The 57,671-nt window shown below is 39.5% G+C and carries 56 protein-coding genes and 6 tRNA genes (2 of these 62 cut by a window edge); 22 read left to right on the top strand and 40 right to left on the bottom strand.

The window, feature by feature from the left end; genetic code table 11:
- Positions 1–227, top strand: partial view of a YgaP family membrane protein gene (locus tag J4N25_RS10235; protein WP_207422089.1) — the 3' portion only. It extends 79 nt beyond the left edge of the window; 227 of the gene's 306 nt are visible here — the last part of the coding sequence; its start codon lies off the left edge, out of view; it ends in the stop codon at positions 225–227.
- Positions 228–275: 48 nt separating this feature from the next.
- Here J4N25_RS10235 and J4N25_RS10230 read toward each other — a convergent pair whose 3' ends face one another.
- Positions 276–1,106 carry an alpha/beta hydrolase gene (locus J4N25_RS10230; RefSeq protein WP_207422088.1) on the bottom strand — a complete coding sequence of 277 codons (831 nt, stop codon included), beginning with the start codon at positions 1,104–1,106 and terminating at the stop codon, positions 276–278.
- A 230-nt stretch (positions 1,107–1,336) separates the two neighbouring features.
- Between J4N25_RS10230 and J4N25_RS10225 the strand changes: the two genes are divergently transcribed.
- Positions 1,337–3,532, top strand: coding sequence for an LruC domain-containing protein (locus J4N25_RS10225; RefSeq protein WP_207422087.1), 2,196 nt, complete (start codon positions 1,337–1,339; stop codon positions 3,530–3,532).
- 59 nt (positions 3,533–3,591) lie between these two features.
- On the opposite strand, the gene J4N25_RS10220 is transcribed toward J4N25_RS10225, so the two are convergent.
- From J4N25_RS10220 to J4N25_RS10205, 4 genes are all read right to left on the bottom strand, one after another.
- Positions 3,592–3,735 carry a hypothetical protein gene (locus J4N25_RS10220; RefSeq protein WP_207422086.1) on the bottom strand — a complete coding sequence of 48 codons (144 nt, stop codon included), beginning with the start codon at positions 3,733–3,735 and terminating at the stop codon, positions 3,592–3,594.
- Between the two features lie 113 nt (positions 3,736–3,848).
- A complete protein-coding gene (locus J4N25_RS10215) occupies positions 3,849–4,703 on the bottom strand; it encodes an HAD-IIA family hydrolase (protein ID WP_207422085.1) in 855 nt (284 codons plus the stop codon).
- Between the two features lie 26 nt (positions 4,704–4,729).
- Positions 4,730–5,767, bottom strand: a complete 1,038-nt coding sequence (locus tag J4N25_RS10210) for an aminoglycoside phosphotransferase/kinase family protein (RefSeq protein WP_207422084.1) — start codon at positions 5,765–5,767, stop codon at positions 4,730–4,732.
- Positions 5,768–5,798: 31 nt separating this feature from the next.
- Positions 5,799–7,145 carry a glutamine synthetase family protein gene (locus tag J4N25_RS10205; protein ID WP_207422083.1) on the bottom strand — a complete coding sequence of 449 codons (1,347 nt, stop codon included), beginning with the start codon at positions 7,143–7,145 and terminating at the stop codon, positions 5,799–5,801.
- Between the two features lie 105 nt (positions 7,146–7,250).
- Between J4N25_RS10205 and J4N25_RS10200 the strand changes: the two genes are divergently transcribed.
- A complete protein-coding gene (locus J4N25_RS10200) occupies positions 7,251–7,658 on the top strand; it encodes a gamma-glutamylcyclotransferase family protein (protein ID WP_207422082.1) in 408 nt (135 codons plus the stop codon).
- Between the two features lie 70 nt (positions 7,659–7,728).
- Here the strand turns inward: J4N25_RS10200 and J4N25_RS10195 are convergent, their stop codons facing one another.
- Together J4N25_RS10195 and J4N25_RS10190 are read right to left on the bottom strand one after the other, a co-directional pair.
- Positions 7,729–8,739: a glutamine synthetase beta-grasp domain-containing protein gene (locus J4N25_RS10195; protein ID WP_207422081.1), complete on the bottom strand. Its 1,011-nt coding sequence runs from the start codon at positions 8,737–8,739 to the stop codon at positions 7,729–7,731.
- 325 nt (positions 8,740–9,064) lie between these two features.
- Entirely contained in the window at positions 9,065–9,787 is a 723-nt protein-coding gene (locus J4N25_RS10190) for a hypothetical protein (RefSeq protein ID WP_207422080.1), read from the bottom strand.
- A 246-nt stretch (positions 9,788–10,033) separates the two neighbouring features.
- Between J4N25_RS10190 and J4N25_RS10185 the strand changes: the two genes are divergently transcribed.
- Positions 10,034–10,288, top strand: coding sequence for a hypothetical protein (locus tag J4N25_RS10185; RefSeq protein ID WP_207422079.1), 255 nt, complete (start codon positions 10,034–10,036; stop codon positions 10,286–10,288).
- A 36-nt stretch (positions 10,289–10,324) separates the two neighbouring features.
- Here J4N25_RS10185 and J4N25_RS10180 read toward each other — a convergent pair whose 3' ends face one another.
- The 7 genes from J4N25_RS10180 to J4N25_RS10150 all read right to left on the bottom strand — a co-directional run bounded on the left by J4N25_RS10180 (position 10,325) and on the right by J4N25_RS10150 (position 11,374).
- Positions 10,325–10,633 carry a hypothetical protein gene (locus J4N25_RS10180; protein WP_207422078.1) on the bottom strand — a complete coding sequence of 103 codons (309 nt, stop codon included), beginning with the start codon at positions 10,631–10,633 and terminating at the stop codon, positions 10,325–10,327.
- A 124-nt stretch (positions 10,634–10,757) separates the two neighbouring features.
- Positions 10,758–10,829, bottom strand: a tRNA-Glu gene (locus J4N25_RS10175).
- Between the two features lie 30 nt (positions 10,830–10,859).
- Positions 10,860–10,932: transfer RNA gene (locus J4N25_RS10170), tRNA-Met, on the bottom strand.
- A 46-nt stretch (positions 10,933–10,978) separates the two neighbouring features.
- Positions 10,979–11,050, bottom strand: a tRNA-Glu gene (locus tag J4N25_RS10165).
- Between the two features lie 30 nt (positions 11,051–11,080).
- Positions 11,081–11,153: transfer RNA gene (locus J4N25_RS10160), tRNA-Met, on the bottom strand.
- A 46-nt stretch (positions 11,154–11,199) separates the two neighbouring features.
- Positions 11,200–11,271 (bottom strand) — tRNA-Glu (locus J4N25_RS10155).
- 30 nt (positions 11,272–11,301) lie between these two features.
- Positions 11,302–11,374, bottom strand: a tRNA-Met gene (locus J4N25_RS10150).
- 111 nt (positions 11,375–11,485) lie between these two features.
- Between J4N25_RS10150 and era the strand changes: the two genes are divergently transcribed.
- The 3 genes from era to J4N25_RS10135 all read left to right on the top strand — a co-directional run bounded on the left by era (position 11,486) and on the right by J4N25_RS10135 (position 14,132).
- Positions 11,486–12,364, top strand: a complete 879-nt coding sequence (gene era / locus J4N25_RS10145; protein WP_207422077.1) for a GTPase Era — start codon at positions 11,486–11,488, stop codon at positions 12,362–12,364.
- 173 nt (positions 12,365–12,537) lie between these two features.
- Positions 12,538–13,839 carry a ribosome biogenesis GTPase Der gene (gene der / locus J4N25_RS10140; RefSeq protein WP_207422076.1) on the top strand — a complete coding sequence of 434 codons (1,302 nt, stop codon included), beginning with the start codon at positions 12,538–12,540 and terminating at the stop codon, positions 13,837–13,839.
- A 65-nt stretch (positions 13,840–13,904) separates the two neighbouring features.
- Positions 13,905–14,132, top strand: a complete 228-nt coding sequence (locus J4N25_RS10135) for a hypothetical protein (protein WP_207422075.1) — start codon at positions 13,905–13,907, stop codon at positions 14,130–14,132.
- Positions 14,133–14,186: 54 nt separating this feature from the next.
- Here J4N25_RS10135 and J4N25_RS10130 read toward each other — a convergent pair whose 3' ends face one another.
- Complete coding sequence (locus J4N25_RS10130; RefSeq protein ID WP_207422074.1) at positions 14,187–15,785, bottom strand: S41 family peptidase; 1,599 nt, start codon at positions 15,783–15,785, stop codon at positions 14,187–14,189.
- A 279-nt stretch (positions 15,786–16,064) separates the two neighbouring features.
- On the opposite strand from J4N25_RS10130, the gene J4N25_RS10125 reads away from it, so the two are divergent.
- From J4N25_RS10125 to J4N25_RS10110, 4 genes are all read left to right on the top strand, one after another.
- On the top strand, positions 16,065–17,162 hold the full coding sequence (locus tag J4N25_RS10125) for a vWA domain-containing protein (protein WP_207422073.1): 1,098 nt from the start codon (positions 16,065–16,067) through the stop codon (positions 17,160–17,162).
- Positions 17,163–17,199: 37 nt separating this feature from the next.
- Positions 17,200–18,711, top strand: coding sequence for a sigma 54-interacting transcriptional regulator (locus J4N25_RS10120; RefSeq protein ID WP_207422072.1), 1,512 nt, complete (start codon positions 17,200–17,202; stop codon positions 18,709–18,711).
- 52 nt (positions 18,712–18,763) lie between these two features.
- A complete protein-coding gene (locus tag J4N25_RS10115; RefSeq protein ID WP_207422071.1) occupies positions 18,764–20,029 on the top strand; it encodes a metallophosphoesterase in 1,266 nt (421 codons plus the stop codon).
- A 76-nt stretch (positions 20,030–20,105) separates the two neighbouring features.
- On the top strand, positions 20,106–20,960 hold the full coding sequence (locus tag J4N25_RS10110; protein ID WP_207422070.1) for a UbiA prenyltransferase family protein: 855 nt from the start codon (positions 20,106–20,108) through the stop codon (positions 20,958–20,960).
- A 12-nt stretch (positions 20,961–20,972) separates the two neighbouring features.
- Here the strand turns inward: J4N25_RS10110 and J4N25_RS10105 are convergent, their stop codons facing one another.
- The 3 genes from J4N25_RS10105 to J4N25_RS10095 are packed head-to-tail and all read right to left on the bottom strand — an operon-like array spanning position 20,973 to position 25,264.
- Positions 20,973–21,659 carry a response regulator transcription factor gene (locus J4N25_RS10105; protein WP_207422069.1) on the bottom strand — a complete coding sequence of 229 codons (687 nt, stop codon included), beginning with the start codon at positions 21,657–21,659 and terminating at the stop codon, positions 20,973–20,975.
- Between the two features lie 38 nt (positions 21,660–21,697).
- Positions 21,698–23,371, bottom strand: coding sequence for a sensor histidine kinase (locus J4N25_RS10100; RefSeq protein ID WP_207422068.1), 1,674 nt, complete (start codon positions 23,369–23,371; stop codon positions 21,698–21,700).
- 6 nt (positions 23,372–23,377) lie between these two features.
- Positions 23,378–25,264 (bottom strand): S9 family peptidase, encoded by a 1,887-nt coding sequence (locus J4N25_RS10095; protein ID WP_207422067.1) that lies wholly within the window; start codon positions 25,262–25,264, stop codon positions 23,378–23,380.
- A 230-nt stretch (positions 25,265–25,494) separates the two neighbouring features.
- Between J4N25_RS10095 and J4N25_RS10090 the strand changes: the two genes are divergently transcribed.
- Genes J4N25_RS10090 through rfbC form a run of 3 tightly spaced genes read left to right on the top strand, consistent with a single transcriptional unit; the run spans position 25,495 to position 28,178 of the window.
- Positions 25,495–27,297, top strand: coding sequence for a tetratricopeptide repeat protein (locus J4N25_RS10090; RefSeq protein ID WP_207422066.1), 1,803 nt, complete (start codon positions 25,495–25,497; stop codon positions 27,295–27,297).
- A 27-nt stretch (positions 27,298–27,324) separates the two neighbouring features.
- Positions 27,325–27,627: a DUF4286 family protein gene (locus J4N25_RS10085; protein WP_207422065.1), complete on the top strand. Its 303-nt coding sequence runs from the start codon at positions 27,325–27,327 to the stop codon at positions 27,625–27,627.
- Positions 27,628–27,629: 2 nt separating this feature from the next.
- Complete coding sequence (gene rfbC / locus J4N25_RS10080; RefSeq protein WP_207422064.1) at positions 27,630–28,178, top strand: dTDP-4-dehydrorhamnose 3,5-epimerase; 549 nt, start codon at positions 27,630–27,632, stop codon at positions 28,176–28,178.
- 95 nt (positions 28,179–28,273) lie between these two features.
- Here the strand turns inward: rfbC and J4N25_RS10075 are convergent, their stop codons facing one another.
- The 20 genes from J4N25_RS10075 to J4N25_RS09980 all read right to left on the bottom strand — a co-directional run bounded on the left by J4N25_RS10075 (position 28,274) and on the right by J4N25_RS09980 (position 48,152).
- Positions 28,274–29,107, bottom strand: coding sequence for an OmpA/MotB family protein (locus J4N25_RS10075; protein WP_207422063.1), 834 nt, complete (start codon positions 29,105–29,107; stop codon positions 28,274–28,276).
- Between the two features lie 9 nt (positions 29,108–29,116).
- A complete protein-coding gene (locus J4N25_RS10070; RefSeq protein WP_207422062.1) occupies positions 29,117–29,779 on the bottom strand; it encodes a DUF2461 domain-containing protein in 663 nt (220 codons plus the stop codon).
- Entirely contained in the window at positions 29,780–30,163 is a 384-nt protein-coding gene (locus J4N25_RS10065) for a DUF983 domain-containing protein (protein ID WP_207422061.1), read from the bottom strand.
- 7 nt (positions 30,164–30,170) lie between these two features.
- Complete coding sequence (locus tag J4N25_RS10060) at positions 30,171–30,446, bottom strand: hypothetical protein (RefSeq protein WP_207422060.1); 276 nt, start codon at positions 30,444–30,446, stop codon at positions 30,171–30,173.
- 11 nt (positions 30,447–30,457) lie between these two features.
- Positions 30,458–30,997, bottom strand: coding sequence for a DUF420 domain-containing protein (locus J4N25_RS10055; RefSeq protein ID WP_207422059.1), 540 nt, complete (start codon positions 30,995–30,997; stop codon positions 30,458–30,460).
- A gap of 13 nt (positions 30,998–31,010) precedes the next feature.
- Entirely contained in the window at positions 31,011–31,712 is a 702-nt protein-coding gene (locus J4N25_RS10050) for an SCO family protein (protein ID WP_207422058.1), read from the bottom strand.
- A gap of 3 nt (positions 31,713–31,715) precedes the next feature.
- The gene (locus tag J4N25_RS10045) at positions 31,716–32,066 is read right to left on the bottom strand and encodes a cytochrome C oxidase subunit IV family protein (RefSeq protein ID WP_207422057.1); all 351 of its coding nucleotides are present in this window, start codon (positions 32,064–32,066) and stop codon (positions 31,716–31,718) included.
- A 19-nt stretch (positions 32,067–32,085) separates the two neighbouring features.
- Positions 32,086–32,790, bottom strand: a complete 705-nt coding sequence (locus J4N25_RS10040; RefSeq protein ID WP_207422056.1) for a cytochrome c oxidase subunit 3 — start codon at positions 32,788–32,790, stop codon at positions 32,086–32,088.
- 10 nt (positions 32,791–32,800) lie between these two features.
- Entirely contained in the window at positions 32,801–33,376 is a 576-nt protein-coding gene (locus J4N25_RS10035; protein ID WP_242695849.1) for a cytochrome c oxidase subunit 3, read from the bottom strand.
- 11 nt (positions 33,377–33,387) lie between these two features.
- Positions 33,388–34,269: a heme o synthase gene (gene cyoE / locus J4N25_RS10030; RefSeq protein WP_207422054.1), complete on the bottom strand. Its 882-nt coding sequence runs from the start codon at positions 34,267–34,269 to the stop codon at positions 33,388–33,390.
- A gap of 4 nt (positions 34,270–34,273) precedes the next feature.
- Positions 34,274–35,341 carry a COX15/CtaA family protein gene (locus tag J4N25_RS10025; RefSeq protein ID WP_207422053.1) on the bottom strand — a complete coding sequence of 356 codons (1,068 nt, stop codon included), beginning with the start codon at positions 35,339–35,341 and terminating at the stop codon, positions 34,274–34,276.
- Positions 35,342–35,416: 75 nt separating this feature from the next.
- The gene (locus tag J4N25_RS10020; protein ID WP_207422052.1) at positions 35,417–37,300 is read right to left on the bottom strand and encodes a cytochrome c oxidase subunit I; all 1,884 of its coding nucleotides are present in this window, start codon (positions 37,298–37,300) and stop codon (positions 35,417–35,419) included.
- A gap of 20 nt (positions 37,301–37,320) precedes the next feature.
- Entirely contained in the window at positions 37,321–38,679 is a 1,359-nt protein-coding gene (locus J4N25_RS10015; RefSeq protein WP_242695848.1) for a cytochrome c oxidase subunit II, read from the bottom strand.
- Positions 38,680–38,690: 11 nt separating this feature from the next.
- Positions 38,691–39,926: a quinol:cytochrome C oxidoreductase gene (locus J4N25_RS10010; protein WP_207422051.1), complete on the bottom strand. Its 1,236-nt coding sequence runs from the start codon at positions 39,924–39,926 to the stop codon at positions 38,691–38,693.
- Positions 39,927–39,943: 17 nt separating this feature from the next.
- Complete coding sequence (locus tag J4N25_RS10005; protein ID WP_369410850.1) at positions 39,944–40,531, bottom strand: c-type cytochrome; 588 nt, start codon at positions 40,529–40,531, stop codon at positions 39,944–39,946.
- Positions 40,524–41,060 (bottom strand): DUF3341 domain-containing protein, encoded by a 537-nt coding sequence (locus J4N25_RS10000; RefSeq protein WP_207422049.1) that lies wholly within the window; start codon positions 41,058–41,060, stop codon positions 40,524–40,526. The genes J4N25_RS10005 and J4N25_RS10000 overlap by 8 nt, the downstream gene beginning before the upstream one ends.
- 6 nt (positions 41,061–41,066) lie before the next feature.
- A complete protein-coding gene (gene nrfD / locus J4N25_RS09995) occupies positions 41,067–42,530 on the bottom strand; it encodes an NrfD/PsrC family molybdoenzyme membrane anchor subunit (protein WP_207422048.1) in 1,464 nt (487 codons plus the stop codon).
- Between the two features lie 30 nt (positions 42,531–42,560).
- Positions 42,561–45,575, bottom strand: coding sequence for a TAT-variant-translocated molybdopterin oxidoreductase (locus tag J4N25_RS09990; protein ID WP_207422047.1), 3,015 nt, complete (start codon positions 45,573–45,575; stop codon positions 42,561–42,563).
- Positions 45,576–45,616: 41 nt separating this feature from the next.
- Positions 45,617–46,936, bottom strand: coding sequence for a c-type cytochrome (locus J4N25_RS09985; RefSeq protein ID WP_207422046.1), 1,320 nt, complete (start codon positions 46,934–46,936; stop codon positions 45,617–45,619).
- A 235-nt stretch (positions 46,937–47,171) separates the two neighbouring features.
- A complete protein-coding gene (locus J4N25_RS09980; RefSeq protein WP_207422145.1) occupies positions 47,172–48,152 on the bottom strand; it encodes a deoxyhypusine synthase family protein in 981 nt (326 codons plus the stop codon).
- A 102-nt stretch (positions 48,153–48,254) separates the two neighbouring features.
- Here J4N25_RS09980 and J4N25_RS09975 point away from each other — a divergent pair, with 102 nt between their 5' ends.
- Positions 48,255–49,388 carry a BamA/TamA family outer membrane protein gene (locus tag J4N25_RS09975; RefSeq protein ID WP_207422045.1) on the top strand — a complete coding sequence of 378 codons (1,134 nt, stop codon included), beginning with the start codon at positions 48,255–48,257 and terminating at the stop codon, positions 49,386–49,388.
- On the opposite strand, the gene J4N25_RS09970 is transcribed toward J4N25_RS09975, so the two are convergent.
- Complete coding sequence (locus tag J4N25_RS09970; protein WP_207422044.1) at positions 49,385–50,170, bottom strand: O-methyltransferase; 786 nt, start codon at positions 50,168–50,170, stop codon at positions 49,385–49,387. The genes J4N25_RS09975 and J4N25_RS09970 overlap by 4 nt on opposite strands.
- A 189-nt stretch (positions 50,171–50,359) precedes the next feature.
- On the opposite strand from J4N25_RS09970, the gene J4N25_RS09965 reads away from it, so the two are divergent.
- Positions 50,360–51,223, top strand: coding sequence for a transglutaminase-like domain-containing protein (locus J4N25_RS09965; protein WP_207422043.1), 864 nt, complete (start codon positions 50,360–50,362; stop codon positions 51,221–51,223).
- A 64-nt stretch (positions 51,224–51,287) separates the two neighbouring features.
- Here J4N25_RS09965 and prfB read toward each other — a convergent pair.
- Positions 51,288–52,365 (bottom strand): peptide chain release factor 2 gene (gene prfB, locus J4N25_RS09960; protein WP_207422042.1). Its coding sequence is split into 2 segments (ribosomal slippage): positions 51,288–52,304 and positions 52,306–52,365, totalling 1,077 coding nucleotides; the frame shifts between segments, so codons are not numbered across the junction.
- Positions 52,366–52,435: 70 nt separating this feature from the next.
- Here prfB and J4N25_RS09955 point away from each other — a divergent pair.
- From J4N25_RS09955 to J4N25_RS09930, 6 genes are all read left to right on the top strand, one after another.
- Positions 52,436–53,161, top strand: coding sequence for a COG3650 family protein (locus tag J4N25_RS09955; RefSeq protein ID WP_207422041.1), 726 nt, complete (start codon positions 52,436–52,438; stop codon positions 53,159–53,161).
- A gap of 73 nt (positions 53,162–53,234) precedes the next feature.
- Positions 53,235–54,881, top strand: a complete 1,647-nt coding sequence (gene pgi, locus J4N25_RS09950) for a glucose-6-phosphate isomerase (protein ID WP_207422040.1) — start codon at positions 53,235–53,237, stop codon at positions 54,879–54,881.
- A gap of 130 nt (positions 54,882–55,011) precedes the next feature.
- Positions 55,012–55,569 (top strand): RNA polymerase sigma factor, encoded by a 558-nt coding sequence (locus J4N25_RS09945; protein WP_207422039.1) that lies wholly within the window; start codon positions 55,012–55,014, stop codon positions 55,567–55,569.
- 6 nt (positions 55,570–55,575) lie between these two features.
- Positions 55,576–56,799 (top strand): hypothetical protein, encoded by a 1,224-nt coding sequence (locus J4N25_RS09940; protein ID WP_207422038.1) that lies wholly within the window; start codon positions 55,576–55,578, stop codon positions 56,797–56,799.
- The gene (locus tag J4N25_RS09935) at positions 56,777–57,340 is read left to right on the top strand and encodes a YceI family protein (protein WP_207422037.1); all 564 of its coding nucleotides are present in this window, start codon (positions 56,777–56,779) and stop codon (positions 57,338–57,340) included. Before J4N25_RS09940 ends, J4N25_RS09935 begins: the two co-directional genes overlap by 23 nt.
- A gap of 1 nt (position 57,341) precedes the next feature.
- Positions 57,342–57,671 carry the 5' portion of a DUF5777 family beta-barrel protein gene (locus tag J4N25_RS09930; protein ID WP_207422036.1) on the top strand. The gene runs 594 nt beyond the window's last position, so the window shows 330 of its 924 coding nt (coding positions 1–330); it begins with the start codon at positions 57,342–57,344; its stop codon lies beyond the right edge, outside the window.

Below are 57,671 nucleotides of genomic sequence, written 5' to 3'. Positions count from 1 at the left end.
AGAAATCAGAACGTTTGGTTTCCCTGGGTGCAGGAGCTTTTCTGGCTTTAAAAGGCTTAACTAACGTTTTCTCTCATCCATGGCTTGCAATAGCAGAACTAGGTATTGGAGGATCGCTACTATACCGTGGAGTTACTGGATATTGCGCCGTAAAAGAAAAACTTGAGAACGAGCTCGATAGCTCTGTTCATGTACCCCAGTCAGCAATGCCTACTGAGGCTTACTAACCCGGGGGAACAGTACAGGCAATATCTTTAGCTGATATTGCTTGTTCTTTACTTGTATCTATTAAAATATTTACTCATAAATAGCAGTTGGTAAAGGATTGCGTTATCCCAGTACTGCCAATTGTGCCCTCCGGGCCTTACTATGTAATCATGGGGAATCTTCTGTTCGAGCAGTTTCTGGTGGAAATTATTATTTACCTGAAAGAAGAAATCCTCAGTGCCACAATCTATAATCAGGTCCAGACCTCCTGGCTTTAATAAGTTAACCATATTAATAACTGTGTTTTGATCCCATCTTTCCTGGAATTCCGAATAAGTTCCTAAACGTTTTGCTATCTCCCAGTTTCTTGGAAATGGTCTAAAATCCACGCCCCCACTCATGCTTCCTGCTACACCATAAACATCCTGATGCTTAAACGAGAGATACAAAGCTCCATGTCCTCCCATGCTAAATCCCGTTACTCCTCTGCCCTTTCTATCTTTGATGGTTTTATAATGACTATCAATCCAACTTACTAGTTCTCCGGATGTATAAGTTTCATACTTCCATGCATTATCCACAGGACTATCGAAATACCAGCTTCCAATATTACTATCAGGGCAAACGAGAATAACCTTGAATACGTCAGAATAATTTTTAATTGCTGGGATTGCATTCACAAAACTAGAGTAACGCCCTCCGTATCCATGCAGCAAGTATACAACAGGATAAGGTGTAGTTGATTCCTTATAGTCTGCCGGAGTTATTACTACTGCCTTAATATTCTTTTTCATAGCTGCACTATAGGTATTTACAGTGTCGACCTCTGCGCCGTATACATTGGCTATAAAAAAGCTGACAATAAAGGAAAAAGTCAGTATGAATCGAGATTGTATCATGAAAGCAAATATATCGTCTTTAAATCTTTTAAATAGATTGTACATGTAATTCCATTGTGTAGGGATGTAGAAATACATCCCCAGAAATTCGGCCGAATTGCGAGAGCTACAGTGGCTGGAAGGAAAGTAAAACCTATTAAGACGCCTTTACGTACAATACAAGCGTATTTTAAACATTGGCACATATGTTGAAAATACAAAGGACTTAACACTTCTAGAAAAGGGACAGTATGAGAAAATATTTACTATTTACGACGGTGCTCGCATCGTTTGTTTTTAATGCCTGTAATAAGGAATCGGATATTGAAAGATCGCTTTCTGCGAAAAAACTATCTGATGTTAAAGTACCTGAAGGATTTACCTGGGAATCATCCAGAAATGTAACATTTAAGGTAAATATTACAGACAATAGCTTTGGCAATTTATTAAGTGTAGTTGCTATTTACGGGCCCGATAGCAAACTTATTGCGAAAGGTTCTGCAGGTGTTGGAAAATCGTTCGAAACAACTGCTTATCTTCCTAATACAGTTACCGAGGCTTATATTATAAGAACAGCTCCAGACAATTCCAACACTACAGAAAAAGTAACTCTGAATAAAGCAGAGGTAAATGTAAGCTTTGCGCAAAGTGCTGTAACTGTTAGTTCTGCTAAGTCGAGCAATAAAGTTCTGGCTACCAGCCCTAATTGCACATCAGGTTGTACCCAATCTGTCTCCCTGAGCTCTAACAATCAAACTGTTACTATTTCTGGAGGTAAGACAGTTTGTGTAAGCGGATCAAATAAGACCCTTGATGTTTCTTTTACAAATGGTGGAGGTACATTAAGGCTATGTGGAACAAATCTTACAATCGCAGATCTTGACGACAATAAGATCAACGATCCGATGAAAATAGTTGTTACCGATGGATCGATAGTGACATTTGATGATAAGAACAATAAAGCAACTAATTTCAACCAAAACAACAATACGCTGGAGAATTATGGCACTATCACCTTCGATGGTGGAATTAATCTTGCCGGCGTTTTAACTAACAATGGAATAATTAATGTAATTGGGGAGTACAGCACTGAGACTCAAACCAGTCCTCAAACTGTTCATACAAATAATGGAACCATAACTGTAAACGGTTTAATGGACGTTGGTTCAAATAGTCTTTTTTACAATAATGGCTCCATCAAAACCACTGACTTCCGGGTTTTCAACCATGCCACATTCTTCAACTACTGTAAGTTATGGGTAACAAACGAATATGATCATAGCACTACGATGAAAAACTATGGTTATATCCGCGTGGATTCTAAAACTTTTATTAATGGAACTTCAGAACTTGGACAGTATAACGGAGCCCAATTAACAACAAAAGACATCAAAATCAACGGAACAATCAAAGGATACAATAATACATCCCTAGTTAAAGTAACGAATGAAACTGAGCTTACAGGAGCTGGTACTATTACCGGTGCGCTTCAGTATTGCGATGCTAATGGTCTTGAAAAAAACCTTGGAACTATTAATGGTGGAGCTACATTGGCTTGCGGATTACTTATCCCGATTTCAAGTTGCAATCCTGAAGGTAATGGAACTCCAGTAATTATGGATACTGACGGTGACGGTGTTCCTGATGCTTTAGATGACTATCCAACCGATGCTTCAAAAGCATTTATCAACTATGCAATTCTTGGTGGAGCGGATGCGGGGGCAACAGTTACGTTTGAAGATATGTGGCCTATTAAGGGCGATTATGATCTTAACGACGTAGTGATGTCTTATCAATTAAAAATTATCAGCAACGCGTCGAATGCAGTAGTACAGGTGGATGGAAATTATATGCTTACTGCAAGAGGAGGAATTTTCCATAACGGATTTGGAATTGAATTTCCAATCAATAGAACTGCTGTTAGCAACGTTACTGGAGCTACCCTCGAAGCCGGACAATCAAAAGCTGTAATCATCTTGTTTAATGATATGCATAACGAGATGTATTATATGAATACAAGATTGGAAGATCCTAAATCGCCATCCGTATCGTATAGCTTCAGCTTCCAGGTAAATGACGGAACGAAATTATCAGATTTTGGGTTGAGTGAATATAATCCTTTTATCTGGAGCCAAGATGCTGGACGCGGTGCAGAAGTTCACCTTCCAGGCAAAAAGCCTACATCATTAGCAAACTTAACTTTATTCGGTACAGGGGATGATAAATCTTCTCCAGCTCAAAATAAGTATTATGTAACAGCGGAAGGATACCCTTGGGCGATTAGTGTACCTATCAAGTCATTCACATACCCAATTGAAGGAAAAGATATCATTACTGCCTATTTAAAACTTCCTGAGTGGATTACATCAGGTGGTACTAAATACAAAGATTGGTATTCTAATACTGCCGGTGATTATAGGAATAAAGAGAACTTATTCGTTCCTTAATTCCAGCTAAAAAAGAATTAAAAAGGGCTTGCCGAACTTAACGTTCAGCAAGCCCTTTTTTAATTTAAGCTTTTTCCGGATTCAGTAAGAGCCTCCTTAAAATAGGACTTCCTACTGCCTGATTCCTTATCTTCAAATGCCTGATTTAAGATTATTGCGAGCATTAGCATCGTAATAGCAATAATAACATTTACTGTATTCATAACTAATAATTACAGTAAATGTAAAGACTGTTCACTGGCTGCTCAATTACAATTAGGCGGACTATAATAGGATGTCGGTGAACACTGGATTTCGGGCGGTGATTTCTGAAGCCCTACTTGTTCACTACGGCAGACTCACAGATATAGGTTGGAATGATACCTGTGGCATTAATTTTCGTTTCTGCTTCTCCAGAAAGAGTGTTTCCGCTTAAAACCAGCACGGTATCAAATCCAAATTTATTTCCACCAAGAATATCGGTATGCAGGGTATCTCCAACCATAACAATATCCTTTTTACTTATAGGCAAGCGTTCCCTAATAAGGTCGTAAGCAAACATGAACATTTGACTATCGGGTTTACCAAACCTGATAAATTTACGTCCCACGATTGTCTCGATCATACTTGCTACTCCGCCAGCTGCAATTGCCACCTCGTTGCGGGTAACTGGGTAAGAAAAATCTGTATTAGCTACAATTACAGGAATGGGTTTCTTCCTGATCAGATTCACCGTTTTATTTAAATCACTAAACCAATCGTATCCCTCATCATCAAGGAAAACAAGAGCACTAACATCATCAATATTATTTTCATTTATAGCGCTAACCGGTAAAGTATGCAAACCTGAACTATCAATATAATGTGCGGAATTACTAGTTCCTAAGTATGCTACAATACCTTCATGAACTTTTAGGTCAAGATATTCCTTTGCAAGCATCCCAGACGATATGATACATTCCTGTGTTACCGCATCCAACCCAACACGGTGATATGACTCTGCAAGCTGAAGAGGACTCCGTGAAGCGTCGTTGGTTACAATGTAGAACTCCTTATTCTTTTCTCTGAGATAGTCAAACGTTTTCTCTATACCAGGAACAAGCCCGTTATAATTTTTAAGAACCCCATATGCGTCGAAGAAGACAATCTGATATTGATCTATAACAGATTTAAAATTAGATAACTGTATCATTAACTTATAAAGATATAGGATTTCTCCTACTTTAATTTAAGGTGGTCTAAAATTTTACGGGCATCAAAGTCAGAGTCAACTGAAGGCAGATAAATATCGAATGCCTCGTTCTGTAACTTCTGCGCATACTGTTCACTAAAGAAATACTTTCCATCTTTTATCACATAATTAAGGATGAAAAACCGGTATACTTCTTTCATAAATCGCACCTCATTTGCCGTTAAAGGGTTAACGCTATGATATTCTTCCAGAAAGATTAAAAAACGGTCTTCCATCAGAGTAGTCACAACATAACTAAATACAGTTCTGTCGCCAACATCGGATACTACCCTGCTTAAAAAGTAGAAGTCCATCATGCGTGTACTTATACGGAACCAGTCGTAATCCCACCTCGAAAACAACTTTAAGTTAGGCGTGACAGAGAAGTTACCTATGTTCCAATCAATAAAGACGGGAATAGATTCAAAAGCGTCGGCCTTACACTTTAAACGGTTAACCAGGAATTTCTCGCAGTGGCTGCGTAATACCTCCTTTTGAGGTTCATCAAACTGCCGCTGAGTTTTCCGACTTAGCTGTTTCAATAAAATATTGACATCAGTCCTTAATGTCTTCGACGACTTTGGTAGTACACTCTTGGCACTAGAACAAGCTTTATGAAAGCGCCCCATCTGTTCCCCGAGTTTCCGGATCTGCGACTCGTCTAACCTTCGAGGCAAACGCTCTTGTACACGTACCGGGTTATAGAATACCACCCAGGCGTCGGTCTTAGCTTTTTTGTAGCGATAAGTATAAACCCGATTATTCTTTAAAAGGGATTTTGCAAGAACGTTATCAAATGGGTAAAGGAGATTATTAGCCAGGGTATGAATTATTCTGTGGTCTTCTTTAAAATGCTCATACTTACCAAAGTAAGATAGCTTTGCAATTACGATATCCTCGTCGTCGAAAGTAACCCTAAAAACGTGATTAGTAGACACCATTGCGCTGATATCTTCAATCTTTTGAATTATCTTGAAAGGATTGAACTCCTTCCAGGCTTTCTTTATAATAAGAGAATAATCCATTCTAATTCTTGTGTGTGTGTGTGTGTGTGTATTATATTATTTCGAAATAACGCTTCAGTTCCCAATCAGTCACCTGTTTATTGAATTGCTTCCACTCCCATAATCTTGATGCCGTGAAATGCTCTACGAAAGGGCTTCCAAAAAGATCTCGTGCCAGAGCTGAGTTTTGCATCTTAACAGAAGCCTCGTAAAGAGTAGAAGGCAGTCGGGAATATTCTTTATTGGAATAGGCGCTTCCAAGAGTGATCGGTTGATCGAGACTAAGTTTATTTTTTATACCGTAAAGACCAGAAGCTAAAGAAGCCGCGATGGCTAAATAAGGATTAGAATCTGCCCCAGGAACTCTCATTTCTAATCTAGTGTACGCTTCCGTCGTATTAATTACCCTTACTGCTGTGGTTCTATTTTCAACACCCCAACTAACCGTAGTAGGTGCCCATGCTCCTTCTATAAGTCTTTTATAACTATTAATGGTTGGAGCAAACATGGGTAATATTTCAGGCAAGCAGTAAAGCTGACCGGCTAGATAGTGCTTCATCAAGCTACTCATCTTATTTTCGTCATTAGAATCGAAAAATAAGTTCTGCTTCTTGTCTTTAGTCCATAAACTTTGATGGACATGACCACTGCATCCCGGTAGCTCTGCATTCCACTTGGCCATAAAAGATGCCATTATTCCGTGACGATAGGTGATTTCCTTTACCGCTGTTTTCAGGAGTACTGCTTTATCGGCAGCGCGTAATGTCTCATCATGAATAATAGCAGCTTCGTAGACCCCAGGGCCTGTTTCTGTATGCAATCCTTCCAGCTCAACCCCAAAGCCATTAAGTTGGTCAAAAAGATCATTATTAAAGTTATTGTTCAATGAAGGCCTCAGTATGGAGTAACCAAACATCCCAGGAGTTAATGGTTCTGGGTTAACATATTGTTTCTCATAGAGAGAATTTGGTGTCTCCCTAAAATTGAACCATTCAAACTCCTGTGCAAACTCTGAATGAAAGTCAAGACTTTTACAATCAGCAATAACCTTTTTCAGCAAACTCCGGGGACAAGCAGCGTGATCTGCACCGAAATCAGCGATAAAAAAAGGCATATTATTTTCCCAGGGAATTGTACGAAATGTATTAAGATCTATCCTACAAAGCTTATCTGGAAAGCCAGTATGCCAGCCAGTCACGTCTACTTTATCATAGAGTTCGTCACTGCTATCCCAACCAAAAACAACGTCACAAAATCCATAACCATTTTCTAAGCCGCTGAGAAACTTCTTTGTATTAATGATCTTGCCACGCAATACTCCGTCAATATCCGCAAAAGCAAATTTTATCTTAGTTATTCCCTTTTCCTTTAAATAGCTGATGATCTCCTTATTATCCATTGCATTACATTTATTGCTAACGAGCGCTTGAATCTGCTAAATATAATCTATTTGAAGAGCAAATTGAAGACGGCTGTCTGCAAATTATTTGATATCTTAAGGGTGATGGAAAAGCATGTAACTCAACTTCTATTTGTATACGGTACTTTGCTGTTACCGGAAAACATGTACGCTCGGTTCCTTTTGGAGAATGCCACATTGTGTAGTCCAGGAAAGTTTCCCGGAGAACTTTTTGATCTGGGAGCTTATCCAGGCGCTGTAATCAATTATGATAAGGACGAGTTTGTTTTTGGTAAGATTTTCAAAATGAATGACCCGGATCAAATACTCGAAACACTTGACGACTATGAGGGCTTGGGAGAGGCTAATTGTGAATACGAAAGAATTATTATAGAGGTAAGTACTACGGATGGTGCTGTTCAATGCTATAGCTATATTTATGTTCATCCCACTTCCAGTAAAACAAAAATTGAGGGAGGAAACTACCTTAGATACTTAGAAAACAAGGCTTAAACAAATTCTCTAAAACCAAAAAATCCCCTGGAGGAACTCCAGGGGATTTAATATTTATTGTCTGTTAAGATTAAGCCTGAACAGATTTAACAGTTTTAATGATACGAGCAGCTACTTTATATGGATCTGCCGCAGAGTTTGGACGGCGATCTTCTAAGTAACCTTTCCAGCCCCATTTAGGAACCTGAACAGGGATACGGATAGAAGCACCACGGTCAGAAACTCCATAAGAGAAATCATGGATAGAAGCCGTTTCGTGTTTACCAGTTAAACGCTGGTCGTTATCAGCACCGTAAACGTCGATATGCTCTTTTACTACCGGACGGAAAGCTTCACAAACTTTTGTGAAAATCGCCTCACTACCAGCAGTTCTTAATAAAGTATTAGAGAAGTTAGCATGCATTCCAGAACCGTTCCAGTCTAATTGACCAAGTGGTTTACAATGCCAGTTGATAGATACTCCGTATTTCTCACCAATTCTTTCTAATAAATAGCGGCCAATCCAGATCTGATCACCACAATCTTTAGCTCCTTTAGAGAAGATTTGGAATTCCCACTGTCCTGCAGCAACCTCAGCATTGATTCCTTCAACGTTAAGACCTGCTTCTAAGCAAGCATCTAAATGCTCTTCTACAATTTCTCTTCCAAAAGCATTTTTAGCACCTACTGAACAGTAGTATGGGCCCTGTGGAGCTGGGTAACCACCTGCAGGGAAACCAAGAGGTTTGTTAGTTTCATCATCCCACAAGAAGTATTCTTGCTCAAAACCAAACCAGAAGTCATTATCATCGTCTTCGATAAGAGCACGGCCATTGCTTTCGTGAGGAGTGCCATCTGCGTTTAATACTTCACACATTACCAAATACCCTTCTTTACGCTGAGGATCCGGGCAAATAAAAACTGGTTTTAAAAGACAGTCAGAAGAACCACCTGGTGCCTGCTCAGTTGAAGAACCGTCAAAGCTCCACATTGGGCAATCCTCTAACTTTCCGCTGAAATCTTTTTCAATTTTTGTTTTGCTACGAAGGCTTTGAGTCGGTTTGTAACCATCAAGCCAGATGTACTCTAATTTTGCCGCCATTTTTTAGTGTTTGAGAATAATTTTATTAAACTTTTGGTATTGAAATAACAAATTCAATAATCTTCGGCACGAATTTATGTTATTTGTTTTAATTTTTTAAAAAAAAACGCGAAAAATCTTTCTGCACATAAAACTCTTCATTGAATAAGCTAAAAGTTGATTTAGCTTAAATGAAACTTAGCATTTCTAAAGTATAAACTTCCCTTAGTAATTAAAGCTGGAGAAACACTACTGAAGCCAGGAATAAGTAGTAAGAAAAAATAAGAGCAAATAAAAAAACCGCAAGGATTTGCGGTTTTTTAGTGAAGCGGTTTAGGTAAACGTCTTAACTTGGTATAAAAGTCATGTCCATTATCTGCATGTATTGCGAGAATGAAGGACCTAAAGTATTTTTTATATAATCTTTCACTTCTTCGGCTACGGATACCAGGTTATTCTCCTGCTTGTACAGTAAAACATCTCTGTTGTATCTTGCTGTATTAAGAGCTGCCTCTGCAAGCTTTACATTTATATTTTTTGACCGGAAGTTCGACTGTAGTGCGTGAAGTGACGTAATCAGAAGCAGACCACGCTCAGAAGCTCCTACTGAACTTTCAGATATCATCGAAATTAATTCCTCAAAGCTGTCAAGTCGCTCTTCGAATGAAAGACGAGAAAGTAAAGCATTAAACTTCAACCCCTGTTGCACGGTTACATGCTCCGCAAATGACCCACTATCTCCCTTTACCTGGTTCAATAAAGTTGAAAGAGAGCTTGTCTTTGAAGACTCCTCCTCAGACTTTTCATACACATCAAGAATACGCTTCGCCAAACTATCTATTCCTTCCCATGCCTTTCTTCTCGATTCTACTGCTGCTGCATATACACCTAAAGATAAAGCAACTCCTTGCATTACACTTTTTCCCTGTCTGTGCAGTGTCTTAAGATGCACTAATTTTAACCCTTCTTTTCCGGGGTTATACAAATTACCCAGCACCTCAATGCTTACAAGCAAACTTCCGAAATTGCTTACGTTTTTAGCGTGGCTTGTTTCTGATGGAAATTCCATAAACTTTACCGGTGTTGAATTGTTGTTGAAATTACGCTGAAGAATTAAATGCTACAATTGGGTAAATCACCCTTTTTACTAAAGGTGTTTTATGCAATACAAGGGGATTAATAAGCAAAATCCATTGGAAGAAGATTGTTTATTTCGCTATTGTTAATTTTTTTCCAAAATTAATTTGCCGTACAAAGCAGGATATTCTGATCGACGGCCCATTCTCATTTTTTTTACTAGAAAACTGAACACAAAATGCACATTGAATTATCACCCAAATACGCTACATGTTTGAACAACCTGATACAAAATCTGAACTTGAACGCTCACACTACAGATTCTTTTAACGCGAGTGGCGAAACTATAATTCTTTCAGCATCGAAAGAGGAATTGCAAAAGATATTAGAATCAAACGAGGAAGATGGTACAAATTCGGAATCTGAGAACAGTAGTGCCAGTTCATTTATATATGAAGGATTGAAAGCCATTATAAAAGAGCAGATGGGTTAGAGCCCCTTGTACTTGCGCCTTTCCTGTTCAGTTATCTTACACAAGAGTAACTGGCCAGGACCGCACCATTATAGATTCCTGCTCAAACAAATCCTCTAACTTCGATTTATAACCTCGCCACCATTCATAATCTACCTCCTGTACCATAAGCTCAAAGATCACAATCTCATCTCTAACGATTTTATTATCATTTTCCTTCCAAAGCCCTATTGCAGGTGAGCGGGTATAAGTAGTAATCCCTCCAAACTTATCGGCAAGTTCTTTTCTCACAACCGAAAAGTAGCTGGATGAAAACTCCTCTGAGACATTATTATATACAGGCAAAAGAATCTGAACGAGATACATTGCTAGCTAACAAAAAAACAAAGAAAAAGTTAATAAATTTTTGGAGATGGAAGCTTGGATTAAAGAGCTGGGTCGGAGGGTAAACAAAAAAAGCGAAACTTGACAGTTTCGCTTGTAATTTTCGTAGTCCATAGGGGAATCGAACCCCTGTTTCAAGAATGAAAATCTTGCGTCCTAACCCCTAGACGAATGGACCATTTTCAGAGTGTCTTTTCAACTCCTTCGGTAGCGGGGACCAGACTCGAACTGATGACCTTCGGGTTATGAGCCCGACGAGCTACCAACTGCTCCACCCCGCACTGTTATTTCAATCATCGACTTCAATAGCTGAAGCCTTTAATCCTGTAGTCCATAGGGGAATCGAACCCCTGTTTCAAGAATGAAAATCTTGCGTCCTAACCCCTAGACGAATGGACCATTTTCAGAGTGTCTTTTCAACTCCTTCGGTAGCGGGGACCAGACTCGAACTGATGACCTTCGGGTTATGAGCCCGACGAGCTACCAACTGCTCCACCCCGCACTGTTATTTCAATCATCGACTTCAATAGCTGAAGCCTTTAATCCTGTAGTCCATAGGGGAATCGAACCCCTGTTTCAAGAATGAAAATCTTGCGTCCTAACCCCTAGACGAATGGACCATTTTCAGAGTGTCTTTTCAACTCCTTCGGTAGCGGGGACCAGACTCGAACTGATGACCTTCGGGTTATGAGCCCGACGAGCTACCAACTGCTCCACCCCGCACTCTATACAATTCGTTTTTTAATGCTTTCTTCACAAATACTCACCTCCCGAATTGGAGTGCAAAGATATATTTCGTTTCTTTGTACTCCAAATCTTTTTTAAAAATTTTTTATGTCGCATAAAGCAGGTTTTGTCAGTATTGTTGGAAAGCCCAATGCAGGTAAATCAACTTTGATGAATGCATTGGTAGGTGAGAAGATGTCTATTATCACCCCAAAAGCACAAACCACACGCCACAGGATATTAGGAATTGTAAATGAGGATGACTATCAAATAGTCTTTTCAGACACGCCTGGGGTAATCAAACCTCATTATGCTTTACAAGAGAGTATGATGGGAGTGGTAAATGACTCTATTGTTGACGCTGATATTATCCTTCTTGTTACTGACATAAATGAAAAACATGATGAGACAGACGTAATTGAAAAGTTAAAAAGTACATTATCGCCCGTGGCTGTCATTATCAACAAAATAGATAAATCAAACCAGGAATTGGTTTCAGCAAAGGTTGAGTTTTGGCAAAACACATTAAATCCAAAAGTTGTGTTTGCTGTTTCTGCCCTAAAGGAATACAACGTGAACGCTGTAATGGACTTCATCATCGAAAATCTGCCTGAACATCCGGCCTATTATGAAAAAGATGCACTGACAGATAGAAATGAGCGTTTCTTCGTCTCGGAGATGATCCGTGAAAAAATCTTCAAGATCTATGAAAAGGAGATTCCATACAGTACAGAAGTTATTATTACTTCTTTCAAAGAGGAGGCAAACATAAACCGGATCAGCGCGGAGATCATCGTGGAACGTGACTCACAGAAGAATATCCTGATTGGCAAAGCTGGCGAGATGCTCAAAAGAGTAGGAACATATGCCCGTAAAGACATGGAAGAGTTCCTTCAAAAGAAAGTGTTCCTGGAGTTATTCGTGAAAGTTATTCCCGACTGGAGGAGCAAAAAGAATTATCTGAAAAGGTTTGGATACGAAGATTAGAAAAAATTACGATTGGCTATGAATCTACGTTTTTGCACGTCGATCATCTTTGCAAGTCGGAATTGAATGAATTGATCATATTGTTTGAAAAGAGCCCATATGAGGCTTAAATTGGATGCAGAAGAAGAGCTACAGGATAAACTCTAATTCGAAGTCCAAAACCGTAAATTAAAATGAGTAATATAGTAGCAATAGTAGGCCGTCCGAATGTAGGTAAATCAACCTTGTTCAATCGTTTAACGGAAACGCGTAAAGCGATTGTGGATGATTTTAGTGGCGTAACAAGAGACCGACATTACGGAGTAGCCGAATGGATAGGGAAGCAATTTACCGTAATAGATACTGGGGGTTACGTAGCAAATTCCGAAGATGTTTTTGAAGCCGCTATTCGGGAACAAGTGTTAATCGCTATCGAAGAAGCAACCGTTATTCTGTTCATGGCAGACGTAACAACTGGTATAACAGATTTGGATGATAGCATTGCAGATCTGCTTCGCCGTAGCAACAAACCTGTTTTTGTGGTTGCAAATAAAGTCGACAACAATATGCTGGTGAATGATCTCCACGAGTTCTACAGTTTTGGCTTAGGCGAGATCTATGGAATATCATCAATGACAGGTTCAGGGACGGGAGAACTATTAGACGAGGTTGTAAAGCATTTCGAGGAAGCGGAACCAGGTGAAACTACACTTCCTAAATACGCGATCGTAGGACGTCCGAACGTTGGAAAATCTTCGCTGATCAACGCACTTGTTGGTAAAGAACGTAATATCGTTACCCCCATCGCGGGAACAACACGTGATTCTATTCACATACACTACAATCAGTTCGGGCATGAATTTATGTTGATCGACACTGCGGGTCTTCGTAAGAAAACCAAGGTGAAGGAAAATATCGAGTTCTATTCAGTAATGCGTACAATAAAAGCACTGGAAGAGGCCGATGTAGTAATTCTAATGATCGACGCGGTTGAAGGGCTCGAATCCCAGGATATTAACATTTTTCACCTGGCCGAGAAAAACAAAAAAGGGGCAGTCATTCTGGTGAATAAGTGGGACCTGATTGAAAAAAACCACAAGACAACCAAAGTTTTTGAAGAGCAGATCAGAGAGAAAATAGCGCCTTTCTCCGATGTCCCTATCATATTCACATCCGTTCAGGAAAAACAGAGAATTTTTAAAGCAATTGAAGCAGCATCAAAAGTTTTTGAAAATAAGCTTAAGAAGATTCCGACATCAAAGCTGAATGATGTTATGCTTCCAATTATTGAAGCTTACCCTCCGCCTTCTCTAAAAGGTAAATACGTGAAGATTAAATATATCACGCAGATTAATGGATCATCTCCAATGTTTGCCTTCTTCTGTAATCTACCTCAATATATTAAAGAGCCTTACAAGCGCTTTCTCGAAAATAAATTGAGAGAACATTTTGATTTTAGCGGTGTTCCTATTCAAATATATTTCAGACAGAAATAGAATAGCAACAATTTCAGCTGTTGCTGCAGTGGCAGTAACAGCTCGAAACATATTTCAAATCTACTATGAAGAAAACACTTATTGCATTCGCTTTAACTGCAGCTGTATTTACCGCATGTAATCTCAGGGGAGATTCGGATCCGGATAGTGATGACAAAGACACTATTAATGCCGGAAAGGCTAATGAAAATATTATTCAGAACGAATTGAATAAAGACACGTCTTCTAACAGCCCTGGTGACGCAGATACTGCATCTACCAGAAGAGATACTGGTATTACTAATCAGCCATAAGCAAAAACTTAAGTAGATTGGCCCGATCTGTCAATCTACTTATTAATTAACTCTTCATTGCAGTACCTCTAACGCTTTCGCTACCGTTTTATCTGAACGGTTTTTCACCCGATAAAACCCTTCCTCCCCAAAGTAATACCGCCCTAACAGAGCCTGGATCTGCAGCGTTAATGCGGGTCTTGCCTGAATGAAATCATTTGTATGTACATCTACCTTTTTGGAAATAGCAAATGCCTGCATTTTCCTTAGATCAGCTTCAGAGACAGAGAAGTTTTTCAAGAACTCCGCCAAAGACGATGGACGAACTTGATGAACAAAATGTTTGTATGTAAAATCTGTTATTATCCCTTTTGAATTCAACAGAAAGAACAGTTCATTATAAGCAGTTGTATCTATCGGAACAAAAACATCGGGAGTTATTCCACCACCTCCATAGATCAATCTACCTGCCGAAGTTTTAAAAATCCCAAGCTTATCTCTAACGGTATCGGTATACCTGCCTGCAAGCTCCCCACTTTTCAAACGCAGCGTTACCTCCTCAAAATACTTTTCACTACCCTTTGTATAAGGTTTCTGGATGGATCTGCCGGAGGGTGTAAAATAGCGGGCCACCGTTAGGTTGAGTGCTGAGCCATCACCGAAGTTAAATTGCTCCTGAACAAGTCCCTTTCCAAAACTACGTCTACCCACAATTGTCCCCCGATCCAGATCCTGAACTGCACCAGCTAAAATCTCGCTTGCCGAAGCCGAGTTCTCATCAATCAGAACCACTAGTTTTCCCTTTTCAAAAATTCCTTTTTCAGTTGCAAAGTAATCAGTGCGAGGTTCGTGTTCTCCTCTTGTATAAACAATTAATTTTTTGTCGGGTAGAAACTCATCAGCTAAACCTGTAGCAGCGTTTAAATATCCTCCCCCATTTCCCCGCAGATCAAGGATAAGACCCTGCATTCCAGACTTTTTCATTTGCTGTCCTTTTGCTACAAAATCCTCGTCGGTGTGTGCTCCAAATCGACTTATCTTAATATAACCTACCTTATCGGTTAGCATATATCCAGCATCAAGACTGCTAACTGTAATCTTATCTCGCAACACACCCACATGCTTCAGCTCTGCGCCTCGTTTCAACAGAAGGTTTACTTCTGAACCACGCCGGCCTTTAATCATAGCTACCACCCTATCGGCAGTAATTTGATTTCCGGCGATTAGCTTGTTAGCAACTTTAATAACCTGGTCTCCCGGCCTCACACCTGCCTTATCTGCAGGGCCTTCAGGATGAACAGCCGTAACAAATACGGTATCATTTAAAATTTGATATTCAACACCAATACCGTAATAATTTCCGTCGAGGTTCTCAGAAAAATGCCGGGCCTCACTCGGTGGCAAGTAGGAAGAATGAGGATCCAGCCTACTCAAGATCTGGCTAATCGCAAGATCTTTCAGGCTATCCACACTTACAGGATCTACATAGTTCTCCTGGATAATATTTAGCACATGCTCTACCTTGTCCGCACGACCTCCCAAAAAAGGAATAAAAGTCCCATTCTTGGAATTGGAACTCTCATTATGAAATTTAGGGCCGATTAGCATTCCAAGAACCACAGTTCCAGCATAACAGGCAGATATGATCAAATTCTTTTTGGTAGTTGCTTGCATTTAAATACGACGCTAAATTACGATTAAGCAAGGGCATCCACTGTCATTAAAAAATGTTTATAAACACTTGTTGAGAGTTATTTTTCCACATATCAACATTGTATACGCCTTTTAGCAGATTTTATTATCATTATCTCAATACCGCCAAAAAAAGCGCAAATAACGATCTATAATTACTCCGCGGTTAGCTATTCATGCCATATTTTTACACCATCATAACAACCTCCCAATAACAAACCTTTAATTTCGTTTGTAGTTATCAAAACAGAAAGGTGCAACATGCGGGGCTATTCATTTTCTCAGTTCCTTCCGAGTAATATCCCGAAAGGTGGGTTTGACGAATTACTAAAATTATTCCTCGAACTATTGAACTATACATCTGGCGATGCTAATGAAGCCTTGGCTTGGCTCAATGAACTTGATAAACAGTATAACCTTACCCAGGATGACTATGGTATTGGAGATTTTATAGATGAGCTTAAGCAAAAAGGCTATATCGATGATAACAACAACTCTGGAGGATTTCAAATCACAGGTAAAACTGAACAAAGCATCAGAAAGTCAGCCTTGGAGGAAATCTTTGGTAAACTCAAAAAGTCGGGAAAAGGGAGTCATAACACCAACCTGTCGGGATTAGGTGAAGAAAAGAACGCTGATAGGCGGGAGTTTCAATTCGGAGACAGCCTCGACCAGATTGATATGACAGCCTCAATTCATAACGCTCAGATCAATCATGGTATCAGTGACTTCACTATGACTGAGAGGGACCTGGAGGTAGAAGAGAAGGATTTTAAAACCCTTACTTCTACAGTTTTGATGATCGACATTTCTCACTCAATGATTCTTTATGGAGAAGACAGAATCACACCCGCTAAGAAAGTAGCAATGGCACTGGCCGAATTGATACGAACCAGATATCCAAAAGACACCTTAGATATCGTTGTGTTTGGCAATGACGCATGGCCGATCAATTTAAAAGATCTACCCTACTTGCAGGTAGGACCTTATCATACCAACACTTATGCTGGACTTGAGCTAGCCGTTGATATTTTAAGGAGAAGGAAAACGCATAACAAACAGATCTTTATGATCACCGATGGTAAACCTACTTGTTTGAAGGAAGGAAACCGGTACTATAAAAACAGTATTGGTTTGGATCGGAAAGTAGTGAACAAAACCTTAAACAAGGCGGCCGAGTGTAAGAGATTGAAGATTCCAATTACGACCTTTATGATTGCAAAAGACCCCTACCTTCAGCAATTTGTAAGAAAGTTTACCGAAATAAATGGAGGTAAGGCTTTCTACAGCTCTTTAAAAGGCCTTGGCGAGTATATCTTCGAAGATTACATAAAAAACAGGCGAAGAACAGTTAGATAGGATAGTAAATAAAGAGTGTTTTAAACATAAATCAAGCATGAGTAATTTACCAGATATAAAAACCTTTGGAGAATTAAAACAAACCGGGTACAAAACCCGAACAATAAAGCAGGAACTAAGAGAAAACCTTATTGCTCAAATAAAAAATAAAGAAAGCGGCTTCGAGGGAATTATTGGATATGAGGATACTGTAATTCCCGACTTGCAGACTGCAATTCTGTCTCAGCATAACATACTTCTACTTGGCCTGCGTGGTCAGGCGAAAACGCGGATAGCTAGGCTAATGATTAGTTTATTGGATGAGTATGTTCCCTATGTAGAGGGATCTGAACTTTATGACGATCCATTTGCGCCAATCTCCTGGTTTGCGCGACAGCGGCTGGAAGAACAGGGAGATTCAACTCCAATAGCATGGCTACACCGTTCAGAAAGATACACAGAAAAACTTGCCACACCAGATGTTACAGTTGCTGATCTAATCGGAGATGTTGACCCGATTAAGGCGGCCACTTTAAAGCTTACTTACTCTGACGAACGGGTTCTTCATTTCGGTCTGATACCTCGTGCTCATAGAAGCATCTTCGTTATAAATGAATTACCCGATCTTCAGGCAAGGATCCAGGTGGCCTTATTTAATATCCTCCAAGAAAAAGACATCCAGATCAGGGGATTTAAATTACGACTACCATTAGATGTCCAGTTTGTATTCACGGCTAATCCCGAAGACTATACCAATCGGGGATCTATAGTGACGCCATTAAAAGACCGGATTGAAAGCCAGATCCTTACTCACTATCCTCGAAGCGTTGAAATCTCTAGAAAGATCACTCAGCAGGAAGCACAGTTAACTAAGGCTCAGCGTATGGCAGTTGAAGCTGACGGCTTAGTAAAAGATTTAATCGAGCAGATTGCGTTTGAGGCCCGTAATTCAGAATATATAGATAAAAAATCAGGAGTCTCAGCTCGTTTAACTATTTCTGCCTATGAGAACCTTATTAGTCATGCAGAAAGGCGAATGTTGCTTAATGGCGAGGAAAGAACAGCTGTGAGGATTGCCGACTTCCTTGGTGTCATTCCTGCAATAACCGGAAAAATTGAACTGGTTTACGAAGGAGAACAGGAAGGCCCTGCGAAAGTCGCAAATATCCTGGTAGGCAAAGCAATTAAAACTCTAATGGTACGCTTTTTCCCTGATCCAGAAAAAATCAAGCGGTCTAAAACAGACAATCCCTACTCGGAAATTGTCAATTGGTTCGGAGGAGGAAATAACTTGAACGTACTGGATGATCTATCAGAAAAAGAGTATTTCGATATCCTTCATTCTGTGCCCGGGCTGAAAAACGTCGTAAAGAAGTTTCATCCGCGACTTAGCGATACTCAAAACTTACTTTTAATGGAGTTTCTGCTACATGGATTGGCTGAATTTTCACAAATAGGCAAATCGTTCCTTGACAATGGTTTTGAGTTCAAGGATATGCTGGGAAGTTTGTTCAACGCTAGCTTCGAAGACGACGAAGATGAGGATTACGACGACAAAGGACGATATTAAGTTAACCTTTGTCTTAAATCTTTCGTAGAAGGAAAATTTCAAGATACTATTAATGGCGAACAGGCTACTCCCTTTACTTCTTATTACCATAATACTTTTGTTAATAGATCTTTATATTTATAAAGCTCTATTAACACTAAGCAAAGACAAGACCTCAAAAAAAACAAGGTGGTTTAAATGGATTTATTGGGGGTATTCTTTCCTCCTGATAATAGGCGTTTTCGCCAGTATTTATTTTAATCTTCGCCTAAGTTTCAGAGCGGTAACTATGGTGGCTTTTGTTCTTTCTTTCGTTTCTAAAGTTTGCTACCTGCCCTTCATTTTTCTTGATGATATCAGACGGATTATTCTTTCAAAGAGGAAGAAATCAAAAGACGTCTCGACAAAACCAGGTGAGGCGCCTGGGCAAAGCACTGCAACGGACAAAATAAGCCGTTCTGAATTTATCTTGAAAGCGGGTTTAGCAGTTGCCTCCATCCCTTTTGCAACTTTAAGTTGGGGCATCATTTCTGGTGCTTATGACTACCAGGTTAAAAGGAGAACACTCTATCTGAAAAACCTTCCCAAAGCATTTGATGGTGTACGTCTAGCTCAAATTTCTGATGTGCACTCAGGCAGCTTCTACAATAAAAAAGCAGTACTTGGCGGAGTTGAAACGCTGCTAGGAGAAAAGCCAGATTTCATATTTTTTACTGGAGATCTGGTAAATGGCCAAGCTTCGGAAATGCGGAATTACCAGGATATCTTTACAAAAGTAAAGGCTCCCCTTGGTGTATATTCTGTTTTAGGAAACCATGACTACGGCGACTACCATTATGGTCCTTACCCGAGTCCGGCAAAAGAGAAAAACTTTGCAGATCTGATTCAAACCCATAAAAACATGGGCTGGAACATACTACTTAATGAAAGTACGTCATTGAAGGTTGATGGTGAAGAATTAGCAATAATAGGCGTTGAGAATTGGGGAGCTGGATCTCGCTTTCCGAAAAAAGCAGACCTGAATAAGGCATTAAGTGGCACTGAAGATAAAGAAGTAAAGCTGCTTCTTTCCCATGACCCCACCCATTGGCGTGCACATGTTCTTAATTACCCTGACATTAACGCAATGTTTAGTGGGCATACACATGGGATGCAATTCGGAGTACGGATGGAGGAATTTCAATGGAGCCCCGTGCAATATATCTATAAAGAATGGGCAGGGCTGTATCAGGAGAACAACCAGCAGCTTTATGTAAATGTGGGCTACGGTTTCCTCGGCTATCCGGGGAGGGTTGGAATTTTACCAGAAATTACGATATTTGAATTAAAGCGAGCTTAAGCCGCTTGTAAACAACTGTTTGCAAATGCCCGACCCCGATCGACAATCTCTCGTAAAGTCCTTTATAAGACAGGTCATGGACTTCTTGCTCTTCAGCAATATTTTCATTGCTTCATGTGCCGTTGCCCAAGCTGGTTTAACGTATCACTTGCTCGACGCCAAGTGTGACAAGTACGTTTTGGGGATTCTGTTTTGTTCAACTCTCTCGTTGTATAATTTCAGCATGTTTCTTGCTAAACCCAAGAACCCGGAAAAGTCACCTTTCAGGCGTGTGAGATGGATATTTGCAAACTATCGTTTTATGACAACGATAACCCTTATCGCTGTTATTTCAATAATTCCATTAACTTTTTTCCTCTCACCCGCATCCCAGGTACTTTTGTTCTTTCTTGGAGTAATTGCGGTTGCTTATAATCTCCCGCTATTTTCAATGAACGATAAAAAGTTTGGACTAAGGAATATCCCAGGCTTGAAACTCTTTCTTATTGCCCTTATCTGGTCTCTCAGCTGCGTATTGCTTCCTATTATAGAGACAGGTATGCCCATCCTGGCCAGCGACACTATTGTTCTGATTGCAAAGCGTTTCCTCTTTATAGCAGCCATCACGGTACCCTTTGATATACGCGACTTATACCAGGACAGAAGCCATGATCTTAAAACGATTCCTGTGATGTTAGGAGAAAAGAAGGCCTACCTGTTTTGCCAGTTCTTATTACTTATATATATAAGCCTCCTGCTTTTATTCACCAGGTCCCTTGATCCTGATTTTATAGGAATTTCTTTAACTATCCTTCTTACCGGTTGGCTAATATTTAAATCAAACATCAGGAAAAACGAATATTACTATTTCTTTTTCCTGGATGGCACTATGATCCTTCAATTAGCTTCAGTCATCTTGAGCAACTATATTTGGAACCTACAATTTGGTTAATTGCTTACACTATTAACTCACAAACTTGTATCCTATACCTCTTACAGTCTGTAGCAATTGTGGCATATCCGGATTTGCTTCAATTTTCTTTCTCAGTCTGACAATGTGCATATCTAAAGTTCGGGTATTTACATCCGAATTATAGCCCCAAACAACCATCATTAATTCATCTCGGTGAATAACCTTATTCTGATTTTTAAGAAAATACAACAAAATTCTATTCTCCAAAATTGTGAGTTCTATCTTCCTACCATCTTTTACAAGAGAATGAGTGTTAGGGAAATGCTCCATATTAGAAAACTTGTAAGCCTCAGTTTTCTCATTAAGGATAACAAATTTTACTTTATTTTCAATTAAGGCAATTAGCACATCCATATTAAAAGGCTTAGTAACATAATCTGTAACTCCGGCACTGTATGCATCAATTTTGTCAACATCCTGAGCTTTCGCTGTCATCATTATAATCACATTTTCAAAACCCTTCGACCTAACGTCCTTACACACTTCATTGCCTTGCTTTCCTGGTAGCATCCAATCCAACAGGACAATATCAGGCCTTTCATTCAAGATCAACTGTTCGCCTTCGTCGCCATCGGTGGCCTCTACTACTGTAAAACCCTCTGATTCCAATCTATGTGCTACCAAAAAACGCAGATTATCATCATCTTCTACTATTCCTATTTTAACTTCCTTTTTCATCTAATATTAATCTCTTTCTATAAATGGTTAATAAAAATCTACAGGATATAATTATAAGGAAGCGTAATAGTAAATTCAGAGCCTTGCCCCACTTTACTTCTTACTGTAATATTACCTTCCATAAAATTAACAAGTTCCTTACAAAATGCTAATCCTAAGCCTACGCTTCCGTGTTGATTATACTCGCTTTGAATACGGTAAAACTTCTGGAAAATATTCTTCATTTCCTCTTTCGGAATACCGATACCTTTATCTGTAAACTTGAAAACAATATCTGTTTTTTCGTGGGCTATATCAATATCTAGTTCCTTTTTACCGCGAAGAGAGTATTTATACGCATTGTCCATCAAATTTTGAAAAAGACTTCCGAGTAGAACTGGGTCAGTATAAAAGTGATCCACATTACGAATGGTATACGATATTTGGAAGTCGTTATACTTTAAATTATACGTATCAACGATGTTTTGTACAAACACTTCAAGATTAATATTCTCACGTTTCACCTTTATAACCTGGTTTTCAATCTGGGTGAAAGACAGAAGTTTATTCATCAAATCGTTCAATTTATCTGCCTCCTCATCAAGGATCTTCCCGTAATGTAATCTTTCTCTTTCGCTAAGTTGACTAGCTCTTCTAATATTGTTCCCCGCTATCTTGATAACACTCACTGGTGTTTTAAATTCATGTGTTAAATTATTTACGAAGTCATATTGAAGTTTGAAGAGCTTATTGTTAATATTCAAATTGCGATAAATAAGGAAGCCTATTGCTATTAGAATACCGTAAACCATCAAAATGGCTAAAGCAAGAGGAAAATATCGCCGCACTATTTCGTCTGAGAGAAAATCCGATGAAGAAACAAAATGAAGCTTATAGCTACTAAAGGCTCCTGTTAGCGGAAATTCCGTAGAAACCTGCTCTGGTTCAACCTCTATAATATCAGATGTGAGAGGTATTATGGTTATTCCCTCGTAAAGATGAGGATGAATATTCTTTATCCTTATTTTTCCAGGATCTAGTAGAAAAGACAGAACATCCTGCTGGTAAACCGGTGATCTGCTACCCTCATCTTCCATGAGTTGCTTGAAAGCCTTAATCTCCTCCTCACGGGGAATATTCATAAAAGTAACACGATTGTTTGTTACATTATAAAATGTCCCTAAGGATTCATCTGATAAGGTACTTCTATTCAACTCAAAACTTTGCAGAAATGCAGCCAACTTAACTGACACGCGGTTAAATTCGTTTATATACTTTACAGGTCTTAATCCTGAAGCCTTAGTATATAAAACTACCGAGTCTTCCGGCTGCTTTCGGTAATACTGCGCAATAGCCTTTGGTGCAATCGTTAGATTATTTACACGGAATGCGTACTTCGTTTTGTGATTACTTACTTCTGTATCGTAAAAGATAATACGACTAACAAAAGGAAATTGGTCAAGAATAGTCTTTGAAAATTTGTAGGCGGAAGACGCATCGAGATAACCCTGATACAATGAAATCTCAGGTATCCTATTTTGAAAAAAGTCATTATAGGGTTTTATAGTTTCATCTACAACTTCTGTTTTCTTTCTCTCAAATTCGTCATACACGTACCTTGACGTAAAATTATAGGCAATAGTTAATGCTGCTACTAACGAGGCAGCTATTAAGATCAGAAATACAATATTTAGAACAAAGTTCTTTTTTCCCGAGAACTTCCTGATAATCATATCCTTTTACTTATTAGAAAGGTACTTCTCAAAAAACTTCTCAAGCTTGGTGTAATACTCGTAGCGATTTTCTGGGTTACGAAGAGTATATTTTTCTGTTTCCTTAACAATATAGGTCACAGGTATATTTCTTTTACGCAGCTCTTTAACAAACTGATTTGTTTCGTTCACCTTTACCCTTGGGTCTTTAGCATCCTGTGCGATGAACACTGGTGCCTTTATTTTATCAGCATGAAAAACCGGAGACGCATCTCTCAAATAATCTATGTCGGTCTCAGGATTGCCGACCATCTCGTAATACATTTGAAGAGTAGGTTTATAATAAGGAGGCACAGCTTTAAGATAGGTGAACAAGTTTATATACCCTGATTGTGATGCGCCACAAGCATAAAGTTCCGGATGTTTTGACAATCCACTTAAAGCGCTGAACCCACCAAAACCTGCACCATATATCCCAATTCGCTTTGAATCAGCAATTCCCTCCTTTATCAACCATCTTACTCCATCACTGATATCATCCTGTACAATCGTTCCCCACTTTTTAAAACCTGAAATCCAAAACTGCTTTCCATAACCACCCGAGCCACGAAAATTAAGTTGAAAAACTGCAAATCCACGATTGGCAAGAAATTGTACTTCAGAACTATACCCCCAGGAATTGCGATCAGTTGGGCCGCCATGAGGAATTACAATCACGGGAAGATTTACAGGATCTTTATTCAAAGGAAGAGTAAGATATCCTTTTATAACAGACCCCTCCCTGTTCCTAAAAGAAATCGCCTGCATCTGGCACATTTCCTCTGCTTTAATCAAAGGATTTATTTCTGCTATTTTGCCTAGCTGCTTAGCCGCAGGCCTATATAAATAATAAGCCCCCTGGGTCCTATCCGTAAAAGTCCGAATAATATTTATCGAACCGGTTATATTTTGATCTGCAATTACTACCTCGGTATTAGGCAAAAGCTTTTGAAGGGTCTTGTATACTTTACTAGCCGCACTATCGAGATAATATCTCTCTCTTTTCCAGGTTTCAAAGCCTACAGAAATCAATTTCCTTTTTTTATAAGAGTACTCCGCGTCGCTTATATCGACATCGTCATGACTGTACAACTCCCTGGTCTCCTTCCCAAGCGAACAGTCAAACTGTACCAGGGCCGATTTATCTCTTTTTATATTAGAAATAGCGTAAATACAAGTGCGATCATTGTCACAAAAGGCTACCGGCTTAAGTTTTGTCTTAAAATTATTGGTAACAACCGGCCTGAATGGCAAGCTGGCATTTTCTCTGAAAAGTAATGTTTCATTAACCCCATCACTCGCCAGTGCCATACGAATATCTCCTTCTCCGTCGGTGAACCATTGGAATATATTACCAGGATTTTCCTCTACAAGCTTTAAGGCCCCCGACGTCAAATTCAATTTATATGCGTCAAAAACGGTTGAATCCCGTTTATTAAGTCCCAGCACGAGCTCATTATTAGTGATATTCTTCCAGTTAATTAACTTTATGTTTAATTTCTCATCCGCAAACAACTCCTTTACAGCTTTCCCTTCCTTGTCTACTGAATATAAAAACGCGCCAGACCTGCTATCCGGAGAGAAGAGTAAGGATTTATTATTTGCCCAACAATAAAAACCGATATTCCTACTGGTTAATCGCGTAACCTGTTTAACATTGCTCCCATCAAGGTCCTGAACAAAAATATTTAGTCTGTTCCTGTAGGGCTTAAGAAAGGCATATTGTTTACCATCAGGAGAAAGTTGAAAATTCGTTTTCTCAGGATTTCTGAAAAAATCTTCAAGGGGAATTTTACGGGCTTCCTTCTCCTGCTTGCAACACACGAATACACTTAACAACAACATCAGCAAACAGATACCAAAATATCTCAGCATAAAATTATTTCCCCTCATTATTCAAATTACGAACTACTAAAATATTTGTTTTGCAACCAGTCACACGTAACATTTAGAATACAACTAATGTATTGTTTCAAGCATAAATCATAATTTATGTCGTTATCTTTAAACTTATGCTTCGCGGATAAATTATTAGCGCTTTTATTACAGATATGAGAATTTTGAGATCCCTAGATTTAAAAAGCTTGCTATTTTCTCCTTCAGTAATGATTACATTACTGGTGTTAGCATTTCTTCATGCTTCTGCCCAACGCAATTCTGAAGATGCCTTAGCTATACAATATTATCAAAACGCTGAATATGATCGTGCTGCTATAATCTATGAAAAACTTTTTAACCGTTCCCCAAATCCATCCCTATACTACGACCAGTATCTAAACGCCCTGATTAAGATTAAAAGGTATGATGATGCTGAGAAGGTGGTAAAAAAGATGTTGAAAGATGTTCCAGATAACCCTTCCTTTAAAATAGATTATGGCCGGGTCCTCCAGGAACAGGGGCATCAGGCTAAAGCTAATGAGTGGTATGGCAATATCATCAAAAACCTCCCAACAAGCGAGCATGCCATTCGTGAAGTTTCTATCGCCTTTTATAGAGCTACAGCCTACGATTATGCTACAAAAGCATTGTTACAAGGCCGAAAACTACTTAAAGATGAAAGCCTTTTCTCTTACGATCTTATTTCCCTCTACCGTTACCAGAAAAATAAGCCAATGCTCATTCAGGAATACTTAAATCTCTTAGGCTCTCCTGAACTACAGCCCAACATTATTAATCAGGCCAAAAATGCTTTTGCAACTGTTCTTGAGACTACAGAGGATTATGATCAGTTGAAAATAGCACTGCTAAAAAAAATTCAGAAAGAGCCGCAAAGCCTGGCATTTCCCGATCTCCTTGCCTGGTTGTTTTATCAGCAGAAAGAGTACAATTTGGCACTTAAACAAATTATCTCTCTTGACAAGCGTCAGAAGGAGGACGGTGAAAGAGTATACGAATTTGCCGCCACCCTTATTGCTAATAAGGCTTATGAGCCCGCTGTCGAAGCTCTAAATTACTTAGTGTTAAAAGGCAAAGAGCAGCAGTTCTACATACCAGCAAGAATACAGCTATTGAATTGCAAGAACCAACTGTTGACTAATGGAAAATTTTCCAAGGATAATCTTTTACAGCTCGAAAAAGACTATAAAGATCTTATCAATGAATTTGGAAGAACTCATAATACTGTTTTCGCAGTAAAACAATTAGCCAACTTACAAGCATTTCATCTCCATAAGCTTTCCGAAGCTGAAACACTCCTCGAAAACGCGCTTAAGGTGCCTGGGCTTCCTCCTGCTTCCATCGCTGCGATTAAGCTTGACCTTGGCGATATTTATATTTTAAATAACGAACCCTGGGAGGCGGCGCTAATCTTTGGACAGGTGGAAAAGGAGTTTCCTAATGAACCTAACGGGCAGGAAGCTAAGTTCAGAGGTGCAAAGCTTTCTTACTATCAAGGGGAGTTTAATTGGGCGAAGGCTCAACTTGATGTGTTGAAAACCTCTACATCGCAACTCATTGCTAATGATGCCTTAAATCTAAGCCTACTAATCCAGGAAAACACTGCGAGCGAAATAGACACTAATGCTTTGAAGAAATTTGCTTATGCGGATCTCCTTACTTTTAAAAATAAAGGTTCAGAGGCGCTGCTTGTTCTTGATAGCATTCAAAAGATTTATCCCGGCAACTCGTTGGAAGACGATATTCTAATGACTAAAGCTAAAATATTTCTTAAACAACAAGACTTCCAACAAGCTATCGTTCAATTACAATCCATTACCCAAAACTATAGCTATGATCTTTGGGCAGACGACGCTTGGTTCATGCTCGGAGATATATACGAAAACCAGCTACAAGACAAGGAAATGGCCAAACAGTGTTTTCAGAAGATCATCAATGATTTTCCAGGCAGTATACTAGCCTCAGAAGCCCGGAAACGTTTCAGAAACTTAAGAGGTGATACTATTGGTTAACATGTATCTTACCTTTATCTTCGCAACATGGTTTTGTTTAATATTACTATCATCATCGATGATAGTATAAATGATGAATGGTTAAGGTGGATCAATGAAGAATTTATCCCGGAAGCGATGTCAAGCAATCTTATTGCTTCAAAGCGTCTTTTAAAAGTTCTTGATTCACCTAATGAAGGCATTACCTATTGCCTGCAGTTTGTTCTTGATACTATTGCTTCTTACCAATCCTTTCAACAGAATCAATTCGCTTCATTGATGAATAAACACTCAATAAACTTCAACAACAAGTTTGTTTCGTTCAACACCTTAATGGAATTTATAGACTAATAATGAATATTATACCAACCACAATTGAGGGATTAGTAATTATTGAGCCGAAGATATGGAAAGACGACCGAGGTTATTTCTACGAAAGTTATAACAAGAAAATCTTTGCAGATGCTGGTATCGATGCAGAGTTCGTCCAGGATAACCAATCCTTCTCTCAAAAAGGCACATTAAGAGGTTTACATGGACAAGCAGACCCTTTTGCTCAGGGAAAGTTGGTGCGTGTTATTCAAGGAAAAGTTATTGACGTAGCTGTAGATATTAGAAAAAATTCACCAACATACGGACAACATGTTAGCATTGAACTGAGTGCAGAGAATTTTAGAATGTTCTGGGTTCCGCCCGGGTTTTTGCACGGCTTTGTTACTCTGGAAGACAACACCATCTTCACGTATAAGGTAACTAATCTCTATGATAAAGCCTCTGAAATCGGTGTTATTTGGAATGATGCAGACTTGAACATAGACTGGGGTATAGAACCTGAAGAAGCTATTTTGTCTGAGAAAGATAAAGTTCTGCCCTCTTTTAAGGACTTTGTCAGCCCATTTTAACCAAGTTTTCTTTTAAATACAAATGCCCCAACAGTTTCCTAACTGCCTGGGGCATTTGTATTTAAAAAGTGAGATCTTCACTACTACCGATGCATTTACTTGATCAAATCGTACAATTCGTCAAGCTTCGGAGATAGAACAATTTCAATACGTCTGTTCTTGCTCCTATCCTCGGCAGAATTGCTTAAAGCAAGTGGTTGATATTGACCTTTGCCTGTAGCAGTTAGCCTTTTGCTATCGATTTTTTCTACTTCTGTTAAAAATCTTACTACTGAGGTTGCTCTTAGCACGCTCAAATCCCAATTATCTTTAATCTGACCCAAATTGGCGACCTTTTGATTATCGGTGTGCCCCTCAACAGCAATATTTATTTCCGGTTGTGATTTGAGAACCGCTGCAAGCTCAGTAAGGGCTTGTCTACCTTTGTCATCTATAATAATACTACCGGTATTAAACAAAAGCTTATCTGTAAGTGAAACATAAACCTTTCCGTTCTTAATCTCAACAGTTAAACCACTTTGTTGAAAACCCAGTAGAGCTTTCTGAAGCTTGTCTCGTAATGCATTCGTTGCCTCGTCACGCTTTCTTAAAACATCCTCAACCTCTTTCAACCGTGCTTCCCTTTTTTGTAAATCAGCTGATAACTTATTTATCTCTGAGGAGCTATTCGCACGCAAAGTAGCATAGTTCTTATCTAAACCTGAAAACTTGCCCTCAAGTTCGGCAATCCTGCCATGTAACTCTGCAGTATCTGTTTTCAAACGGCTAATTTCCTCCTCCAGACTCTCTATTTTTACATTTGCTTTACTCCATCCCGCTGATAACGAATCTTTATCAGCCAAAAGGGATTTATATTTTTTTGTGGACATCACCACACAAGAACTTAAACAAACAGCTGCTACCAAAGCTGTAAAAAACCATCTCATCATAGTACAATATTAAGCATTCGCGTTTCTCAAAAAAACAATTAGAGGATATAATTTTTCGAAAGAATCAGTCACAATTTCTATGGCGTTAGGGGCTGCAAGCTCATTATCATCTAAAGCCCGGGTAGCAACGAAACTTTTAAGCTTCAAATATTCAATATCCGGATGGTCCGATGGATATCCTTTAGGAGCCGTTTGAAGCTTATCTTCAACACTAAGAGTGTTGAAGGTATTCTTGAAGCTATCTGAATCTATGATTTCATGCCAGTGCGAACCATTATAATCTATTTCCTGACGTATAGATTTCAGAAGCTCTGGCGTAGGATGCCAGGCGCCTCCCCCCACAAAACATTTTCCCGGTTCAATATGAAGGTAATATCCAGCTCCATCAAAATTTTTACCATTTGCAGATAATGCTATTCCAAAATTCAGTTTATAGGGCGATTTATCTTTACTAAACCTTATGTCCCTGTAAATACGCATAACACAATCTTTCGGGTCGAGATGTTCGGGAATCGTACGATCAATCTTAGAAAGGGACTTGATAATCGTTGAGCCGAACTCAAGCACATTTTTATGGGAATTCTCGTAAAGATGCTTATTTTGTTTAAACCAGTCCCGGTTATTGTTGTCTTTTAATTTTTCTAAAAAATCAAATGTTGAAGGTAAGATCATTTACTTATCGTATTCTGAATTGTACTTTACTTTAGGCGAAAGCCAATGTAGCAAAATAACTCTTGAATACCGGTAATTGAAAGGAGCAAGTAAAAAAATGACAGTAAAAATGGTTCCGATATAAAGCATTGGATTTTCACTCCCACCACTTAAATAATATGTCAACATGGCAGTTGTGACAATCTCAGCTACGTTTAATGCATAACTTACATACATTGCTGCATAAAAGTATCCTGGTTCAACTTCATACTTCATACCGCAATTCGGACAATGTTCGTTCATCTTTTGGCCCTTGAACGAATAAACCGGGCCAAGGAAAATTTTGCCTCTCCTGCACTTCGGACACTTCGCCTGAGCTACTGCTTCGAACTTTGACGTTGCCACCGTAAGATCAATTAAGGTTTATTTTCTCATCCCTAATATCAATACTTACATTTTTACGGCGATACTTCTTATACCACAAGAAGCCAACAGCTGCAACAGCTAGATAGGGAGCCGCGAGTAGGTACAAAATGCCATTATTAAGTCCCTTGCCTTGGGTGTTACCATTCTGCACCGAGTTCTCTGCATTCATAGTGCACATTGCACACTGAGAGTAAGCACTAGGGACTATCGCAAACGTAGAAAGGAAAACTAGAACAACTACACAATATTTCACAACTTTCATTTCCTGATTTATTAAAAGCTATAGTATGGAGATATCATAATGTACACAATTACTCCAGTTACAGTCACATACAGCCATATTGGGAAGCTCCAACGAACAAGTTTACGATGACGTTCTACATTCATCAATAAACCACTATAGAAGCTCAGCAATACTAACGGAAGAACAACCGCAGCAAGTATAATGTGTGTAATTAATATAAAATAATAAACATACCTGACTGTTCCATCTCCTCCATAAGTTGTCTTAATACCCGTGGCATGAAAAATAATATAGGAAACAAGAAATAAAGAGGAAAGAATAAAAGTAATAACATTCAATACCTTGTGCGTTCTGATGTTTCTCTGCCTGATCTGAAATAACGAAATAACCAGAAGAACACTACACGTGCCATTCAAGATGGCATTAAGTTTCGGCAATACATACACCCAGGAAGGAAACTGCTGACCTTTTGGAAATATGGTTAAAACTTTAGCCTGGAGGATTAATACTACAAGAAAAACAAATATGGAAATACCCGTTACTATACGTAACACTACTTTATCATTCATAATTTAAGCGAGATTATCGATATGCTACTTTTCGAAGTTCTTCAGCTACCTGCACTTTAATTTCATCAATCAGTTTATCAACTTGTTCTTTGTTAGTACCATCGTAATATCCTCTGATCCGTTTTTTTGGATCAACAAGAATAAGCAGTGAACTGTGATTAATGTTATCAGGTGCACCAGTGTCAAGCACGTCTACTAAAAAATCTCTCTTTGCAAGTTGATAGATCTTCCCCTTATCCCCTGTCATGAAGAACCATTTTCCAGGTAATGCACCCTGCCCTGTAGCGTACTTTTCCAGTACCTCCGGTTTGTCGTTCTCAGGATCTACGCTTATGGAATAAAACTTTATAAGAGGATTGGTCTTATATTCCTCCACCACACGCTTCAGCTGGCGATTTACAGTGGGACATACCGTCTGACAACGGCTAAAAAAGAAATTTACAACGGTAATCTGAGCGGTGTCTGCAGGAAGACCAACACTGTCACCACGTTGATCGATAAGCTTAAAATCACTTATGGTGTGATAGATAGTGTCGGGGATCTTCACACCCCTTTTAGTATGAAAGGTGGATGCAACCTGTTTAGGACCAAAAAAACTAAGGGGCTTGTACCTGTTCTTTCCCTTTTCCTGAAGTAAATAATACAAAAATCCTGGTACCGCAAGTATGGATACCAGGATTAATATTTTTTTTATTGAAGATCTATTATTAGCCATTCACTAGTGAGGCATATGCACATTCAGGTAAGAACCCTCTGTTAGTAATAGTACAATAAAATAAATTATAAAGATTAACGAAATTACGATGCTAGTTATAAATGCATACCTTTCAAACTTAAGGTGCATAAAATATGCTACGATGTAATATGCCTTAAGAAGAGTTAATGCAATATATATGAAGTTAGTAAGCCCGTCGCTTAAGCCAATCTTAGGCTTAATTACTAATGCTATAATAAATTCAAGGACAGTAATACCTAGTAAGTAAAAAAATACTTGCCAGATCTTTCCTTTAGTCATAGAAGCATGTTCTTCGTGATGACCTTCTGTATGTGAGTGATGCTCGTGAGCCATTTGATGTTCCGATTAGCGATTAAACAAGATAAAAGAATGTAAATACGAATACCCAAACAAGGTCTACAAAGTGCCAGTATAAACCAACTTTCTCAACCATAAGGTATGTACCGCGTTTTTCAAACACATTACCTATGGTCATGAACAAAATAATTATGTTTATGATAACACCACTAAAAACGTGAAACCCGTGAAATCCGGTAATTGTAAAGAACAAGTTAGAAAACTGTAGAACACTTACATGGTCCCCATCAATTTCTTTCAAAGTTTCAGCATGAGGTACTGATCCCCACCAAAAGCCTTCATGATGTAAATGTGTCCATTCAAGAGCCTGGCAGCCAAGGAACATGAAACCACCAATAATTGTAGCAACCATCCACCATACTACTTCCTTTTTGGCCCCACGATGACCGGCTTCCACTGCCAAAACCATAGTTACAGAGCTCATAATCAAAATAAAAGTCATGATCCCTACGAAAACCAAAGGAGCCCCATGGTCAGTTATTCCAGGAATAGATTGAAATACTTTATCAGGATCAGGCCAAGTTAATTTACTAAATCTTTGCGCTCCATAATAAATCAAAAATGCAGAGAATGTAAAAGCATCTGATAGTAGAAAAAACCACATCATTATCTTTCCGTATTCTACATTAACAGGCGACGTACCACCGTCCCACGGACCTGTTTTTACTTCGTCTAATTTTGATACAGTAGTAGTATTCATTAATATTACGTTATTGGTTCAAAAGTAAGAAAACATATAAATAAATCCATAGTATATCCAGAAAATGCCAGAAAATAGAGGCTAGCTCCATCTTAAACAAATTTCTGTATTGCACTATATTTTTGACACTTCCCCTATAGGCATTAACCAAAACAGCCAGACCTCCTATAATATGCAGAAGATGGGTTCCTGTCAATACATACAAGAAAGACTGCGAAGCATTAGGGTTTACAAAATAAACACCCGAAGCAATAAATGATTTCCAGGCAGAGACCTGAAGTACAAAAAATATAACTCCAAGACCCAGTGTTAATAAAAGATATAAGCGCTGGCTGCTGAATTTTAATTCCTTGGCGGACTTATACGCCAGGTGCATTGTAATGCTACTTAAAATAATTGCTACCGTACTATAATTGAATACAGCTGGAAGAATCATTTTTATCCCTCTACTAGGGTCGCCAGCAGTATAAACAATAAAGCCACTGGTTAAAGCAGCAAATAGCATGAATGATGTGATTATAAATAACCACATTAGAAACTTCTTTGGCCGAAGATTAACCCGGTCTTGTTCAAATGAATTTTTCATTGTAATAGCCGTCATAATATCCTGTTAAAATCAAACAACAACACTAACTGTACCACAGGGAGATAAAAAAAAGAGCCGAACATTACTTTCTGCGCCGACTTTATATCTAAATTTCTGTACAGCATAAAACCAAACCAGCAAAATATTAACCCGAGAATCAATGACACTGCCCCGATCAACCATCCACCAAACCCCATCAATGTAGGTAGTAAGCTCACTGGTATCAATACAATTGTAGATAGCCAGGTCATAAGTGCACTTATCTTATCCCTTTTTGTTGTTGGCAAAAGTCTGAAGCCTGCTTTCTTATAATCATCGTCCAAAACCCAGGCTATCGCCCAAAAGTGCGGGAATTGCCATACAAATTGTATAAGAAACAGAATCACTGGTATCCAGGAAATCTGAGGGCGATCAAATGCAGCAAAATATCCAATCAATGGAGGTAAAGCTCCTGGAAATGCTCCAATAAAAACAGCTATTGGCGACTTTCGTTTTGATGGCGTATAAAGGAATGCATATAATAATATAGAAAAAACAGACAACACTCCGGTGAGGAAGTTGAGACGGACAAGGATCAACGTGCCAGCAATCCCCATAAACAAACTCAAAACCAAGGCTTGTCCCGTAGTCATCCTACCGGCAGGTATTGGCCTGTCGCTGGTCCTTTTCATCAACTTATCAAGATCCTTTTCAATTATTTCATTAAAGCCGTTTGCAGCGCCCGTAACAAGGAATCCACCAACAGTCAAAATAAGCCAGTTTATCCAATTTATAGACTCGTCCTGCTGCTTATTGCCTATCAAAAAAGAAACAGACGCAGAGAAAACGACCAAGAACGTAAGTCTTAATTTAATAAGCTTCTTAAAATCCGAAATAAAACTCTCCTCGCTCACCTTACTACACAAAAGATTTCTTATACATTTTATTCTGTTTCAATATCAGAAGCAAATAGAACTGCGCTCCGAAAGTTAAAGTTGCAAGTAAAATATGAGCCGCCTGTGCTATAGGAGGCAAAGCCAGATAGGCTAATGTTATACCTGTTACTAATTGTGCAAGTATCAGAAAAAATATATACACAATAAACTTAAACTGGTAACTATTACCTAAATACTTCCTTCTCATTAATACCAGCATAACCACGTTAAGTCCAAAAACTAAAATGGCCATGTTACTATGAAAAATATAGACCAGGTCTCCCTTTGTTACCCACTCTGACCTGTTCAGATAATTCATAGATCCAGCTACCTCATCAACTGCTTCCCTAACTTCAGTTCCTAAAGTAATTTGAAGCACAGTAAGAATCAAAGCGCCTATTGCCAACGACCTTAAGTTACCAGCAGCTTTATTGGCAAGCAACATTCTATCTCTTAGCACCCTTGCATAATAATAAGTGTAAATACTTATAGCTAAGATCGCAATAGCTATTAGCATATGAACAGTTACTATCCAGGAGACAAGATTAGTGGAAACTACGATCGAGCCAAGCCAGGCCTGGAACACTACCAGGAGAAGGTTGAAGACACTCAAAAAGAAAATCCGCTTCTTCACCTTGAGGTATACTATCGAAAATACAGCACAAGCCAGTAAAAACAAACCGGTTAACGCTCCTATTAACCTGTTAATGTACTCGGTCCATGTTTTGGAAGCATTGAATAACTCGGGTTCAAGAACACTTTTGTCCGTTCTCAACTGATCGGCCAGATTGGAAAATCCAAACAGATCCAAGGTTCGGGCAAACCTTTCATTCTTTTTAACCCTTTGACTTACGTATTTCTCCTGATAATCATCAGGTAATTCAGAAACGTCGGTTGGAGGAATCCACTTCCCAAAACACTTAGGCCAATCCGGGCATCCCATGCCCGAGCCGGAACTTCTTACTACCCCCCCTGCAAGAATCAGAACGAAAAGAGAAATAATCGTAATATGATTAATAATTAAGAACCTTCTCTCGCCGCTTCTAAACATATATCTGGATAAAAAATTGGGGTATCTGTAAGTATGATCTTACGGCAGATACCCCAATTTGTACTTTTATCTTAATTAAACTTTCTCTGCCTGATGCTGTTTCTCCCACTCTAGCTGAATACGCTCTGCCTCTGCATTTCCTTCGAAATCGTGAGGAAGATTAGAGCTCATTGTTTCAGAGAAAGGAGTAGTTTGAAGAATAAAATCTTCAGCATGTCCGGGTTTGCTATAGTCATATGGCCAACGGTATACTGTCGGTATTTCACCAGGCCAGTTCCCATGGATGTGCTCCACAGGTGTAGTCCACTCAAGAGTATTTGACTGCCAAGGATTCTCCGTAGCCTTCTTTCCATTGAAGATCGAATTGAAAAAGTTCCAAAGGAAAGCGATCTGACCTAAAGCAGCAACAATAGCCGCCCATGATACAAACGTATTTACTGTTAACCACTCTTTCATGAATTCAAATTCAGTGAATGCATAGTAACGACGAGGCACACCATCAAGACCCATAAAGTGCATTGGGAAGAATACAAGGTAAGCTCCAATGAAGGTCAACCAGAAGTGTAAATAGCCTAATTTATCGTCCATCATTCTTCCAAACATCTTAGGGAACCAGTGATATACTCCACATAGCATTCCGAAGATCGCTGCTGAACCCATTACCAGGTGGAAGTGAGCAACAACAAAATATGTATCGTGAAGATTGATGTCTAACGCTGCGTTTCCTAAGAAAATACCTGTTAAACCTCCAGAGATGAAGAAAGAAACAAGTCCAATAGCAAACATCATTGCTGGAGTGAAACGGATGTTACCACGCCATAATGTTGCAAGATAGTTGAACGTCTTAACAGCTGAAGGAACTGCAATGATCAAAGTAGTGATCATGAACACCCCACCCAGGAAAGGATTCATACCTGTAACGAACATATGGTGACCCCAAACAATGAAGGAAAGGATTGTAATACCAATCAGGGAGTAAACCATTGCATGATAACCGAAGATCGGCTTACGAGCATTTGTTGCAATAACTTCGGAAGTAATACCCAAAGCTGGCATAATTACGATATAAACCTCCGGGTGACCAAGGAACCAGAACAAATGCTGGAACAAAATAGGACTACCACCTTGCTGAGGCATAACCTGCCCTTGGATCACAAGATCCGAAAGGTAGAAACTTGTACCAAAGCTACGGTCAAAGATCAACAATACTACCCCCGCTACAAGAACTGGGAATGAAAGTACACCAAGGATAGCTGTAAGGAAAAGAGCCCAGATGGTTAGAGGCATCTTCCAAAGATCCATACCCTTTGTACGCATATTTAATATTGTACTGATATAGTTCAGCGCACCCATTAATGAAGACGCGATAAAAAACACCATACTTATCAACCATAAGGTCATACCTAGACCAGAACCTGCAATTGCCTGAGGTACCGCAGATAGAGGAGGATAAATAGTCCAACCCGCACTCGCCGGTCCACTTTCAACGAAGAAAGAAGACATCATAATAACACTGGCAATGAAGAAGAACCAATAAGATAGCATATTAAGGAACGGAGAAGCCATATCTCTCGCCCCAATCTGCAATGGAATAAGAAGGTTACTAAATGTACCACTCAAACCAGCAGTTAATACGAAGAATACCATGATAGTACCATGGATGGTAACTAGTGCAAGGTAAAAATCAGGTTTTATCCTTCCCCCCTCTGCCCACTTACCAAGAAAAGTTTCTAACAGCGGAAAGCTTTGATCTGGCCAGCCTAACTGGATACGGAATAAGATTGACAGAAACATTCCTATTACACCCATTATGATACCGGTGATCAGGAATTGTTTAGCAATCATTTTGTGATCCTGACTAAAAATATACTTAGTCAAGAATGTTTCATGATGATGCCCATGATCATCATGTCCATGCCCAGAATGCTCTAAAGTATGATGAATTGCTGTGCTTGACATATCTTGCTTTATCTCTAATTCTAATTGTTAATAGCTAATTTATTATTTACAGCAGCTCCTGAAGTACTTTGCGCCGACTGTAATTCCTTTTTCACATCATCTGTAAAGAACAAAGACTGTTTTGCTAACCATTCTTCGTATTCTTTTTGATCCACTACTCTAACTTTATATTGCATATTATAGTGCCCTGCACCACAGATTTTAGCACACAGAAGGATATAGTTGAAGGCTTGATTATTTGTCTTCTCACGCATCTGCTGAGTGGTAAGTCTCGGAGTAAATTGGAAATACGTAGGCATACCAGGAACGGCGTTCATTTGAACCCTGAATTCAGGCATGTAGAAACTATGAAGGATATCTTTAGAATTGATAGTAACCCTTACCGGTTTACCAACTGGAAGTACGATTTCGCTTCCTAACTTATCATCCCAGCTCTTCGGATCTTTAAAATCAATACCAAGTGAGTTCGTAGCAGAAGTAAGCTTATAGTTTCTCTTCCCTAGTTGATTATCTGAACCAGCATATCTTACGTTCCATTTGAACTGCTCACCAGTAACCTCAAGGCTTAAAGCATTTTTTACCTCATCTTCCGGCGGATTTGTTATCCTTCTCCAGGTGAAGAATCCAAAAACAACTAAACCAGTTAGAACTAAGGCTGGAATGATGGTCCAAAGACGCTCGATTGCGTTATTATGAGGGTAAAAGTAAGCTTTACGCTTATTTGAACCTGTATACTTAAATGCAAATACAAAGAGAAGGATTTGGGTAATAACAAACACAAAAGTTGTGATTGCTATAGTTACATACATCATGTTGTCAAGGGTAACACCATGTTCAGATGCTGATTCAGCAGTTGATATATTTCCCCAGTAGCTGTAACTCCAGTAAGTTCCGTATAAACCGGCAACCAGGAATACAAGAAATAGTATACTCTGAAGCAAGTTCCAGTTAACACCACCTTTTTTGCCTTGCACTTCACGGCTCAACTCATATACTTTTAGAACCTTACCGATTATTCCCAGGAATACACATACTAATACGAACAATAGCACATAATAGTAAGCCGATTTGTACACCTCTGAATCATCTCTTGTCTGTGCTGCTTCTAAATCAGCTAACTCTGTATCGTCTTCAACACTAGTCGAAACGGTTACATCACTCGGAGTATCACCAATAGAACCAATATTTGAATTGATATTCTTTGAAGTATCAGCAGCAACATTATCCGCTGGTGCAACATTAGCGCCGGGTTGCTGTGCAGATACAGGCGAACTTAAAGCTAATACACATAGTAAAAGCATAGTAAGTAGAGCCCCGATCTTAAAAAATTTATTAAACCCCATTTTTTTATCTACAAATACGTAATTAGTAAATTTCATTATTAGTTCCACTAAATGTGGTGATGTAAGCTTTCCTCCAGGAATGGGTGATTCTTTGCCACCAATGGCTTCTCTGCTAACTTCGTTAACATTAAGTATGCGAATAATCCTGCAAATCCTAATGCGATACCAATTTCGGTAATTCCAAAAGTGTGGTGCTCTTCCATTGTTCCTGGCATGATCATCATATAGTAATCCAACCAGTGACCGCATAGTAAGAATATACAAACGAAAGTAAGTACAGTTGTCTGACGCTTAGCATCGCGAGTCATAAGAATTAGAACTGGCGATAAGAAGTTCATAACGATATTTATCCAGAACCATGGCTTATAAGTAGGCTCCCATCTCTTATAGAAATATACTGTTTCCTCAGGCATGTTAGCGTACCAGATCAATAGGAACTGGGCAAACCACACATAAGTCCAGAATATAGAGAATGCAAAAATGAACTTACCAAGATCGTGCAAATGGTTTTGATTTACCCAAGTTAAATAACCTGACTTTTTAAGCAGGATCACAGTCAGCGTAATAGCACATAAGCCACTCACCCACATAGCTGCGAAATTATACCAGCCGAACATTGTTGAAAACCAGTGAGCTTCCAGGGACATGATGGTGTCAAATGACCATATAGGGGTTGTAAAACCGAAGATCACAAGGAAGATAGCAGAGTACTTGAAGCTCTTGTTATAATTTGAAAGTCCACCTTCCAAATCCTCATTATTTGAGAAGCGAGCAAGGGCTAGAGCGAAAATGCTATAGATACCAAGGAACACTACTTGTCTGATCAGGAAGAAAGGCTTATTTAAGTATCCGGATTTACCAGCAATTAAAGCATCGTAATTCTCGCTGTTAGGGTCAGTTAATCCCTCTTCACTCCAGTGATGATAAAGATTATGTGAATATAAACCTGCTGCTATAATAACTACTAATACAACCGAAGCAATAGGTAACACCTTTGCAAACGCTTGAGGAACCCGAAGGATACCTGCAGACCATCCAGCTTGAGCAACAAACTGAAGTGCTAAAAAGAAAGCTCCTGCAGCACAAACGCAAGTAAAATAATAACCCATTAACAATAGGTTGGCGAATGTACGCTCTGCCCTATGTGCTTCATGCGGGTCGAGCAAAAAACCATAGGCAATTGCAATAACGCCTATGACAATGGCAATTAAACTCCAGGATTTTGCTTTCCCTGCGAATTCAAATTGTTGACTGAAATTATGTGTATGATTATGATTTCCCATTTGGCTATTACAATTTACTATTGCACTTTTTGCAATTCATGAACGTACATTACAATTTTCCATCTTTCAGTAGGTGAAAGCTGCGTACGGTGTGGCCCCATCAGGTTTAATCCGTAAGTGATCGTGTGGAAGATTTTTCCGTCCGTCAAATCCTTCATTGCACCACCTCTTGATGAATTACCTGTTGAGTAGGATGGTGGCGGCGGGAACTTCTCCAATTTCACAATAGATCCGTCACCCTGACCTGTATTTCCATGGCAATGAGAACACATGTGTAAGTACAAAGTCTTTCCTTGTTCAAGTGTCTCTGTGGTTCTTGCCACTGGATTTTTGAGGTTTGCACTGGCAGCCAGATAACCTTCAATTGTATTTGGATAGTCGTCCATTACTTTATCATATCCAACAGGAGCTGTGCCGGCAGGAGGAATTTGAGCCGTTTGCCCATTTGCAAAATTCCTGTTTGGAGAATCGTAATTAGGTGCAATCGGGTCATACATGTTCCTGGCAAATTCTAATCCAGGTTCTTTATTATCTCCGCAGGAAGAAATAACAGATGCAACTGCAGCTGTTAAAAAGGTAATACCTAATATCCTGAGCTTATTCATAACTAACATACTTCCTTTCGTTGTGCAATATTTCAATAGCACCTGCTTCGTTTAACAAACTATTTATCTTATCTGGATATGGATTTGCCTGAGCGTCAATAGCAATTACAAATCGATCGTTAGTTGCTCTAAGATCCATTACTCTTGGAGCCCTTCCCGGAAAGAAGTGGTTTGCATAGAAAAATGTAAACATCATTCCGTATGAAGCAAAAAGGATGGTAAGCTCAAAACAAATTGGCACAAAGTCAGGCATTGCAAAGGGTGGTTTACCACCTATATTCATTGGCCAGTCGTAAACCAGCATATAATAAATCATCGAAAAACCAACAAGAGTACCGGTGATGCCGAAACAAAAGGCTGCAATAGGCAAACGAGAACGTTTGTATCCAAGCTTGTCTTCGATACCGTGGATAGGCATTGGAGTATATACGTCATAAATCTTAACGTTATTCTCCTGTAACTTATCGATCCCGTGCATCATGTCATCAGGATCTTCAAAATGACCTAAAATATATTTTGTGTTGCTCATTATTACTTAAACTTTTAGGTAATCTACACTATCATATTTCTCCAGAGAGTCAAGATATTCTTCTGCCTGCTCTGGTTTAACTTTTCCTTCGCGAATCAACTTCTGTTTAGACTGATCACTTGCCGACTTAAGGATCAGTTTCACCTCTGCCATTGCAATACCTGGAAGTACACGTAAGAACAGAAGGAACAATGTAAAGAATACACCTATTGAACCTACGAATAGAAGAACGTCTACTACAGAAGGGTAGAACATAACCCAGCTTGAAGGAATATAGTCACGGTGAAGAGAAGTTACGATAATTACGAAACGCTCGAACCACATACCGATGTTTACAACAATGGATAGTAACCATGAGGCCCAGATACTTGTACGGATCTTCTTGAACCAAAATAGCTGAGGAGAAATAACATTACAAGTCATCATACTCCAATATGCCCACCAGTAAGGACCACTGATACGATTTAAGAATGCGTATTGTTCATATTCCACACCAGAGTACCAGGCAATAAATAGCTCAGTTAAATAAGCCACACCCACAATCGAACCTGTAACAGTGATGATCTTGTTCATAGATTCTATGTGGAACATCGTAATATAATTCTCCCACTTCATCACCTTACGTGCAATTAACAATAGTGTTTGTACCATTGCGAATCCGGAGAAGATCGCCCCTGCAACGAAATAAGGAGGGAAGATCGTTGTATGCCAACCTGGTTCCAATGAGGTTGCAAAGTCGAAGGATACAATTGTGTGTACCGAAAGTACCAGAGGAGTAGAAACCCCAGCCAGAATTAATGATACAGCCTCAAACCTTTGCCAGTTTTTTACAGAACCAGCCCATCCGAAAGAAAGGATAGAGTAAACACGACGACGTACACCTGTTGCTCTGTCGCGGATCGTAGCGATATCAGGCAATAAACCTGTATACCAGAATACTAATGATACAGAGAAATATGTAGAGATCGCAAATACGTCCCATACAAGCGGCGAGTTGAAGTTTACCCAAAGAGAACCAAACTGGTTAGGTAGAGGGAAAACCCAATATGCTAACCATGGACGTCCCATGTGGGCGAAGATGTAAGTTGCAGCACAAATAACGGCGAAGATCGTCATTGCCTCTGCTGAACGGTTGATGGAGTTTCGCCAGTTTTGACGGAAGAGTAGCAATACCGCGGAGATCAGAGTTCCAGCGTGACCGATACCTACCCACCATACGAAACCGGTGATATCCCAAGCCCAACCTACAGTTTTATTAAGTCCCCAGGTACCCAGACCTACCCAAAAGGTGTAGCTGATAGTAACCACCCAAACAAGGGCAAAGAACACTGCAATACTAAAACCGATCCACCAGGCTTTATTTGGTTTATTTTCAACGGGAGCCAGAATATCTTCAGTGATCTGAGAATAGGTTATATTCTCCCCTGTGATTAATGGTTCCCTTAATATTGATTCGTTATGACCTGCCATAATCTTTTATAAATCTTAACTATGATTCAATTAAGCTTCTAATGTATTTCTAACTTTTGTTTGATAACCAACACCTGGCTTTGTATTAATTTCCTCTAATACATAGTAGGTACGCTCGTTCCCTAATGCTTTACGAACTTCAGAGTTAGGATCGTTAGCGTCACCGAAAATGATCGCATTAGTAGGGCAGGTTTGCTGACAAGCAGTTTGAATTTCTAAATCACGCAGAGGGCGCTTTTCAATCTTAGCCTGTAGTCTTCCAGCTTGGATACGTTGTAAACACATTGTACATTTCTCCATTACCCCACGGAAACGAGTGGTAACATCAGGGTTAAGTACTAATTGTGTGAACTCATTATTCATGTAGTTATCGAAACGTGAATCGTTCCAATAGTTAAACCAGTTGAAGCGACGAACCTTATATGGACAGTTGTTAGCACAATAACGTGTACCTACACAACGGTTGTAAGCCATATGGTTCAAGCCATCTGAAGAGTGCATTGTAGCGATAACCGGACAAACAGTCTCACAAGGAGCATGGTCACAATGCTGACAAAGCATTGGTTGGTTAACTACAGTTATATTTTCGAAATCATCTTCAAGATGTTCAAGTTCTTTCTCTTCTGTGATTGACTTGCCTTCTGCTTGTACGCTGTAGTAACGGTCGATACGTAACCAGTGCATTTCACGACGACGACGAACCTCGTCTTTACCTACAACAGGAACATTATTCTCCACATTACAAGCAACAACACAAGCGCCACAACCAGTACAAGCGTTAAGGTCAATCGCCATCACCCAGCTATGCCCAATTTGTTTGTGCTCTGGCCAAAGATCATAGTCTTTGTGCTCACCGTGTTTGCTGCTACCAGCGTGAGGATTACTAACGTAATTCTTGAATGAAGTCTCCTGAATTACATTACGCCCTTCAAAGGTATGGTGTGTTTGTGTTTGAGCTAATTCATTTCTTCCTGAACCTCTCTCTATTTCTACGGAAGTTGCTCCCTGGAATGTACCTCTTTGGAAAACAAGGAATGGATAAGCATTTTTACCTACTTCATTACCAACTTTTCCAGCATGAGTACGACCGTAACCTAAGGCGATAGATATAGTTCCTTTAGCCTGACCAGGTTGGAAAAGTAAAGGAAGTTCAATAGAACGATCTCCAGCTTTAACAACTACATTCTCGAACTCGTAGAAACCTAATTCATCAGCATGTTTAGGGTTAATAGCGACATAATTATCCCAGGTAACTTTGGATACTGGATCAGGAAGCTCCTGCAACCACGCATTGTTTGCGTAGCGACCGTCACGGATAGCAACTGAAGGATACAAAGTTAATTGAAGAGTCTTCTCCCCTGCCTTGTTGAGAGCTCCACTTGCACTAACGATTGACTGAGCAGCTCCGCCAACATTACCTGCAAAAGTGGCTCCAGCACCAGCAGCTGCCGGTAAAGCTACTACGCCTTTTTGAAGCAATTGTCTCCATGTAAGGCCAGCTTGTGGCAATATATTTTTCTCCCAGGTAGCTTTAACGTACTGGTAGTAGTTCTTGATAGGGTTATCAGACCACAACAACAAACTTTGCTCTGGCTGACGGGTATTGTAAACCGGGTTGATGGTTGGCTGTACGATAGTATAGTAACCGGCAACAGGATTTGCATCGTTCCAGGTCTCGAGATAGTTTGGAGATGGAGCAATTGCATCACATAAACTAGCGGTCTCGTCCGGACGATCAGCAAAAGAAACTTTAAGTGCTACCTTAGATAATGCATCACTAAACTCCTTCGCGTTAGGGAAGGTATAGGCCGGATTAGAGTTCAGGAAGAAAACTGCACCGATTTGTCCTGCATTAGCTTCCTTAACAAAGGTTACAAGATCTGCTTCATTTCCTGTATACTGGTATGAAGGATTTGAAATATCTATTGTAGTGCCGTAGCTACCAAGAAGGCTGTTGATACCATTAACAATAGTTTGAACAGCAACATCATTAGATCCACTTACAACTAAAGCTCTTCCTTTTGCAGCTGATAATTCTCTAGCTGCTAAGGCGATTGCCTTTTCAGCTTTCGGACTAGCTAGCTTCTGAGCTGGCACTGCACCACCTAAAGCATTAAAAAGATTTAATAAAGCTAAGCTTTCATCAGATGGTTTAACAGGGATCCTCGCATCAGCGTTCATACCTGTTAATGAAAGACCTGACTCTACCTGAATATGACGAGACATCTTCTTATTTTTCAAAGAAGCCATGTTTCTTTTCTTAACCCACTGACGGTTATACTCAAGAGGTGAAATCCAGGTACCAAGGAAATCAGCTCCAAAACTTACGATAACATCAGCTCTGTCAAAATAGTAGTGAGGTACTACAGCTCTACCAAAGCTGCTCTGATTTGCCTGAATAATACCTGAATAAGATATTGCATCAGCCTGAATATGTTTAGTGTTAGGATATTTCGCGATGAAATCTGCTATAACTCCCTTAGCTGAAGGGCCGTTAATAGTTGATGATATAATCCGGATCTGTTTCCCAGATGCCTGACTTAATCCAGCGCGAACAAATTTATCTAATTCATCCCAGGAAGTATCTTCTCCTTTTACCCGGGGGCTTTTGAGTTTAGATACATCATAAAGATCTAGAAGTGAAGCCTGAGCTACCGCATCAAGGCGTCCTTCGCCCAAAATACATGATGGATTACCTTCAATTTTAATAGGACGACCTTCACGGGTTTTAACTAAAATTCCGTAGCCGTTGTAACTTGAAGCGTAAAAATTTGGAACACCAGGAGTAACTTCCTCTGGTTTAATAAGATAAGGAATTGACTTCTGTACCGGAGCTTTTTGACAAGCGGCAAGAGAAACTGCTCCTACACCAAAACCTAAAGCCTTTAAGAAGTCACGACGAGGAGTAACAGTTTTTAATCCTGCTTCATTCAGTACTTCTTCAATTGGCAATGACTCTGCGAATTCGTTCTTACTACTTTCTACAAATTCAGGAGTTTGTTGCAGTTCTTCTAAACCTTTCCAGTATTTTTTATTGCTTTCCATTTAAGCTATATAAACTGTATACGTAAGTTCTTAAATAATTATTAATAATGACATTTACCACACTCAAGTCCGCCAAGCACAGCTGGAGTAACTTTTTCGCCCTTTTTCAACTGATCGTGGATCTTTAATACTCTGTCATAATAAGCATTGCCTTTAGAGTTAACTTCTCTTGTACGGTGACAATTGATACACCATTTCATAGTTAGAGGTGAGTATTGATAAACCTCTGGCATAGTTTGGATTGGTCCATGACACTCCTGGCAACGAATGCCAGCAACAGTTACGTGTTGAGAGTGATTGAAGTATGCAAAATCTGGAAGATTATGAACTCGGATCCACTGAATTGGCTTCGGATTGTTTCCGTACTGCTTAGTTTGAGGATCGTAGTCTAAAGCCTTATAGATCTTAGAGATCTCCGGAGAAATTTCGCCGTTATACTTATCACTCGCTGTTACGTAGTTGTGACAGTTCATACAAACATTTAATGATGGGATAGCAGCATTTTTAGATTTGTATGCACTAAAGTGACAGTACTGACAATCGATCTTTAAAGTACCTGCGTGTAATTGGTGAGAGTACTTAATTGGCTGAGTTGGCTGATAACCTGTATGAACACCTGTGTTCCACATTGCCTTCCAACCTAAAGATCCAAAAAGGGCAACCAAAAGGATGATTACAAAGAATACAAACTTTTTATTCTTTGCTAATCTTCTGAAACGAACAGCCGAAGATTCTTCTAACACTTCACCTTCTGGCAACAAACCTTGCTTTTGAAGGATGATGCGGTCTAAGGTTTTGATAACCCTGTTTAATACAACAATTACCAATAATGCTACAACCACAATTAGGATAAGTCCGCCCATCATCAGGTTACTGATGCCTTCTTTCTTGGCTTCACCTCCCGCACCTGTACCAGTTGCGCCGCCTTCGCTTCCAGGAGCTGGAGCATCACCAACCTCAACGTAAGCTAAGATGTTGTCGATATCAGCATCAGACAATTCCGGAAAAGGCGTCATTACTGTTTTGTTGTATTCATTGAATACTTTAACAGCTTCCGCATCACCCGAAGCAACAAGTGCTTGCGAGTTTCTAATCCATTTAACTAACCACTCCCTACTGTGTTTTCCAGAAATCCCTTTTAGGGCAGGACCTACAACCTGACGGTCAAGGGCGTGACATGAGGTACATTTTTGTTTAAACAATGCTGCACCTGCTGCTGCATCACCTCCACCAGCCGCAGCTGCCGGAGCAGCACCTCCTGCTGGCGCCTGTGCACTGGCTTGCTGGAAACCAAAACTTAGGGTTGAAACTAAAAGTAAAGACTGTGCAATTCTTCTTAAAACCAATGAGATGCTTCTCATATTTATATTTTACGATAAAAAAATTGAGTGTAAACTAAAAATGCTTTACGTCACATTTTCGGATGACAAAAGTATAATTTATTCAGTGACCGATGACACTAGCATGACCTGTATTATCAATTTATAATCATTCTAAACAATACAAAAAATGCTTTAACTGGCGTGTTAAAGCATTTTTTGTATCAAATCCGATTTTTATTTCAAAATTCTGTTTTGCAATTCACTGAACAATTTATTATTGTTTTAATACCCATGCAAAGATTAGCGGGGCAACAATTGTGGCATCAGATTCCACAATAAACTTAGGAGTATTAATATCTAACTTACCCCATGTGATCTTCTCGTTTGGAACAGCGCCTGAATAAGATCCATAGGATGTTGTCGAATCCGAGATCTGACAGAAATAACTCCAGAAAGGAATTTCGTGCATCTCCAGATCCTGATAAAGCATTGGAACAACACAGATAGGAAAATCACCAGCAATACCACCGCCAATCTGGAAAAAGCCTATACCTTTTCCTGTACAATTATCACGGTACCAATCAGCAAGCCATGCCATGTATTCAATACCACTCTTCATAGTACTTGCCTTAAGCTCACCTTTAATCACGTATGAAGCGAATATATTACCCATTGTACTATCTTCCCATCCAGGAACAATAATCGGAAGGTTTCTCTCAGCTGCAGCAATCATCCAGCTATTTTCCACTGGAATCTCATAGTTTTCTTTCATCACCCCGCTAAGCAAAAGCTTATACATGTACTCGTGCGGAAAGTATCTTTCTCCACTCTCTTCTGCATCTTTCCAAATTTTGTGAATATGACGTTGAATGCGACGAAATGCTTCTTCTTCCGGAATACAGGTATCGGTAACACGGTTATATCCATTCTCCAACAGGTCCCATTCTTCCTGCGGACTTAAATCTCTATAATTAGGAACACGTTTGTAGTGTGAATGCGCTACAAGGTTCATGATATCTTCCTCAAGATTTGCACCAGTACATGAAATGATATCAACTTTACCCTGACGGATCATTTCAGCCAATGATATACCCAATTCTGCAGTACTCATCGCACCTGCAAGGGTGATCATCATCTTACCACCTTCTTCTAAATGGGCTTCGTATCCTTTAGCTGCATCAACTAAAGCCGCTGCATTGAAATGGCGGTAATTATGTTCGATAAACTGGGAAATAGGTCCTCTGCTCATAGTTATATTTTTAAAATTGGTTGCAAAAATAATATTTTTAATAAGCTTATCGGTTAAACTGAAAATTAGATAAATGAATCTCTCTAATAGCTATCTTCGTGCCGTAAAATGAAAAACAAAATATTTTTAGCGTTCATACTTTTGTTAAGTGCTACTGATTCTTTTTCACAGAGGAAACTAGCTGAGAAACTTCTCGCTCAAGGTGACAGTAGCGGCAGAAAAGGTTATTTCCTTCCATTACCTGCTGTTGCGTATTCTCAGGAAACAGGCTGGCAATTCGGACTTGTAACTTTAACTTCTTTCTATACAGATAAGGCCGACACCTTAACCCGTAATTCCACAATTTCCGGGTTAGCCTCAATTACTACTAAAAAGCAAACACACTTTGCTTTAAAACCTGATATCTGGTCGCCGGGAAATAAGTATCACTATACTGCCGACATCAAATACCGGAACTTCCCTTTCAATTTCTACGGTATCGGAAATGATACAAGGAAATCTAACGAAGATGTAATTACACAAAAACTATTCAGAGTTGGCGGCGAAGTGGAAAAGAAACTGAAGCCTGGCATATATACCGGAGCCACATTAAACTACGAACATTACTCATATACCGATAAAGAGGAAGGCGGGCTGTACTCAAATAACCTGGCGTTGCATGATAAGGACGGAGGAGACGTTTTATTCGCTGGCTTATCCCAGATCATCGACTCAAGGAACACAAATACATATACGACAAGAGGAACTTACATCAAAGTTAATTACTCTTTTGCGCCCGACTTCTTCGGCGGAGCCAATTTTACTGGAAGCCTTTTTAAAGTAGATTTTAGAACATTTAAAAGCTATAATCCTAAAGCTACCCTTGGTTTCAATCTAAATTATCAAACCTTACAAGGAAGCAGGCCTCCTTTTTACCTTTTGCCACAGTTAGGCAATGACCAGGTGATGAGAGGCTATTATACCGGAAGATATCGGGACCAGAACCTCCTGGCTGCACAAAGCGAGTTCCGCTATAGATTTATCCCGAGAATTGGTGCAGCAGCCTTTCTTGGCTACGGAACCGTATATGCTATCAATGGATTTTCTCTGAGCTCTCTTAAGCCATCTGTAGGTGCAGGCTTGAGATATTTTATAAGTCCAAAAGGAGGAACTACTCTTAGGCTTGACTATGCATTTGGGGAGAAACGTGCTGATGAGAAAAGACAGCAAGGTTTTTACTTGTCCTTTGGAGAAGCTTTCTAATATTTGATATAGAAGTGCTCTTTTTGTTGTCCTTTTTTAAAATAAACCAATCCTATCCAAAATAGGTCAACAGTAACCGTCACTTGCGGGTGAGCCTTGATTTCCTCCCAAGCTTCCTCCATACCCTTACTCCAATAAATATCATCAAAGATAATGAGGGTATTCTCATTAACCTTTGGTAAACACCACTTAAAGTAATTGACGGTAGCATCCTTCCGATGGTTTCCGTCAACAAAAACGAAATCCAGTGTCTCAGCAGCATCTATCACCGGGGGGAGAACTAAATCGAAATTTCCTGTTAGCACTTGGGTATTAGAGGCATTTAGCTTCCGAAGGTTCTCTGATGCCACTTTAGCTGTTTCCGGACAACCTTCAATACTTATCACCTCTGCATCCGGAGCCGCTTTAGCGAGATAAGAAGTGGTCAATCCCAGACAGGTACCGAGTTCAATGATAATGCGCGGCTTCCTTTCTTCTGCAAGCCGGTAAATAAGCTGAGCTAACTTAGCTGGCTTTAATGCATTCTTTGCAATCTGTCTAACTTGTTTCTCCTTATTGTTATTAACATGTGATCCAGCTCCAAGGTCAGTTATTCTCACTAAGCGAGCATCTTTCAGCAATTCATTACGCAAAGACTCCACCTCCTCATAAACAGAATTTGAGCTGAAATTATAGATTACTTCATCAACCAATTTATAAACAAAAGGGGAATGAACCCCGTGACGGGTTTTAGCCTTAAGCCTGTGTCTTATGAAAGATTTAAGTAGCTGAGTATTTATCATTGGCTCAAAAATAAGATTTTAACCGCTTCAAACTGCTATTTATACTTGATTCCCTTCAAAATGAGCCTGAAAAACTTTTACCGAAATAATTTTCTTTATATTTATGTAGGCAGTTGCCAAAACTGCGTTTGATAGCATTAGGCTTTGTGTAAAGCCTGATAGATGTAGGATTTAAAGCATGCATCCACTATGATAAATCCAAAAGAAATAGAATCACTTGTTAAATTACTGGACGACCCAGATAAAGAAATATCCGAACATGTTGAAGATAAACTGCTGTCATACGGTACAGAAGTTATCGAATACCTTGAATCAGCATGGGAGCAGTCATTCGATGCCTTACTACAAAACCGGCTCGAAGATCTTATTCATAAAATTCAGTTTACCAATGTAAAGAGAGAACTCGAACTCTGGTACCTGGGAGGTGCTTTCGATTTGCTTCAGGGCGTTATTATTATAAATAAATACCAATACCCTGATATGGATCCTCAAAAGATTATCAATCAAATCGAGGACATCAAACGTGAAATCTGGCTGCAGATGATCTACGAGTCAAGCCCGGTTGAGAAGGTAAAACTTATTAACCATGTTCTTTACGGAATATACGGCTTCTCCGGAAACACTACTAATCATCAGGATCCACAGAATTCCTATATCAGTCAGGTTATCGAAAGTAAAAAAGGTAATCAGATCTCCCTTGCTGTTATCTATTCTGTTATAGCGCAAAAATTAGATATTCCCATTTATGGCGTGAACCTGCCTCAGCACTTTATATTGGGATATGTTGACGAGTCGAATGAGTACGGCCAGGACAGTGTGCTATTCTATATAAATGCATTCAATAAAGGCTTCATCTTTGGCAAGCGGGATGTCGATTCTTTTCTGAAGCAACTCAATTTAAAACCGGAGAGCACCTTTTACGAGCCCTGCCGAAACGAAGACATCGTACGTAGGATTTTAAGGAACCTTATTGCTTCATATACAAAGCTTGGTTATGATGAGAAAGTAAAAGAAATCGAAGAGCTTCTTTCTGTTGTCGAAAGAGAAAAATAGAAAGTAGAAACAACAATGCAGTGTAAGCGGGAAACAGAGGTTCCAACATACACTGCAATGCTTTTTAGAATTCCATCAAGTACGCTTTCAAAAAGTCATTTAAATCTCCATCAAGCACAGCCTGGGCATTAGAAGTCTCGTAGTTGGTACGGAGATCTTTTACCAGTTTGTACGGATGAAGCACATAGTTACGGATCTGAGATCCCCACTCTATCTTCTTTTTAGAACCTTCAATTGCAGCCACGGTTTCCCGCTTCTTTCGCATCTCGGCTTCGTATAACTGAGACTTCAGCAAGCGGATCGCATTTTCTTTGTTCTGCAACTGCGATCTTGATTCCTGATTTTTAATAATAATTCCTGATGGCTTGTGATACAGACGAACGGCAGTTTCCACTTTATTCACATTTTGGCCTCCTGCCCCACCCGACCTGAAAGTTTCAAATTCGATATCAGAGGGATTGATGTCAATCTCAATGGTGTCATCAACTAAAGGATAGACATAAACTGAAGCAAACGAAGTATGCCGTTTGGCATTTGCATCGAAAGGTGAGATCCTTACCAATCGATGAACTCCATTCTCTCCTTTGAGGTATCCATAGGAAAACTCACCTTCAAACTGTAATGTAACAGATTTTACACCAGCCACGTCGCCTTCCTGGAAATCCTGCTCAGTAACTTTATAGCCATTCTTTTCACCCCACATAATGTACATGCGCATCAACATCTGGGCCCAGTCGCAACTTTCAGTTCCTCCTGCTCCCGCAGTGATCTGCATTACAGCATTAAGCTGATCCTCTTCCGAACTGAGCATGTTTTTAAACTCCAGTTCTTCGAGTTTTTTCAAAGCGACTTCGTATTGTTCCTTAAGATCGTCCTGACTTGCTTCACCAGCCTGGTAAAAGTCGAACATCACCGCAACATCTTCGATCGATGCAGTAACATCAGCGTAACCGTCGGTCCAAACTTTTTTGGTTTTTATAGCATGCAGAACCTTTTCTGCTTCTTTTGGCTTATCCCAAAATCCTTCGGTAGTAGTAAATTCTTGTTCAAGGCGTAATTCATCGAGCTTCCGTTCGATGTCAAAGATGCCTCCTCAGGGACTCTGCTCTGTCCCTCAAATCCTGTAGTTGTTCTTTGGTCATAGCTGCAAAAGTAGTTAAAAGGGTTAAAGTTTTTGGAAACCTAATAAGTTTTAAACCTGTTTCAACTTTGATGAAATATTTACAACACTTTTATCCCCTTATAGCTATTTCAATCATAAGTTGTACATCTAACCCTAATCCTCCAGGCACCATTGCTGCCCTTAATATTCCTAACGACACAACAGATACGGCTACTACTGTCAAATCATCCATAACTACTGAGGAATTTTCAGGAAGGTATTATCCTAGCCAGGACAGCGATTTCTTTGTAGTCTGCTCCGGCGTCGAAGTTATTCTAAGAGACGAGAATATGCTTCTTAAGAGTAATTATCAAAAGAATCAGGTAGCCCTTTCTTACCCAGGGGAAAGTGTAACCGCCAAAATTTCCGGCCGCTTAAGAAAGGGGTCCGCCAAAGGTATCAGGGACACTATAGTTGTGGCTGAAGTAAAAGAGGTAAAACCTAAGTCGTTTGAAACCGACTGTTACAACTATGAGTTTATTGGAATTGGTACTGAGCCATTCTGGTCTCTTGAAATTATTCCCGACGAAAATACAATTGCTATAAAAGACGTCTCTGTCAGTAAGGCCTACAAGTTTTCCTATCAAAAACCAAGAATAACCAACAATACATATGTGTATAAAACCGGCGACGGACAGGAAATTGCGGAGATCACCATCAGAAAGGAGAGTTGCAATGATGGAATGTCTGACAGGGATTATAAGTACTCCGTCATGCTAGTTATCAATGGAAAGCCGCTTAGCGGCTGTGCAATAAAAAAAGGTGACAAATTATAACATTTTACTATTTAAGGTATAATTACTGTTGTCTTTAATACAGGAATTATATCTTCGCTAAAAAAACGAAAAAATGCTTCCTACCGTTAACTTCACACAAACTCAGGCTTACAAGTATCTGTCAGATCATCTAGTAGAAATTAGTGATAAGCATCTGCGTGAACTTTTTGCTGAGGATCCTTCTCGCTTTGAAAAGTTTTCAATTCAATTTAACGACATTCTTTTAGACTACTCTAAAAACAGGATAAACGATAAAACCATTGCTCTGCTTGTTCAATTAGCAAAAGAATGCGGATTAAAAGAAGCAATAGAGGCAATGTTCACAGGGGATAAGATCAACGAAACGGAGGGTCGCTCTGTATTACATGTTGCTCTTAGGAACCAAGGCAACGATCCAATAATGGTAGACGGAGCCGACGTAATGCCTGAAATTAACGCTGTTCTTGAAAAGATTGAAAAGTTTGTTAATTCTGTTCTCTCAGGAGATTGGAAGGGATATACAGGAAAAACCATAACTGACGTAGTAAATATCGGTATCGGAGGTTCAGACCTTGGTCCGGTTATGGTTACAGAGGCTCTTAGGCCTTATAAAACTCATCTTAACCTGCACTTCGTTTCAAATGTCGACGGAACCCATATCGCAGAGACATTGAAAAAAGTGAACCCGGAAACCACTTTATTCTTAATTGCCTCAAAGACATTTACCACCCAGGAAACAATGGCCAACGCCCATTCTGCACGGAACTGGTTCTTGCAGGAAGGCGCCATGGAGGATGACGTTGCTAAACACTTCGCTGCGCTCTCCACCAATTCAACTGCGGTTTCCGCTTTTGGTATTGACACTAACAACATGTTCGAGTTCTGGGACTGGGTTGGCGGAAGATACTCGCTGTGGAGCGCAATTGGTACTTCAATAGCACTCGGAATCGGCTTTGAAAACTTCAAGGCTCTATTAGGCGGCGCGCATGCTATGGACAAGCATTTCCGGGATTCCGAGTTTGAACAGAACATACCTGTAGTGCTTGCAATGCTTGGTATTTGGTATAACAACTTCTTTGAAGCAGAAAGCCACGCCATCCTTCCTTATGATCAGTATTTGCATCGCTTCGCCGCTTACTTCCAACAGGGAGATATGGAAAGCAATGGTAAATATGTAGACAGAACCGGCGAACCCGTTAACTATCAAACCGGGCCAATCATATGGGGTGAACCAGGCACTAACGGTCAACACGCTTTCTATCAGTTAATTCATCAGGGAACAAAACTTATTCCTTGTGATTTTATCGCTCCTGCTCAATCTCATAATAAGATAGGAGTTCATCATACCTTGCTTCTTTCAAACTTCTTTGCTCAAACAGAAGCATTAATGAATGGTAAGACATATGAGGAAGTTGTTGCTGAATTGAAAGCAGCAGGAAAATCAGAAGCACAGATCGAAAAACTTGCTCCATTCAAGGTTTTTGAAGGAAACCGTCCAACCAACTCTTTTCTTTTGAAACAAATTACCCCCGAAAGCCTCGGTGCATTAATTGCAATGTATGAGCATAAGATATTTGTTCAAGGCATTATATGGAATGTTTTCAGCTTTGACCAATGGGGTGTTGAACTAGGCAAACAGCTTGCTAGCACTATACTGCCAGAGCTTCAAAGCTTCACTCCGATAACAAGTCATGACTCCTCAACAAATGGACTAATAAATCAGTACAAGAACTGGAGATAAAAAAAGAGGGAAGCAAAACGCTTCCCTCTTTTTTTTTATCTCACCTTTCCGTCCGCTTAAAATATTTTACCCCTCAGGCAACCCCTGCTTATATATACCCGTACTTCTGGGTATATTGGGTAAATAATCAATGGATCCTGTTTACTTTAAAGAAATTCTAGCTGGCTGCAAAGCAAATGATAGAAAAAGTCAGAAAGAGTTGTATAAGCTCTTCTTTGGCTTTGCTATGAAGATATGCATGCGGTACTCAGAGAATAAGGAGGAGGCCATTGAAATGGTAAACGACGGTTTTTTAAAAGTCTTCAATAGCGTCAATAAGGTAGATGAAGGGCGCCCTTTCCAATCCTGGCTTAGTACCATTATGATTAATACCTCGATTGATCACTACAGGGCAAGAATAAAACGACTAAAGATGGAGGAGTTAAATAATAATCACGACTCGGAAGATACTGAAAGCATACTGGCAAAGCTTAACTATAATGATCTTATAAAACTTGTTCAAAGGCTCTCAATAAGTTATCGTACGGTTTTTAACCTTTTTGTTATAGACGGCTACAATCATGAGGAGATTTCGAAAATGCTGTCAATTTCGGTTGGTACATCCAAATCAAATTTGTTTAAAGCACGACAGCAGTTGAAAGAGATGCTGAAAGAAACTCTGACAGGCCAAATTAAAGAACAATACTAGAAGCTGATGAAAGACGTGTCAGATAACGAGTTCGACAGGCTGATCAAAGAAAAGTCGCAAAATTTCGACTATGAATTTGAAGAAGAAGCCTGGCTTCTTATGGAGAAAAAGCTCCGTAGGAAAGACCGTACTATCTTTCTCAGAAATTTCAGTATTGCGGCCTGCACTCTTCTTCTTTTTGCAGCAGGTTTATACATGTACCAAGGTAAACAGGGTGCTATCATTTCGCGAAAAACAGGAGGCCCCGATTCAGTTTCTTTACCCCCAAGGTCCAACGAGGTTATTAAAGATCAGGTTACCCCAGCAACCATGGAAAAATCCGCAGGGGCAGATCCTGCAATGCAAAGAGAAATTCCATCGCAAGTTATAGTAGCGAAAAGTAAAAGTCATAAAAGCATAATTGCAGGAAAACCGTACTTGAAACAAGAGGAAACTTTTGATCGCAATTCTGGGACTTTAAACAGATCAAGCCGGAATACGCACGCATCGTTTGACTCCTTGCCATTGCCTTATCTGGATCTTTTAGCGGTGAGCCTGGAAAAAGCTATTCCCGATGCTAAACTACCACCTCCAACAATTGTGGATAATATTACAGCTGGTTCCGGCTCCTCTAAGCTTACCCGGCATCCTTTGGGCAAACCAGAGCTTAGTTTTACTTTTTCTGCCGGTCCGGATTTCAGTTCTACCCGCGCTATCGCAGGTAAAAGGGCGGATTTGAATGTTGGGCTATTAATAAATGTGAATTGGAGGAGCTTTACTGTCAGTACAGGAGCAAGATATGGAGTAAAGAAATATGATGCGGAAGCACTTGACTATGCTCTCAGAAATCCTTCAAGAGCAAGCGAGATTTATAATATTGATGCTTCTTGTAATGTCCTTGAAATTCCTGTTCAGCTTTCTGTTCCTATTAGTTACTGGAAGAACAAAAATATAGCTGTGATTGGGGGCCTTTCGTCTTACCTGATGCTTAAGGAAAAATACCTTTTTGAATACACACCCGAGTCGGGGGTGAACGACTTTATTCTTACAAAGACAAACGCAAATCAAAGTTACTTCGGTGTAGCAGGCCTTTCTGCCCGATATACCTTTAAACCAACTAACCAAAATATTCGCTTCGGACTAGAACCCTACGTTAAGCTTCCACTTGGAGGTGTTGGCGAGGGAAAGGTCAAATTAAAATCAAGTGGAATAAGCTTAACTATGACTTATGGAACTACAAAAAAACATTAAAAATACATTCCTTCTATTCGGTCTGCTTCTACCGTATTTATTAAAAGCACAAACTAACTATAGTACAGGGACTGCCAAAATTGGGTTCTTCTCCTCTACACCCATAGAGGATATAAAAGCAGTTTCCAATAAAGGCGTGGCAGTGCTTGTATCTAAAACCGGAGAAATTGCATTTCAAGTCCCTATAAAGAGTTTCCAGTTTGAAAGAGGCCTGATGCAGGAACACTTTAATGATAACTATATGGAAAGCGATAAATATCCGGTCGCCAGGTTCAAAGGAAAAATTAACAAGGACCTGGATTTTAATAAAAATGGAGAATACAATGTGTCTGCAATGGGCAACTTGTCTATGCATGGTGTGGATAAGCCGAGAACAATAAACGGAAAAGTAATAGTGAAGGACGGAAAAGTTCAGTTGCTATCCAATTTTAAGGTAGCCTGTGCAGACCATAATATAAAGATCCCGAAGCTGGTAATGACAAAAATAGCCGAAGTTATCAATGTTAATATAGATGCTACCTTAAACCCAATAACCAAGTAATATGATTCATAAAAAATTTAAAACGCTTTTCGTATTTCTAGGAATTTCATCTTCTGTTACAGCACAGGACACAGACTCATTACTTAATCAACTAACAGACAAGAATAACGAAGAAACAGTAAGCGCAACCTTTAAATCAACCCGTATTGTTCTTTCGCAATCTACTGAAACACAGAAAAAGTACGATCTGAACTTGCTGATCGGCCACCGGTTTGGAGATATAGGCGGCGACTTTGGCGGTTCTCATACACTGTACGGACTCGATGTTGCTACAGATCTATACATTGGACTTGACTACGGGGTTACAGACCGCTTTACCGTTGGGGTGGGC

Source organism: Desertivirga brevis (genome assembly GCF_017355835.1).
The sequence above is the reverse complement of the archived record's forward strand: the minus strand, read 5'-3'. Positions and strand labels throughout refer to the sequence as shown.

Excerpts from the sequence above, each read along its gene's own strand:
- J4N25_RS09940 (WP_207422038.1), top strand. The coding sequence starts at position 55,576 with ATGAAAGACGTGTCAGATAACGAGTTCGACAGGCTGATCAAAGAAAAG.
- J4N25_RS10045 (WP_207422057.1), bottom strand. The coding sequence starts at position 32,066 with ATGGCTCACGAGCATCACTCACATACAGAAGGTCATCACGAAGAACAT.
- J4N25_RS10055 (WP_207422059.1), bottom strand. The coding sequence starts at position 30,997 with ATGAATGATAAAGTAGTGTTACGTATAGTAACGGGTATTTCCATATTT.
- J4N25_RS10000 (WP_207422049.1), bottom strand. The coding sequence starts at position 41,060 with ATGAGCAACACAAAATATATTTTAGGTCATTTTGAAGATCCTGATGAC.
- rfbC (WP_207422064.1), top strand. The coding sequence starts at position 27,630 with ATGAATATTATACCAACCACAATTGAGGGATTAGTAATTATTGAGCCG.
- J4N25_RS10005 (WP_369410850.1), bottom strand. The coding sequence starts at position 40,531 with ATGAATAAGCTCAGGATATTAGGTATTACCTTTTTAACAGCTGCAGTT.
- J4N25_RS10105 (WP_207422069.1), bottom strand. The coding sequence starts at position 21,659 with ATGAAAAAGGAAGTTAAAATAGGAATAGTAGAAGATGATGATAATCTG.
- J4N25_RS10075 (WP_207422063.1), bottom strand. The coding sequence starts at position 29,107 with ATGATGAGATGGTTTTTTACAGCTTTGGTAGCAGCTGTTTGTTTAAGT.
- J4N25_RS10120 (WP_207422072.1), top strand. The coding sequence starts at position 17,200 with ATGAGTAATTTACCAGATATAAAAACCTTTGGAGAATTAAAACAAACC.
- J4N25_RS09965 (WP_207422043.1), top strand. The coding sequence starts at position 50,360 with ATGATAAATCCAAAAGAAATAGAATCACTTGTTAAATTACTGGACGAC.
- J4N25_RS10180 (WP_207422078.1), bottom strand. The coding sequence starts at position 10,633 with ATGTATCTCGTTCAGATTCTTTTGCCTGTATATAATAATGTCTCAGAG.
- J4N25_RS10020 (WP_207422052.1), bottom strand. The coding sequence starts at position 37,300 with ATGTCAAGCACAGCAATTCATCATACTTTAGAGCATTCTGGGCATGGA.
- J4N25_RS10205 (WP_207422083.1), bottom strand. The coding sequence starts at position 7,145 with ATGGATAATAAGGAGATCATCAGCTATTTAAAGGAAAAGGGAATAACT.
- pgi (WP_207422040.1), top strand. The coding sequence starts at position 53,235 with ATGCTTCCTACCGTTAACTTCACACAAACTCAGGCTTACAAGTATCTG.
- J4N25_RS09990 (WP_207422047.1), bottom strand. The coding sequence starts at position 45,575 with ATGGAAAGCAATAAAAAATACTGGAAAGGTTTAGAAGAACTGCAACAA.
- J4N25_RS10010 (WP_207422051.1), bottom strand. The coding sequence starts at position 39,926 with ATGGGAAATCATAATCATACACATAATTTCAGTCAACAATTTGAATTC.
- J4N25_RS09985 (WP_207422046.1), bottom strand. The coding sequence starts at position 46,936 with ATGAGAAGCATCTCATTGGTTTTAAGAAGAATTGCACAGTCTTTACTT.
- nrfD (WP_207422048.1), bottom strand. The coding sequence starts at position 42,530 with ATGGCAGGTCATAACGAATCAATATTAAGGGAACCATTAATCACAGGG.
- J4N25_RS10050 (WP_207422058.1), bottom strand. The coding sequence starts at position 31,712 with ATGGCTAATAATAGATCTTCAATAAAAAAAATATTAATCCTGGTATCC.
- J4N25_RS10215 (WP_207422085.1), bottom strand. The coding sequence starts at position 4,703 with ATGATACAGTTATCTAATTTTAAATCTGTTATAGATCAATATCAGATT.
- J4N25_RS10130 (WP_207422074.1), bottom strand. The coding sequence starts at position 15,785 with ATGCAAGCAACTACCAAAAAGAATTTGATCATATCTGCCTGTTATGCT.
- era (WP_207422077.1), top strand. The coding sequence starts at position 11,486 with ATGTCGCATAAAGCAGGTTTTGTCAGTATTGTTGGAAAGCCCAATGCA.
- J4N25_RS09970 (WP_207422044.1), bottom strand. The coding sequence starts at position 50,170 with ATGATAAATACTCAGCTACTTAAATCTTTCATAAGACACAGGCTTAAG.
- J4N25_RS10070 (WP_207422062.1), bottom strand. The coding sequence starts at position 29,779 with ATGATCTTACCTTCAACATTTGATTTTTTAGAAAAATTAAAAGACAAC.
- J4N25_RS10115 (WP_207422071.1), top strand. The coding sequence starts at position 18,764 with ATGGCGAACAGGCTACTCCCTTTACTTCTTATTACCATAATACTTTTG.
- J4N25_RS10135 (WP_207422075.1), top strand. The coding sequence starts at position 13,905 with ATGAAGAAAACACTTATTGCATTCGCTTTAACTGCAGCTGTATTTACC.
- der (WP_207422076.1), top strand. The coding sequence starts at position 12,538 with ATGAGTAATATAGTAGCAATAGTAGGCCGTCCGAATGTAGGTAAATCA.
- J4N25_RS10095 (WP_207422067.1), bottom strand. The coding sequence starts at position 25,264 with ATGCTGAGATATTTTGGTATCTGTTTGCTGATGTTGTTGTTAAGTGTA.
- J4N25_RS09935 (WP_207422037.1), top strand. The coding sequence starts at position 56,777 with ATGGAACTACAAAAAAACATTAAAAATACATTCCTTCTATTCGGTCTG.
- J4N25_RS10025 (WP_207422053.1), bottom strand. The coding sequence starts at position 35,341 with ATGTTTAGAAGCGGCGAGAGAAGGTTCTTAATTATTAATCATATTACG.
- J4N25_RS10035 (WP_242695849.1), bottom strand. The coding sequence starts at position 33,376 with ATGAAAAATTCATTTGAACAAGACCGGGTTAATCTTCGGCCAAAGAAG.
- J4N25_RS10195 (WP_207422081.1), bottom strand. The coding sequence starts at position 8,739 with ATGGCGGCAAAATTAGAGTACATCTGGCTTGATGGTTACAAACCGACT.
- J4N25_RS10220 (WP_207422086.1), bottom strand. The coding sequence starts at position 3,735 with ATGAATACAGTAAATGTTATTATTGCTATTACGATGCTAATGCTCGCA.
- J4N25_RS10015 (WP_242695848.1), bottom strand. The coding sequence starts at position 38,679 with ATGAAATTTACTAATTACGTATTTGTAGATAAAAAAATGGGGTTTAAT.
- J4N25_RS10210 (WP_207422084.1), bottom strand. The coding sequence starts at position 5,767 with ATGGATTATTCTCTTATTATAAAGAAAGCCTGGAAGGAGTTCAATCCT.
- J4N25_RS10085 (WP_207422065.1), top strand. The coding sequence starts at position 27,325 with ATGGTTTTGTTTAATATTACTATCATCATCGATGATAGTATAAATGAT.
- J4N25_RS09955 (WP_207422041.1), top strand. The coding sequence starts at position 52,436 with ATGAAATATTTACAACACTTTTATCCCCTTATAGCTATTTCAATCATA.
- J4N25_RS10090 (WP_207422066.1), top strand. The coding sequence starts at position 25,495 with ATGATTACATTACTGGTGTTAGCATTTCTTCATGCTTCTGCCCAACGC.
- J4N25_RS10040 (WP_207422056.1), bottom strand. The coding sequence starts at position 32,790 with ATGAATACTACTACTGTATCAAAATTAGACGAAGTAAAAACAGGTCCG.
- J4N25_RS10200 (WP_207422082.1), top strand. The coding sequence starts at position 7,251 with ATGGAAAAGCATGTAACTCAACTTCTATTTGTATACGGTACTTTGCTG.
- J4N25_RS10225 (WP_207422087.1), top strand. The coding sequence starts at position 1,337 with ATGAGAAAATATTTACTATTTACGACGGTGCTCGCATCGTTTGTTTTT.
- J4N25_RS10110 (WP_207422070.1), top strand. The coding sequence starts at position 20,106 with ATGGACTTCTTGCTCTTCAGCAATATTTTCATTGCTTCATGTGCCGTT.
- J4N25_RS09945 (WP_207422039.1), top strand. The coding sequence starts at position 55,012 with ATGGATCCTGTTTACTTTAAAGAAATTCTAGCTGGCTGCAAAGCAAAT.
- J4N25_RS10230 (WP_207422088.1), bottom strand. The coding sequence starts at position 1,106 with ATGATACAATCTCGATTCATACTGACTTTTTCCTTTATTGTCAGCTTT.
- J4N25_RS10190 (WP_207422080.1), bottom strand. The coding sequence starts at position 9,787 with ATGGAATTTCCATCAGAAACAAGCCACGCTAAAAACGTAAGCAATTTC.
- J4N25_RS09975 (WP_207422045.1), top strand. The coding sequence starts at position 48,255 with ATGAAAAACAAAATATTTTTAGCGTTCATACTTTTGTTAAGTGCTACT.
- J4N25_RS10100 (WP_207422068.1), bottom strand. The coding sequence starts at position 23,371 with ATGATTATCAGGAAGTTCTCGGGAAAAAAGAACTTTGTTCTAAATATT.
- J4N25_RS10125 (WP_207422073.1), top strand. The coding sequence starts at position 16,065 with ATGCGGGGCTATTCATTTTCTCAGTTCCTTCCGAGTAATATCCCGAAA.
- J4N25_RS10185 (WP_207422079.1), top strand. The coding sequence starts at position 10,034 with ATGCACATTGAATTATCACCCAAATACGCTACATGTTTGAACAACCTG.
- J4N25_RS10060 (WP_207422060.1), bottom strand. The coding sequence starts at position 30,446 with ATGAAAGTTGTGAAATATTGTGTAGTTGTTCTAGTTTTCCTTTCTACG.